We start from the raw sequence: 46,385 nt of genomic DNA on the forward strand, positions 1-46,385 counted from the left end.
GTCCAGGGGCGGAGCCCCTGGTTTCGTTAAAAGTACGAGACGCCAGCCTTGAGGTCGGCTTCGCGGATGGTGACGGTCTTGGCGTCGAGGGTGCGGGCCAGCGGCGAGGGGTTGCAGCCGCCCTTCACTTCCATGATCTTGTTGGAATGGAAGCGCTGTCCGCAGTTTGTGCAAATCATGAAGTCGCCGTCCTGCGTGTAGCCTTTCTTCTCGCGGTAGCAGACGTCGCAGGCGTTGAGCGCAGAACGGATCTGGCCGTCCTTGCTCTTGATGACGAAGAACTGCACGTCCTTGCCGCCGGTTTTGTAGGAGTAGAAGTGGGCCTTGCCGTCGGAGACATCGGCCAGGGCGAGCTGGACCACGCCGTTCTTGGCTTTGACCTCTTTGGGGCCGCCGAACAAGCTGAAGGCGTGGGCGCGCGGGGCCAGGGAGGCCAGGGCGACGGCCAGTGCGACGAGGGCCGCCAGGATGACGAGGGTTCCGGGGGCGGTGCGGGGCTTGGGGATGGCGACGGCGATGGCGTGGTTGCGGGGGCGCTGGGGCATGAGGGCGGCTCCTTTGTGGTTGGTGGCGGAGGGCAAGGCCAGGGACGGAGGTGGAAGAGCAGAACCTCCGTCCCCGGCAGTGCAAACCCTCTCTGCACAGTCTGGAATAAGGCAATCTCCGTGCCAAGCGCGAATGATGTGCGGGATCGGGTGGTTGTAAATAATTGTCGTTCGTGGCGAGAGCGGCGTTGCGCAAGCGGCTGCACTTTTATGGGCAGATTATTGCACAACCTGGGCGTGCGGTGGAGCCTGGGAGGTATCGGTTTTGTGGGCAAAACGGCTTGACGTTTCGGGGGGACTCTGGAATAGAACCCGTGGGGCATTGTTCGCATTTTCACAATATTTTGCGTGGGCGTCCAGTCGGCTGCTTCCGGGGGAAGAGGCCAGGCGGGCGTCCTCTTTTCCGGTCAGACCGGCGGGGGCTGAATGGGTCTTGAGCAGAGCATCGCGGAGCGCTCGGAGGAGCTGGCCGGCAAGTGGGCCGACCTCATCCTGGGCACCTATCCGTCCGAGACCCAGGCCGTATGGCGTTCCAACAAGGAGCGCTTCTCCAACCCGGTGGGCCACGCCATCCATACCGCCGCCACGCAGCTCGTGCCGCTGCTTGTGGCCTGGAACGACGCCGACGCCGTCGCGGCGGCGCTCACCCAGCTGGTGAAGATCCGCGCCGTTCAGGACTTCGCGCCCAGCCAGGCGCTGTCCTTCGTCTTCCTCTTTAAGAAGCTGCTGCGTCAGGAGTTCGCGAAAGAGCTGTCCGCACAGGGCGCCCTGGAAGAGCTTCTGGCCTTCGAGACCCGGGTGGACAACCTGGCGGTCATCGCCTTTGACATCTACGTGGCGGCGCGCGACCAGGTCATGCGCATGCGCGTGGAAGAGGTCAAGCGCGCGCATGTGAACATCGTGCGCCGCGCGAACCTCATGCATTCGGACGTTACGGCCCAAAAGGCCGAATGATTTCTCATGGTGGGTGCGATGCCGGAGCCTGCGGGTCCGGTTCGGCCAAACAACAAGCGAGGTGACGGCAGATGAAAGCGATCTATTCCCTCATTCTGGTCCTGGCCCTGGTGGTGATAGCCACGCTGGGCGCGGGCGCGGCAAAGATGCAGACCATCTTCGCGTACTGCGTTCCTGGCACGGCGTTCGTCATCTTCGTGGTCGGGTTCGTGGCCAAGATCATAGGCTGGGCCAAGAGCCCGGTGCCCTTCCGCATCCCCACCACCGGCGGCCAGCAGCAATCGCTCGACTGGATTCCGCAGAACAAGTGGGACAACCCCTCCACCGGCCCCCAGACGGCCATGCGCATGTTCCTGGAGATCGTGACCTTCCGGTCGCTCTTCCGCAACACCAAGGTGGTCCTGAAGCACGACGACGGCAAGAACCCGGTCGTGGCGTATGTGTCGAACAAGTGGCTCTGGCTCTTCGCCATCCTGTTCCACTATTCCTTCCTGATCATCGTGCTGCGCCACATGCGCCTGTTCCTGCAGCCCGTGCCCCAGGTCATCGTGGCCATTGAGTTTGTGGACAGCGTGCTGCAGATCTACACGCCCATCCTGTACCAGACCGACACGCTCATCCTGGCCGGCGCGGGCTTCCTGCTTGCGCGCCGCCTGTTTGACGCCAAGCTGCGCTACATCTCGCTGGTCAACGACTACTTCCCGCTCATGCTGATCCTCGCCATCGCCCTGTCCGGCATGTACATGCGCTACATCGCCAAGGTCGACATCATGGCCATCAAGGAAGTGGTCATGGGACTCACCACCTTCCACTTCAAGGCGCCCGTGGGCATCGACATCAGCTTCTACGTCCACCTGTTCCTGGTCAGCACGCTGCTGGTCTACTTCCCCTTCTCGAAGCTGATGCACCTGGGCGGCGTGTTCCTCTCGCCCACGCGCAACCTGCCCAACGACACCCGCATGCACCACCACGAAAACCCGTGGAACAATCCCGCCATCAAGCCCCACAGCTACGAGGCGTACGAGGATGAGTTCCGCGAGCCCATGTTTGAGGCCGGACTGCCCCTGGAGAAGAACCCGGAGGAAGCCGCCTAGACTAGGCGCACGCACCACGGGCCAACAAGCACGAAACTTTTTCCGCGAGGAGAAGACATGGCGAACATACTGAAACCCGATGAAATGATCCGGAGCATCAACTACACTCCGCCGGCAACGGAGTGGATGGAGACTCCCATCGACCTCTCTCCCGGCCGCTTCGCCTACCCGGCGAAGCTCGACAAGGTCGAATACCTCATGCACGAAGTGCCCGGCGTGTTCGGTAACCCGCGCACCTGGAACCCCGAGGACGCCGACTGGAAACTGCCTTCCAACTGGAAGGAGATCGTGGTCAACGGCTTCAAGGAGCGCCTCGACAAGTACCGCTCGCTCAAGGTGTTCATGGACATCTGCGTGCGTTGCGGCGCCTGCGCCGACAAGTGCCACTTCTTCATCGGTGGCGGCGACCCCAAGAACATGCCCGTGCTGCGCGCCGAGCTCATGCGCTCCATCTACCGCGGCGAGTTCACCCTGGCCGGCAAGATCCTGGGTAAGCTCACCGGCGCGCGCGTCATGGAAGAGGACGTCCTGAAGGAGTGGTTCCTCTACTTCTACCAGTGCACCGAGTGCCGCCGCTGCTCGCTCTACTGCCCCTACGGCATCGACACCGCTGAAGTGACCATGATGGCGCGCGAGCTGCTCCACCTGGTGGGCATCAACATCAACTGGATCCTGGAGCCCGCGGCCAACTGCACCCGCACCGGCAACCACCTGGGCATCCAGCCGCACGCCTTCAAGGACATCGTCGAGTTCATGGTCGACGACATCGAGACCATCACCGGCAAGCGCATGAACGTGCCCCTGAACGAGAAGGGCCACGAGGTCCTCTTCATCACGCCCTCCGGTGACGCCTTCGCCGACCCCGGCATCTACACCTTCATGGGCTACCTGATGCTCTTCGACGCCATCGGGCTGGACTACACGCTGTCCACCTACGCGAGCGAGGGCGGCAACTTCGGCCTGTTCACCCACTCGGACATGATGAAGGCCATCAACGGCAAGATGTACTCCGAGGCCAACCGCCTGGGCTGCAAATGGATCCTGGGCGGCGAGTGCGGCCACATGTGGCGCGTGGTGAACCAGTATATGGACACCATGAACGGCTCCCTGCAGGGCCCGCAGATGCAGACCCCGGTCAACCCCATCACCGGCACGGTGTTCAAGAACGCCAAGCAGACCAAGATGGTGCACATCGCCGAGTTCACCGCCGACCTCATCAAGCACAACAAGCTGAAGCTCGACAAGAGCCGCAACTCCGACATCATCGCCACCTGGCACGACTCCTGTAACACCGCCCGCGGCATGGGCATGTTCGAGGAGCCGCGCTACGTGCTCCAGAACGTCGTGGACCAGTTCTACGACATGCCCACCAACACCATCCGCGAGCAGACCTTCTGCTGCGCCGGCGGTTCGGGCCTGAACACCGAAGAGATCATGGACATCCGCATGCGCGGCGGCCTGCCGAGAGGCAACGCCCTGAAGTATGTGCAGGACAAGCACGGGGTCAACACCATGGCCTGCGTGTGCGCCATCGACCGCGCCACCCTGATCCCGCTGGCCGACTACTGGGCGCCCGGCGTCAAGATCACGGGCCTGCACGAGCTGGTGGCCAACGCCCTGATCCTCGACGGCGAGGAAGAGCGCACCATGAACCTTCGCCAGGAACCCCTGCCGGGCTTTGAGGAGGAATAGAATGAAACTCTACAACGGCGGCAAAATCATCACCGGGTTGGTGATCTTCCTGGGTATCTTCCTGGCCCCGCTGGCCTACAACGCGGGCAAGGCGGCCTACTCCCAGCCGAAGCTCAAGTTGCCCGAGAACGAGAAGGAATGCGTCGAAAGCAAGGAGTTCATGCGCACCAAGCACATGCAGCTCCTGAACGAGTGGCGCGACTACGCCCTGCGTGACGGCCAGCGCTTCTACGTGAACAGCAAGGGCAAAGAATTCGAAATGAGCCTGCAGAAGACCTGCATGAAGTGTCATACCAACAAGGCGGAATTCTGCGACAAGTGTCACAATGACGCTTCGGTGACGCCCTACTGTTGGGATTGCCATATCCAGCCGGAGGGGTTGAAGAAATGAACAACACCAGAAGAAACTTCCTGAAGTTCGCGGGCCTCACGGCGGCCGGACTCTGCGTGGCCTCCGCCGGAAGCGTCATCGCCGCCGGAACGGGATCGACCATCAAGGACGGCGAAAAGGCGCTCAAGGCCAAACGCTGGGGCATGGTCATCGACACCAAGAAGGCCGGCACCAAGGAAGCCATCGACGCGCTGGCCAAGGCCTGCCACTCAGTGCACAACGTGCCCGACATCCCGGGAACGCAGAATGTCAAGTGGATCTGGGCCGTCGGCTTCGAAGAGGCCTTCGACCAGCCCAACAACTACATGGACGAGAGCCTGGAGAAGCGCCAGTTCGCAGTCCTGTGCAACCACTGCTCCAGCCCCTCCTGCGTGCGCGTCTGCCCCACCAAGGCGACCTACCAGCGTCCTGACGGCATCGTGGCCATGGACTACCACCGCTGCATCGGCTGCCGCTACTGCATGGCCGCCTGCCCCTTCGGCGCCCGCAGCTTCAACTTCATGGAGCCGCGCCTGCACCTGGACCTGGCCAATCTGAACAAGAGCTTCCCCACCCGCATGCGCGGCGTGGTCGAGAAGTGCAACTTCTGCGTCGACCGCCTGGCCGACGGCAAGATTCCTGCCTGTGTCGAGGCTTCTCAGGGAGCGCTGGTCTTCGGCGACCTCTCCGATCCGGCCAGCGAAGTGCGCAAGGTCCTGCGCGAGCACTACACCATCCGGCGCAAGCCGGCGCTCGGCACCGAACCGGGCGTCTACTACATCATCTAGGGGGCGGACATGCTCGAAAAAGCACTCAAAGGTAGTCCCAAGTACTACATGTGGATCGGGTTCCTGCTCCTGATCATCCTCGGCGCCTCCGGCGTCTACCTGATGCAGCTGATGCAGGGTCTGACCATCACCGGCATGAGCCGCGACGTGTCCTGGGGCTTCTACATCGCCCAGTTCACCTACCTGGTCGGTCTGGCCGCCTCCGGCGTCATGATCGTCCTGCCGTACTACTTCCACCACTACAAGAAGTTCAAGGACCTCGTCATCTTCGGCGAGTTCATGGCCATCGGCGCCGTCGTCATGTGCCTGGGCTTCATCGTGGTCGACATCGGCCAGCCCCAGCGCATGCTGAACGTGCTGCTGTACCCCACGCCCAACTCCATCCTGTTCTGGGACATGGTCGTGCTGAACGGCTACCTGATCCTGAACGTGCTCGTGGGCTGGACCTGCCTTGAGGCCGACCGCCAGCACCTGCCCCACCCCAAGTGGACCAAGGTGCTCGCGTACACCTCCATCATCTGGGCCTTCTCCATCCACACCGTCACGGCCTTCCTGTACCAGGGCCTGCCCGGCCGCCACTACTGGCTCACCGCCATCCTGGCCGCCCGCTTCCTGGCCTCGGCCTTCTGCTCCGGCCCCGCCATCCTGGTGCTTGTCATCCTCCTGACCGAGAAGGTCACCACCTTCAAGGCCAACGTCGAAGGCATCGCCACCCTGGCCAAGATCATCACCTACGCCATGTGCGTCAACGTGTTCTTCTTCCTGCTGGAAGTGTTCACGGCCTTCTACTCCAACATCCCCGGCCACATGCACTCCCTGGTCTACCTGTTCAAGGGCGTGCATGGACACCACGAGCTGGTGCCCTTCATGTGGACCGCCGCGGCCCTGGGCCTGGGCTCCCTCGCCCTGCTCATCCCGCCCAAGCTGCGCGACAACATCAAGCTGCTGCCCTGGTCGCTCGGCATCCTCGTCATCGCCACCTGGATCGACAAGGGCCTCGGCCTCCTCATCGGTGGCTTCAACCCGACCCCGTTCGAGACCATCGCCCCCTACTGGCCCACCGGCAAGGAGCTGATCATCTCGCTCATGATCTATGCCATCGGCGCCCTGGTCGTGACCGTCCTCTTCAAGATCGCCACCGAGGTGAAGGAAGAGACCGGCGCCTCCCAGAAGACCGCCGAGACCGCCGAAGCCAACTAGACCACAAGCCTCACGCCTCACCAAAAGCGCCCCCCACGGGGCGCTTTTTTTTGGCCCTGCGGCCAGGCCGGACCAGAAGCCCGGAGACGGGAATGCCTCCGGCGGCCAGGGGCCTGAGGCCCCCGGACCCCCCAGCGGGGCTGGGCAGGGGTGGCGAGGGCGGAGGCCTCGGTTGCGCTGGGCGTTGGCCATGTTTCTTGGGAGGGAAGACAAGACGAGACGGGCAGCAGGCTGAAAACATAGGAAATCAGGGTTTGAAGCCAGATCGAGAAAATGAGAGAAAGACGCTCTCCCGTGACCAACCCAAAGCGAAGGGGCCCTGTCGGAGGCGGCTTTGCGCCGACGACAGGGCCCCTTCGCGAATGGGGGCGGCTGGGGGGCCTCAGGCCCCACAGCCGCCGGAGGCCGCGACCTGTCAGGCTAACTGGCCTGTCAGGCCTCCTCGACTATTTGCCGAGAAGCTTGCGGTAGTCGGCGGCCATGCGGGCGAGGGTGAAGTGCTTGCCGCCGAGGTCGCGGGCGTTTCGTCCCAGGGTGCGCGCCAGTGTGGGGTTGGCGAGCAGGCTGGCGGCGTTCTCGGCGAGTGCCTCGGCGTCGCCGGTGGGCGAGAGCAGCCCGGTTTCGTTGTGGCGGAGGATTTCCGGAACGCCTCCGGCGTCGTAGCTGGCCACGGGCAGTTCAAGGGCTGCGGCTTCGAGGAGCAAGAGGGGGTGGTTGTCGGCCAGGGTCGGGTAGACGAGGCAGTCTGCGGCGCGCATGAGCAGGGCGAGCTTGGCGCGGTCCAGGTAGGGCCAGATGGTGAGGCCGTCCTGGGTGGAAGCCTCGTCGCCGCCCACGGCAAAGCCCAGGGTTTCTGGCAGCCGCGTGGCGAGGCGCGCGAAGTGTTCGTGCCAGGCCGGGCCGGACTTGTAGGCCGCGCGTGGGCCGCCGTGGGCCGCGAAGAGCGCGACCTTTGCGCCCGGTGCGATGCCGAGGGCTTTGCGGGCGTCGCCCTTTTTAGGCAGCGCGTCGCGCTCGGGCCAGGGCACGCCGTTGGGGATGACGCGCACGTTCAGGCCCGGCAGGGCGGCTTTGGCGAGCCCGGCCAGCCAGCTTGAGGGGCTCACGAGGACCGGCTCCAGGCGCTGGAGCAGGCGGCGGATATGGGCCTGGCGCATGCGGGCCTGCGGGAAAGCGCGCGGGCAGGGGTCGGCGCAGGCCGGGAAGTGCGGGCAGTTCAGCGGATAGGCGCAGCCCCCGGTGAGGGGCGTGGCGTCGTGCAGGGTCACGATGAGGCCCGAGGCGGTGTTGGAGTCAAGCAGCCCCTCGAGCAGCGTGGGCCAGTCGGTGGTGGTGTGCAGGTGCGTGACGCCGCTCGGGGGCAACTCCGCGGCGCGGCGCGCAAGGGTTGTCGGGGACGTGGTCACCGGCGCCATGCCCGGTGGGGTCGGCTGGGGCTTTCCGGTGGCGCGCAGGTCCTCGGGGTCGTTCTCGTCGACCTCGAAGGAGAAACGGGCGTCCAGGCCTTCCGCGGCCTGTGTGGACTGGAGCAGACGCGCGACGCGCACGGCGCCGCCCCTGTGGCGGAGCGCGGCGTGGTGCAGAATGGAAATGGTCATCAGGCCTCCTCGGCCGTTTGGAGCAGGTCGTGTTTCACGGCCCAGAGGATGTGGAAGGCGGCGCGGTCACGCGACAGCCCGGGACAGAGTTCGAGCAGGCGTTCGGTGAGGCGGACGGCGGTTTCCCCGTTGCGCGCCAGGAAAACGGTTTTGCGGATGGTGTCGGGGTCGAGCAGTTGGTCCAGCCCGGCATAGAGCAGCGGATGCTCCTTGCCGGAGAGCAGCGCCTGGCCGGAGCGCCCAGCGTGAAGGCGCATGCCAGGGGCGAGGGTGCGCGTGGGATAGCTGGCAAAGACGCGGGCGTAGGGCAGGTGCAGTGGGTGCGGCACGTGGCGAAGGGTTGCGATGTCCGGCCCGGGCAGGGCGGCAAGCTCGTCCCAGAGCTCCAGGTGCCGGTCCACCACCTGGGTCCATAGGAAGCGGTCGCGAACGCGCTGGCGTCCTGCCGCGCCCATGCGCTGGCGCAGCGCGGGATCGGCCAGGAGGCGGCGCAGGGCGTCGGCCAGGCCCGTTGCGTCCACGGCTGTGCGCTGGGCCAGCAGCAGGTGGTACTGGTTGTCGAAAAGAAGCGGCGCCAGCTGGTCCACGAGGTCGTCCGGTCGCTGCTCGTCAGGTCCAGGCACATCCGGCCCCAGGGTGGGCACCAGCAGGCCCGTGCCCTCGTGCTCGATGAGGTCGCGGTAGCCGTCGTAGTCCGAGGCGATGACCGCAAGCCCTGCTGCCTGGGCTTCCAGCAGGGTCAGGCCGAAGGTTTCCTGGGGGTTGTCGGCGATGGACAGGAACAGGTCGCAGGCGGACAGCAGGTCGTTCTTCCGGCGCTCGCCGGGGCGCAGCTCCAGGCGCACGTCCAGGCCCACCTTGGCCCCGAGCCCGGCCAGGCTCTGCGGAAAGTCGTCGTCCTCCTCGGCCCAGCCCGCCAGCACCAGCGTCGCGGAATCCCTCGGGACGCCCTCGTCGAACAGTCGCGCCATGGCCCGGATGAGCGGCACCACGTCCATTTTTGAGGAATGCGAGATGCGGCCCAGCACCAGGATCAGCGCGCGGTCGTCGGGCAGGCCGAGGCTGCGGCGCAGGTCGCGCTTGGCGGTCGGCGTGGGCAGGGGCGCACTGGCGGCTTCGGGGTCGATGCCGAGGGGGATGCGCCGCAGGCTCGGACCCGGCGCGGAGGCGAGCTGGTACGCCTGCCGCAGATGGGCGAAGAAGGCTTCCACGGCGTTCTGCCCGGCGCGGGAGGTGGCGATGATGCAGTCCTGCGGGGTGGCCCCGGCCCAGAGGTGGCGCAGGAACGCCGCCGGGTAGTCCGGGTAGGACAGGGAGTGGATGGGGCCGGTGACCGGGAACAGGCGCGGCGCGTAGGCGTTGCGCAGCCGGGCGATGTGCGTCGGGTTGATGATGCAGTCGGACTGGTGGAAGCAGGCGTAGTCCGTCGTGGCCAGGCGGGCGGGCAGCTCGCGCCGGTCCATGAGGACGAAGCCTCCGCGCGCGGCGATGTCCGGGGCCAGGGACGCCAGGATGCCGCTCAGCGAGTCGCGCAGGGGCTTGTCGGACAGGAAGAAATGGTAGCTCTCAAAGGGATCGGCCTGGAGCAAGAAGCGCAGGAAGCCTGTGTTGGCAACCTTGCGCCCGAGCACAGGGCCGGTTTCCAGAAAGGGGTCCAGGGTGCCGAAGACTCCGGGCTTTTTCATCGCTGCACAAAGCCATACTCGGACGGGTTTGTCAAAGCCGCCGGGTCCCGGCTGGGCGGGTGGGGGTATTGCCGCCGGAGCGCTTCTTGCAGCAAGTTTGGCGTACGCATCCACCCCCAGGGAGGCCAGACGAAATGCACAGCACGGAACATCCTGAAATCATGTGTGGTCTTGGGCTAGACCAGGACACCGCAGCCTTCATTGAGGCCGCTGCCGGACCTGGCTATGCCCTGCGGAATTTGCCGCCCGATGCCGTGGCCTGGATGCGCGGGACCGAAGGCCGTACCCAGGCCGCCTGGGTTCCCTGGGAAATCTGGACCGCTCTGCCAAAAAACCGTCGCGAAGTGTGCGGCCAGGACGACTGCGTCCGCCGCATTCTGCTGCTGGATGAGGACGCCGCGCTGCTGGAGACCGAGGAGGTGCTGTCCGAGGGCTTTGTCACAGCCGTGCGCGCCCCGCTGACGCGCTTCAAGGTGCGCGATGCGCTGCTGCGCCTGCGCGAGATGGACTCCCTCACCGCCGACCTGCGCCGCAAGACCGAGGAGATCGCGCTGGAGCGCGAGCTGCTGGTGCGCAAGAGCAACCACCTGACCTTTCTGAACCGCGTGCTTTCACGCGCCTCGTCCTCGCTTGATCCCGCCACTATCCTGTCCAAGGCCAGGAGCGATCTGCGGTCCTTGCTGCCGCTGACGGCTCTCGCGGCGACATTTTGGGCGCGCCAGGAGAATGGCGAGAGCCTCTCCGCCGAACTGTACATGCCCTGCCTGCTCACCCCGCCGGAGAGCGACGAGTGGCAGCAGGCCCTCATCACCGCCACCGAACAGAAAGCGGGCGCGAAACTGTCCGAATACCGCCAAGTGTGCCTGACCCCAGACCGCAGCCGCAAGCCCGTGCCAGGTCCGGGCGCCGGCCGCCTGCTGCTGCTGACGCTGTCCGTGGGCGGCGAGGACTTCGGCTGCCTTGCCCTTCTGACGGAGAAGGGCCTGCGGCTGGCCAAGGATCAGGTGCAGACCCTGAACGCCTGCGTGAACCATCTGGCCCTGGCCCTGCGCAACGCGGTGCTCTATCGCCAGGTGAAGATCCAGGCCGACCGCGACGGCCTGACCAAGATCGGCAACCGCCGCAGCTTCGAGGTGCGCCTGGCCGATGAGGCCGCGCGCCATGGCCGCTACGACCAGCCGCTGTCGCTCATTCTTGTGGACCTGGATCACTTCAAGCATGTCAACGATACCTACGGCCACCCGGCCGGAGACGAGGTTCTGCGCGACATGGCCGCGCTACTGGGCGAGGGGTTGCGCAGCTCGGATTATCCTGCGCGCTACGGCGGGGAAGAGTTCGCCATCATTTTGCCGCACACCAGCCGCGAACAGGCGGCGCTGCTGGCCGAACGACTGCGCCAGCGCGTCCTTGAGCGGGGTTTCCGCGTGGGCACGTCGAAAACGCCCCTGACCATAACGGTGAGCGCGGGCGTGGCGTCGCTGGCGCCCGGAGCGTCCTCGCAGGACCTGGTGCTCCTGGCCGACCAGGCGCTCTACATGGCCAAGAACGCCGGACGCAACCGCGTGGTGCTTGCCGGACCGCCCAGCTTGGTGGGCAATGAGGGGACTGAGGGTGTCGCCTTGGGCAAAGCCTTGGGCCAAGAGGCCGAGAGGCCGGGCCCGGCGGTTGCGCTCAATCGCCTGGAAGCCAAGAGCCTGGTTCAGGCGGCGGCGTTCATGTAGGTCAACGGGCGGTCAAGGCCAGGGCTGCCAGCCTTCGCGGCGCTCGTAAATCTTCCATTCGCCCATTTCGGGCAAGAGCACGAACAACGCATCCTCCGACAGGGTCTCGTGGACCACGGAAGGCGCCATGGCGTCGGCCTTCTGCTCGTCCGTCGGCTGCGCCTTCGGTCCCAGCGAGAAGCTGTAGCTGCCGGTGACGCGGATGCGCGCCATGTCCGGGTCGTTGGTCACGTGGGTGAACGAAAGTCCTGCCAGATCAACCTGCCCTGACCGGAAGCGCTCCAGCAGGCCCCGGCGGCGTTGCATCTCGCACATGGTGGCGAAGGCCAGGGTCTCGGCGTCCTTGACCCTGCGGGAGAAGACCTGCGGAAAGTCCTCGGCCAGGGTCATCTGACGGCGGAAGTACTGCTTCAGCACCTCGACTTGGGCCTCGGCTTCGGCCTTGGCCTTGGGCGTGGCCGCAACGGCTGTCGGGGCGGCGGGGGCTTCAGGGGCTACGCTGCTGGCATTGGCGGTGGCGTTCTGCTGTTGCCCCGGAGCAAGCCAGGGCAGCGCGCCCGAGGCCAGGCCCACGGGCGCCGGGAGCATCAAGGCCATGGTCGCAAGCGTTGCAAAAAAGGCTGGCGCGATAGCGGAGCGGGAACGCGCAGGCGCGGAGGTGTGTGGCTGCGCTGGTGAGGTCATCCCAGGTCGTCGATGAGGTTCTTGAGTTCCGCGTAATTGAGCGGCTTGCCCATGAAGGCCTTAGGGTTGGTCTGGGCGGCTTGGGCCTTGGTGCCCGCATCGGTGTAGGCGGTGCAGTAGATGATGGGGAGGTTCGGAGCCGAGTCTCGGATTTGGCGTGCGGCTTCTATGCCCGTCATGCTCCCTTGGAGCATGATGTCCATGAGTACGACATCGGGTTTTTTCCGGACGGCGTAGTCCACGGCCTGCTGGCCCGTGGCAGCGGTGGCCACCACCTCGCAGCCCATGCGCTGCAGGTTCACCGAGGTGGCCATGGCGATGATGCGCTCGTCTTCAACGATGAGAACTCGTGGCGGGTATGGCAGGGGGGGGCAAGAAAGCATAGTGCATATCCCTGATTATATTTCATGTAGTTTCTATTAAAGCCTATTTGCCTAGGAATGACTTGTCAAGAACCATTCCTGTATCAGTGTGCTGCATGTGTAAAAGGTTAAGACAACCGGGTTGACGCGAGAGCAAAAATATGCCTAGACATTTCTTAAAGAATCACTATAACAATTCCAGCGATCATTGAAGACAGGCTGCTGGCGGGGGGCATAGCGGATGAAGGTGTTGGCCGGAATCTCCCTGCACACGAAACTGACGTTGCGGTACGCTCTGGCGCTTTCGCTTGTGGCCATGCTTACGCTGGCCAGCTACGCGCTCATGCAGAACGCCGTCGGGACCGAGGTGCTGGGCGCGAAGCTGCTTAATGTGGCAGGACGCCAGCGCATGCTCTGCCAGCGCGTTGAGATTTTGGCCATGCGCGCCCAGCGCGAGGCAGGGACAGAGCGCCAGGCCAGATTGCAGGAGATGGACGAAGCGCTCAAGGAGCTGTCAGAGGGCCACGACCTCCTGGTGCATGGACCGGCCAAGGATCTCGGGCTCGACGAGGACAGCCCGGCCCTGACCCTGCTGCGCAACGACGACGACGGCGCCGAGGGCCTGTTCAAAGGTTTTGTGGCAGAGGCAATGAAGCTGCGGCAGAACCTTGCGAAAGGGCAAGACTGGCAGACCGGGGTGGCTTCCATGCAGCGCATAAGCCACGATGGCGATGCACTGCTCAAGGCGTTGGATTCGCGGATGAGCAGGCTGGAGCGGATGGGGGAGAGCACTTTGCGTTCCTTCAGCAGGCTTGTCGTTGGATTGCTTGGTGCGGCTTTGGCCGGGCTGCTGCTGACAGGGTGGGCGATCCTGCGGCCCATGGTGGCCGAGGTGGTGCGCGACCGAGAGCAGCTGGAGAGCCTGAACCGCAGCCTGGAGACCCAGGCCGGGACGGACAAGCTCACCGGGGCCTACAACCGGCGCACCTGGGACGTGGAGATACAGCGCGAATTTTCCAAGGCCAGGCGGCAGGGCGTGCGCCTCAGCCTGGTGATGACGGACCTGGATTTGTTCAAGCGCGTGAACGACGAGCACGGGCACCAGAGGGGCGACCTTGTGCTGCAGGAGTTCACGCAACGGCTCCGGCAGACCGTGCGTGCATCCGACACGGTCTTCCGCCTTGGCGGAGAAGAGTTCGCTGTGCTCCTGCCGGGTACGGATCTTGAACAGGGAAGGCTGACGGCGGAGAAGCTGCGCGAGGGCGTGGCGCGGAGCCCCTTGAGCGGGCTGGCGATAACCGCGAGCTTCGGCGTGGCGGACACCGGTGGCGACGAATCGCCGGATGAATTGTTCCGCCGGGCCGACCAAGCCCTCTACGCGGCGAAGGCGAATGGCCGTGACCGTGTGGAAATTATGAAGAAAGAGAGCTGAAGAGTTCAGTCGCGCGACGGATTTTGCCTGGACTTGCCAGGCGCGCCCCTCGAGGCTAAGGTGCCAAAGCCCGGACAGGTTCCGGTGCGGGTCAAGACAACTAGAAAACAGAGCGGGAAGCTATGCGAACCAAAGGCAAAGTCATTTTCCTGACAATGCTCCTTGTGATGATCGCCGCCAGCCCGGTGCACGCGACCCACAGCCGCACGGGCGAGCTGCGCGCCAAGTCGGCCATTGCCATGGACTTGGCCACGGGGAACATCGTCTACGAACAGAACGCGGATGAGCAGATTCCCCCGGCCTCGTTGACCAAGGTGCTGACCATGTACCTGGCGTTCGAAGCCTTGCAGGAGAAGCGCCTGTCCCTGACCGACACGGTGCTTGTGACCCCCGAGGCCACCCAGGCGGGCGGCTCGCGCATGAACATCCGTTCCGGCGAGCGTGTCATCGTGCGCGAACTCATGAAGGGCATCGCCGTGGCCAGCGGCAACGACGCCTGCGTGGCCCTGGCCCAGCACCTCTGCGGCAGCGACGACATGCACCCCTTTGTGTCGGCCATGAACGCCAAGGCCAGAGAACTCGGCATGAACGACACGGTGTTCAAGAACCCCAACGGCATGCCCGCCGAGGGCCAGGTCACCACCGCGCGTGACATGCTCAAGCTTTCGGCCAGCTACCTGCGCCGTTTCCCGCAGGCGCTGACCTTCCATTCCATGACGACCTACGTGCACAACAACCGCAACCACCATAACGCCAATCGCCTGCTCTCCTCCTACGAGGGCGTGGACGGCCTCAAGACCGGCTTCGTGCAGGCCTCCGGCTACAACAACGTGGTCACCGCCAAGCGTGGCGACGCCCGCGTGGTGGCCGTGGTGCTTGGCGCCCGCAGCGCCGGCGCCCGCGCCGCCGTTACCCGCCAGTTGCTGGACATCACCTTCGCCAAGCTGAACCAGGGCAAGAGCATCGCCACCCTGGACGAGCACAAGGGCTCGGGCAAGCTGCCCGCCGTCCTGGCCAAGGCCGCCCCGCGCGAGGACAGGGACCTGCGCGACGCCCGCATGCTTGCCGACACCAAGGTGGCCCAGTTCCAGCAGCCCGTGGCCGCCCCGGCCGAAGAGCCCGTGGCCAAGCCCGCCGCCGCAAGCGTGATCCAGCGCAAGACCGCGCAGGGCTCCTACGCCATCCAGGAGAGCTCCTTCCAGTCGCGCCAGCGGGCCGTGCGCCGCGCGCAGCATCTGGAGAAGAAGGGCCTGCCCGTGAAGGTCGTGTCCGCCAAGCTCGACGGCAAGGGCAAGTTCTACCGCGTGGTGGTGGGCCCCTTCGCCAACGCCGCGGACGCCCGCAAGACAGAGCGCATGCTGGGCCACGGCTCCGTGACCATCGAGTAGCGCCCGCCCGCATCGCGAGCGCGAGAGCCCCCGGCAAGACGTTTTCGTCCTGCCGGGGGCTTTTGCGTTTCCGGCGATTACTGGACAGGCGTTGGCCGAGGGTGTCGTGTAGCGGGAATGCCGACGCGCACGGTAGCCCGTTACCTTCCAATTGTCGCACTGGCAGCTCCTTTCCTTCTCCCCTCCCTCCTCTCGTTTTCGCATGACCCCACGGTCGCCCGCGTCGGCCCTTGCCTGAGCACGTGCCAGGCTCCTGGCGTGGCGTGAGCGCGACGACCCATCCTTCGAAAACGGGAGAGCCCTGCCAAAAACAGGCAGCCCCAAACCTTGTCAAGAGGGAATTTTTGTCCTTTTACCGGCCAAAAATAGGGAATTTTTGTCCAATGGCAAAAACAGGGGTATACTTCGCTCCAGCCGGACCGCGCCGGGTCTAACCTTCAAGCGACGAGCCACCACATGCCCGCACACCTCCATGCAACGCCCTTCCTGCCCGCCCATGCGGCGTCCCTTTGCCTCAGGCCCGGCGCGGCCATGGCTCTGGCCGGACTGCCGCCCCTCGACGAGCTGGCCCGCGCCTACCAGGGCGCCGGTCCGGCCTGGACCGTGGTGGCGGGCGGCGAGGCCATCGCCTGCGGCGGGGTGGTGCGCTTCTGGCCGGGCGTGGGCGAGTGCTGGTGCTGGGCCGGGGCGGGCGTGGACCGTTGGCCCGTGGCCTTTGCGCGGCTCGTCCGCGGCGTCGTCCAAGGCTTGTGCCGAGAGCACGGCTTCCACCGCCTGCAGATCCATGTGCGCTCCGACGACGAGCGCGCCAATCGTTTCGCCAGCCATCTCGGCTTCACCCTGGAGGGCCGCTGCCCCGGCTTCGGCGCCGACAGGTCAACACACAATCTCTACGGGAGGTTCCGCCAATGGAAGGAGTGACCAAGGTCATGCCCATGGCCATCAACGTGGGCACGGACATCATGAAGGGCGTGCTGAACAACGCGATAAGCGGCGGCAGCAGCACGGAGACGAGCGACGCTGCCGAGCAGCGCGCCCAGACCGCCGAGGCCCAGGCCAGGCGCCAGGCCGAGGCCGAGCAGCTGCGGACGCGGGAACAGGCCGAAACCCTGCGCGAGGAGAATCAGCGCCGCCGGGCACGCGCTCGCGTGGCCTCGGCCGGGTCCGGGCTGGAGCTGTCCGGCACCTCGCTATTGAACCTGCAGAGCCTGGACCACCAGCAGGAGGACCAGCTGGGCGAGCTGCTGGGCGACTCCTCGAGGCGCGTGGCCGACATCCTGGCCTCTGGCGCGGAACAGGCCCAGAGCATCCGCCTGTCCGGTCGGCGCAGCCGCGCGGATGGCGGGCTGGGCTCGCTTCTGGGCCTCGGCGGGCAGGTGCTGCAAGGTGGTCGTTTTGGTGGTGTCCTGGTTGATGGCGCCCCCAGCGGCAAGAAGGACGAGATGCCTTCCGGCGCGATGGATTTCTAGCAACAGGAGTTCCACATGTCCCTTGTTCCCATGATCCTGACCAACTTCACCTCCGGGGAGCTCTCGCCCCGGCTCTCCGGCCGCGTGGACGTGGCCAAGTACTTCAACGGCTGCCAGACGCTGGAGAACTTCCTGGTGCATCCGCACGGCGGCGTCACGCGCAGGAGCGGCATGCGCTACGTGGCCGACGCCGCCAGCCATGACGCAGCCTCGGCGCTCCTGAGCTTCGAGGACGCCTCGGGCCTGGCCTGGGTGCTGGAATTCGGCCCGGCTCCTGAGGGGGCCGCCGCAGGCCAGGGCGTGCTGCGCTTCTTCTTCGACGGCGGCCGCGTGCTCGACGACGAGGGTGGCATGCTGGAGCTGCCGACCCCGTATGCGGCGGAGAGCCTGGGCGAGCTGCGCGCCGTGCAAGACCGCCAGGAGCTCATTTTGACGCACCCGCAGGTGGCCCCGCAGGTGCTCTCGCGCACGGAGGACGGCGGCTTCGCGCTGGCGGCGCTGGACCTCGACACCCAGCCCGAGGCCTGGGGCGAGGGCAATTGGCCGGGCCTGTGCTGCCTGCACGAGGACCGCCTCGTGTTCGCGGCAACCTCGAAGGAGCCCTTCACCCTGTGGTTTTCGCGCACGTCCGGGCACCGCGACTTCCGCCTCTGCACGCGGGAGGTGCCGCTCTCCGGCTGGGACGACTTCGAGATCGCGGACGGTTCCGGCGACTCCCGCGCCGACGGCCGCGCGGGCGACACCTTCCTGCTGCTCTCCGGCGACACCTTCAGCCAAGGTTCGGCCCTGTGCGGGGATGTCTACGACGAGGGCGGCGACGCCACGCCGCGCTACTACCGCTACACCGGCCAGCGCATCGTCACGGCCTCCAGCGGCTCGCTGCGGGCCACCTTCCGCGACGCCCCCTCCACCACGGCGGAGATAGAGAGCGTGCGCCTGGCCGACGGCTCGCTCAACTCCGGCTTCTGGGAGGAGTTCTCGGTGGGCGACCGCATCGTCGCCGATCCCGGTTCGGACCCGCTGGACGACGACGGCCTTGAGATCACCCTCTCGGCCCAGCAGGGCGGGCGCATCTGCTTCCTCGCCCCGCGCGACAAGCTGTGGATAGGCGCCACCTGCGGCGAGTGGACCGTGTCCGGCAGCTCGCTCGGCGCGCCGGTGACCCCCGGCTCGGTCAAGGCCGACCGCCAGGGCACCAGCGGCGCGGCCCAGGGCGGCGCCTGCCAGGCCGGTCGCGCCACCCTCTATGTGCAGCGCTCGGGCCGCAAGGTGCGCGAGATGGCCTACCGCTTCGAGTCGGACGCCTACGCCTCGCGTGATCTGACCCTGCTCTCGGCCCACGTGGCCGCGGCGGGCCTGACCCAGCTGGCCTTCGCCCAGGAGCCCGACCCTGTGCTCTTCTGCGTGCGCGCCGACGGCGTGCTGGTGGCCATGACCTATCTGCCCGAGCAGGACGTGTGCGCCTTTTCGCGCATCGTCACCGACGGGGCGGTGGAGGCCGTGTGCGTGGTGCCTAACGACGCCGAGGGTCGCGACGAGCTTTGGCTGGTCGTGCGGCGCAGCGTGCCGGACCCGGATGCCCCGAGTGGCGCGCCACTGGTCCGGCGCTTCATCGAGACACTAGACCCGGCCTTTTCCGAGGACGCGGAGGGCGCGGCGGAGGCCTTTTTCCTCGACGCGGGCCTGAGCTACGCCGGGGAGCCCGTGGCCGAGCTGACGGGTCTTGCCCACCTGGCCGGGCGCAGCGTGCAGGTGCTGGCGGACGGCGCGGTGCTGCCGGAATGCAGCGTGTCGGCGGAGGGCGCCATCAGCCTGCCGCGCCCGGCCAGCCGCGTCCACGCGGGCCTGGGCTACAGCTCGGTGCTCAAGCCCATGCGCCTGGAGTTCTCCGGGGCGCGCGGCAGCTCGCAGACGCGCACCAAGCGCATCACCGAGGTCACGGTGCGGTTGTTCCGCAGCCTGGGCGGCAAGGTCGGCCCGGACTCGTCGCGCCTGGAGCCGCTGCTCTACCGCACCAGCGCCGACCTCATGGACGGCCCGCCCGCCCTCTTCACGGGGGACAAGGCCGTGCGCTTCCCCCAGGGCTGGGGGACGGACGGCGTTCTCACCGTTGTGCAGGACCAGCCCCTGCCCATGACCGTGCTGCTTGTGGCGCCCACCTTGGCCATCAACGAATAAGTCCGGCGAAGAGCCGCGAATGCCGCTTTGCGAAGTGGCGAAGGAGAGACAATGACCCTGTCCACCCAAACCTCAAAGACCTCCTACACCGGCAATGGGGCCACCTGTGAGTTCCCCGTGCCGTTCCCGTTCATGCGCGCGGACGACATCAAGGTGCTGCTGCGCCAGGACGGCGTGGAGCTGCCGCTCTTTTCCGGCACGCACTACAGCCTCGAAGGCGCGGGCAACCCCTCCGGCGGCAGCCTGGTTCTGGGCGAGCCTCCGGCCACGGGGCAGACCCTTGTGGTCTACCGCGCCCCGGCCATCGTGCAGGAAGTGAACTACGTTGAGAACGCGGCGTTTCCCGCCGAGACCCACGAGGCCGCCCTCGATCTCCTGACCATGATCTGCCAGGCCCTGGACGAGAAGCTCGGCCGCGCCGTGCTGTACCCCGTGAGCACCCCGCAGGAGGATATCCGCGACTCTCAGGCCTTTCTCCAGGCCGGTGAGAGCGCCCGCGACGCGACCCTGGCCGCCGCAACCCAGGCCAGCGCCGCCGCAACCCAGGCCGAGGGCCACGCCAGCCAGGCGGAAGTCTACGCCGCGCAGGCACAGGCCTCTGTGGGCGGGGTCCGCGTGAGCGCGGGCGACACCGCGCCGGGCAACCTGTCGGTCAAGCTCACAGCGGGCGACGGCCTGGCCGAGACCCTCCTTGCTCCAGGCGCGGACGAGGCCCTGCTGCTGTCCGTGGCCCTGGCGGCCGACCCCGGCCTGGAATTCGCCGAGGGGCTGCTGCGCGCGCAGGTGGCCCCCGGCGGCGGGCTGGCCAGAACGGGCTCGGGCCTGGCGACGGACCTGGGTGCAGGTCCGAACCAAATCTCCACAAATCTGACCTTGCGGCCTGCCATGGTGGCTGGCCGCGTTCTTAACCACACAACCCTGGGAGGCATGTAACATGGCAGCGAACAAGGAACCCATCTTCATCGGCCAGATCACCGGAAAGATCACCGAACTGGCTGACACCACGGAAACCGACATCTTCGTCGGCGACGCCGAGGAGTCCACCCGCGTGGACGTGCTGGCCGTCAGCACCGACGACACCGCCGACAAGGATCTTGTGCTGTATTTCCACGACGGCACGGCTAGCAAAAAGGCCACCACGGTCAAGATCCCGCTGAGCAGCGGCAGCACCAACACCATCGCCCCGGTGAACCTGCTCGCCGCGTCGCAGATGGCCCCGTTCGTCCAGGCCGACGCCAGCGGCAACAAGTACATCAACCTGCCGCCGAACCACAAGCTCCGCGCCGCCGAGGCCGCCGCGCCCACCGCCGGCAAAAAGATGTGGGTCTTTGCGCGCGGCGGGAAGTACTAGCCATGCGCCTCTCGTCGCACGCGGGCGTCGGCCCGCGCCACATGTCGACCCATGCGGGCGGCGGGGGCTGGCCCGGAGGGGTCGGGGGCTTGCCCCCCGGCCCCCTCGGGGCCTCGTCCACCCTGTTTGGCAAGGGTGAGTATAGCCAGGACATCAAGCAAGAGGACCGCCGTACCCTGAACTATTCCGGTTCATATGGCGCGTCCTTAACCGGGTACTTCGTAGTAGACAGGGCTGCGGCTGCTCTCACCCCAGGAACAGCTATATCCGACTTGATGTACTACGATGCCACTGGCGGCAACAACATTACCTTATACATTGTTGAACGTGTCTCTGCTGGCAACTATAGAGTGGCGCTGAATGTCGAAGTCCCAAGTACATCCAACGGTGGCTACAACAAGGTAGCGCTGGGAGCAGTATTCACTGTCCCTGCAACAGGGGAGTACCGCACGGCTGTTTACGTGAACTCAGGAAACTCCTATTACTCTGGTTCTGCGTATTCAAGGGGATACAGAGCGTACAAACCATCTGATGGAGAAACCTTCGGAAGTGTCACGGAAGATTCCAATACGGTCGGTGGCCCCGGTATAGTGTATGTGGTGCAATTCCAGTCCAGCTATACGTCAACAGAAGTCACCGTTACCGGGCAGACTGCAACCGCATCCAGTGAGTACAGCGGGTCGTACACCGCAGCCAACGCATTTAATGGTGCTTGCGGCACAACGGCAGACTACTGGCAGACAGCTGTGGGAGTCACCACTGCTTGGCTGAAAGCAACGTATTCTATTAAGAGGAGAATCACCAGATACCAACTTGAAGGTGGAACCAACCTCGGGCTTTCTGCAATGCCTAGCAGTTGGACTCTTGAGGGCAGCAATGACGGGGGTGCGACATGGAATGTGTTAGACACACGTTCTGGTATTTCCTTCGCAGTTGCGTGCTCTTGGCAGAGTTACACTGTTGCTTCACCGGGAGAGTACCTCGCGTACAGACTGAATATCGCTGCATCTGGCGGTGCCAACTACCTCGGAATAAGTGAAATGCAGTTCTTTGAGAGCTACACTTTCACAAACGCCATCGTCATTACTAGCGCGGCTACAGTCGCCCCGGACGCGCTCACCTTCGCCTGTGTTGTGAAGGGTCACACTCTTGTTCTGGACGGCGCAAGCGCATCGTTGAAGCCCTCCACAAAATGCAACGGTCTGTACGCGCACCTCACGGGCGACCTTGTGTTGCTCAACGGGGCAACGTGCAACATCGACGGCCTTGGCAAAGGCGGCACTGTCACGGGCAGCAAGTCCGAGGTGGATGTGCTCCCCGACTCCATGAAGGCTGGCCTCGCACTGGCTAAACTGGCGAACTACGTCATGGTTCAGCCGGGGGCGAGTGGCGGTGCTGGCGGACCTCCGTCTGGCCCAAGCTACAACCAAGGTACTGTTGGCGGCACTGGCGCTGCTGCTGGCCCCATGCAGACGGGTGGCGGCGGTGGTGGCGGGTCCGGCAACTACGATGTCAACCTCGGCGGTGGCGACGGGGGGCCGGGTACGTCCTTCGGCGGCGGCGCTGGTGGCGGTGGCGCTCCCCGCCATAGCACTGGCGGCACGGCTGGTGGCGATGCGACTGCGGCTCTCGCTGGTGGTGTCGGCGGTGGCAACACGGCTGGCAACGGGGGCGGTGGCGGCGGTGGCGCTGGCGACCCTGTTGGGGCGGGTGGTGCGCAAGGTCCGGGCAGTCCCGGCACTGGCGGTCCCGGTGGTGTCCTCATGGCCTTCGTAAAGGGGTGGATTAAGGTGGCATCTGGATGCCGCATCTCCTCTGACGGAAGCGCCGGGGGTGCTGCGTATCCTTCCACAGGTGGAGGCGGCGGTGGCGGCTCTGGTGGTGGGCTTGTGGGCCTGTTCTACCTCGGTGGCTACACCAACAACGGGACTGTGCGGGCAAACGGTGGACTTGGTGGCGCGAAGGGAGCTGCTGAAACCTACAACTGCCCCGGTGGCCCTGGTGGTCCCGGCTCCGTGAACATCATCAACTTGGCCGCATAGGAGGCTGTAATGATTCTCTTGCATCACCCGGAAGTGGAATTGTCGCGCGAGCTGCTGGCGCAGTTGCCGGCGGACTGCGGTTGCGTGGACTGGACCAGCGAGCTCCAGCGCGAGGAATACCAGGCGCAGGACGGGCTTCCGCCCTCGGCCTTCCCGTCGGTCCTGGTGGACGTGCCCGCCTACGCCGAGGACCGCCCGATGATCGGGCCTGACGGCGAGTTCCTGGGCATGGAGGTGGTGGCGGTGCCAGCGCATCAGGAACTGCTGCGTCTGCCCGCGAGCTGGGCTGCCGTTGCCTCGTTCACGGCCTCTGTGGAGGAGCGGGCGCTGCTGCTGCCTGCCGGATAGGAGGACGGGCCATGCACCAGCCCTGCGGCTTCCACGACCAGTTCATGGAGCAGATCCGCGATGCCCTTGTGGGCCTGAAGGACCAGATGCGCGTGGGCATCGGGGCCGTGGCCGAGCAGTCCAAGGCCAACGGCGAAACGCTGTTGCGCATCGCCGAGTCCCAGACGGCACGGCGCGAGCTGTGCGCCCGCCAGGCCGAGCGCCTGGTGGCCCTGGAGCGCGGCGCGGACCAGCATCGCGAGGCCCACGCCCAGTCCCGCGAGGAGCACCTTGCCGAGCGCGCGGACCTGTGGAGCGCGGTGAACCGCCTGCGTTTCCATGTCTACGTTGGCCTGGGCGTGGGGCTGGTGCTCCAACTCGCCGGTCCGTTCGTGCTCGCGGCCGTGCTGAAGTAACCCCGCCCCGCGGCGGGGCCAGAATCCAGGAGGAAGACCATGCTGCTTGACTTCATTCCACTCATCGGGGCGGCGGCGCAGAAGCTGCTGGACCTGATCCCAGACCCCGGGGCCCGGGCCAAGGCCGCCGAGGACTACCAGCGCGCGTTGCTCGACATCGCCGCCAAGGCCGAGGCCGACCAGCGCGACGTCAACAAGGTCGAGGCCGCCAGCGCGTCGCTGTTCGTCGCGGGCTGGCGGCCGGCCATCGGTTGGGTCTGCGCGGCCGCCCTGGCCTTCCAGTACCTGGCCCGCCCCCTGTGGGCGTGGGCCTCGGGGGTCTGGTGGCCCGCATCGCCCCCGCCCCCGGCCCTGGACGACATGCTCTGGCAGCTCATGTTCGGCATGCTCGGCATGGGCTCGCTGCGCACGTTTGAGAAGATGAAGGGGGCGGGCAAATGAACACGCACCGCCTGGCCCGGGAGCTTCTTCGCGACGAAGGACTGCGGCTCAAGCCGTACCGCTGCTCCGCCGGGAAGCTGACCATCGGCGTGGGCCGCAACCTGGACGACCGGGGCATCACCGAGGCCGAGGCCCTGGTCCTGCTGGGCAACGACATCAAGGCCTTCTGGGGCCAGCTGGTGGCGGCGCTGCCGTGGGTCGCCACGGCCCCGGAGGCCGTTCAGGAGGTGCTGGCCAACATGTGCTTCAACCTGGGCCTGGGCGGGCTGCTGGGATTCCGGCAGACGCTGGCCTATCTTCAGGCTCGGCTCTACGTGGACGCCGCCGAGGAGATGCTGCGGTCCAAGTGGGCCGGGCAGGTTGGCGCGCGCGCCGAGCGCCTGGCGCAGAAGCTGAAGGCCTTGTAGCGAGATTGCGTTCGAATTTGCGCTCCCTCGACGCAAGACGGCCCGGCCAGGCGAAAACCTGACCGGGCCGTCGGCGTTCAAGCCCTTGGGGTTAGGAAGCGCGCAGCGTCGGAGCCTGCTCGCCGGGATACAGGCTCTCGAAGCCCTTCTGCACCTGGCGCACGAACTCCGCGTCCCGGCGCGACGGGTCGAAGTAGCGCGGGTCGCGCATCATCTCGCGCAGGCGCTGCGGGGTCAGGCTGGTGGCGCCCCCGGCGTTCTTGCCGCGCAGGGAGCTCTCGCTCACCAGCGGGGCCATGCGGGAAAAGGCCTGGATCACGCAGGCGTCGTCCGCGGCGCCGCTCTGCTCCAGGGCCTGCATGAGCGTCTGGCCGCCCAGGGCCAGTACGGCCTTGCGCGCGGCTTCCAGCACGGCCTTGGCCTCGCCGCCGTGGACCTGGCGCAGGCCGGAGAGCTCCCGTTCGCGGCGTTTCGCGCGCTCGGTGCTGAGCTTTTCCGTGTGCGAGCGCAGCCCGTCCACGTTGAGCGGCAGGAACCAGGCGTACAGGCCGCCGGCCTGGGCGTCGGACAGGCCCAGCTCGTGGGCCTTGGCCAGGAAGGCGTCGCGCAGGGCTTCGTCGACGCGGAACTCCTCGGGCAGTTCGATCTCCGGCAGGCGGTAGTGCCCGGGCGACTGGGGCGGACCGTCCTGGCCCTGGGGCGCGCCCTGGGACAAGAGCGAACCCTCGGGCTCGGTCTTGCGGCCCAGCAGACGCTGGGCGTGCACCAGGGCCTTCAGCGCCTCGCCGGGGGAGGCGTATTTGGCCAGGGCCGGGTGCTGGCGCAACGGGAGCAGGGTCTCCTTGCCGGATTCGTCGCGGCCGGGCGCCGTCAGGTCCTCGGGCAGGTCCAGTCGCCAGTCGACGGGGGCCGCGCTCATGGGCTGGGTGCGCTTCTGGGACGGGGTGGGGGCATCGGTCATGATGGTCTCCTAGGGTAACAGGTGGGCGCATGGCCCGCACGCGGCACAATGCCGGGTCGGGCGCTCGGACCAGTATACCCTAGGTTTTGCCGACGGACAAAAATTACCAAACTTTGGCCGGTAAAAGGACAAAAATTCCCTCTTGACAGGGTTTCACTCAAGGCTGAGTTCCGCCGCCTGGACCACCCTCTGGTTGGTGAAGCCGAACAGGCGCGTGAATTTTGGCCAGCGGGGGTCGATCTCAAGCCCGGGCTCCACGCGCAGGCCCAGGATGCGCGTCTTGCCCAGCCGCCTGGCCAGGGCCTTCAGCTCCTCAACATCAGCCCGCAGCGCGCGCACGGTGGCCGGGCCGTACCGAAGCACCGAGAGGTGCAGCTCAAGGGCGTCCGGGTGCTCGGCCAAGGCCGCGGCGGCGTAGAGCCCGGCAGCGTCGGAGAGGGTGAAGAAGCGCATGTGCCTGGACTCAGGCAGGCCGGATAACGACGAATGTGCGCCTGGTTGTTCGAAAATGGGCATATTGTTCTCCTTGCTTCGGGATTATGTTACGATTGCCTAGGCAGGTCGGGGTTCACGGCATTTAGCACGGCTCAAAAAAGCACCGACTTTTCTGTTGCCAACCTTTGGCAACGGGTATAATGACTGCGCGTGAGGGTACGGACCCCCGCGCGGTCGCGGCGTTGCTGCGAACGGGCGTCAGGGCCAAGGCCTCGCTCCGGCTCCAGCTGACCGCCAGCCCTTGGGCGAACGGCGGCGGGAACAGGTCCCGGGTGGGACTTTTGCCGGAGGTGCAGGAATTTCGAGTCTGTGTTTCACCACCACCACATTACAGAGGAAGGTTCCCATGAAGAAGCTGTTCGCCGTCATGATCGTTGCGTCCCTGGCCCTTGGTGTTTCCGCCTGCGGCGAGAAGAAAGCCGAAGAGAAGAAGGCCGAGCCCGCCGCTGCCGCTCCGGCTCCCGCCGCTGAGGCCAAGCCCGCTGAAGTGAAGGCCCCTGAGGCTGCCGCCCCGGCCGCCGCTCCCGCCGCCGAAGCCGCCAAGCCGGCCGAAGCCAAGAAGCCCTAAGGCTCAAGGCATCTGACCATCCAGAGGGGGCTGCGAGGCCCCCTCTTTTTTTTGCTCGACCAATTTCGCTTGGCCAATTTCGCTTGGCCGTCCCGCCTCCCGTCACTTCGACTTCCACATCCACCGCGCGGCAAGTCGTCCGCGCGCCTTGCCGGGCAGCAGCCCGTCAGCGCCCGCCGCTGTCGCGTCCCGCCGCGCCCTCGGGCTCCGGCTTGCGCCCGGGCTCCGGCCCCTCGATCATCCTGGCAATGTACAGCGCCAGGCTGCGGCGACCTTCGTTGAAGGCGGCGCGTTGCGGGTCCGGGCTGAAGCTCGTCTCGCGCAGGAAGCCCTGGCGGGACAGGTCCGCAAGGACCAGTCGCCCGGCCTCGCCTTCAAAAGCCCTTGCATAAGCCACGAACAGGTCTGTTGTTTCACGCATGGTGCGTCCTCCTTGTTTCCCGCAAGCATACACCCGGAAACTAGGGCCGGACAAAAAACACCCGTTTTTGGCCGCAAAAAAGACAAAAATTCCCGGTTGACAGGGTTTGGCGCCGAGCGAAAAAAGCGGCCCGGCACCCGCTATCACGAGGGCCGGGCCGCGCTGGGCCGTGTGCTTGCGGAGGCTACTTCTTCTTCAGCAGCACGTAGACCGCGATGGCGTTCTTGCCCCGGTGGCCGTACTGCAGCTCCAGGTCGCCGTCCTTGGTCAGGTCGCCCAGCATGTAACCCTCGTCATGGTCGGCGATGAAGATCTGGCCGTCGGAGCGGATGGTGCCGCTGAAGCTTTCGGTCTTGCTCCTCCTGGGCGTTTGGTAGGTCTTGGTGCCGTGGAAGGCGTTGCCTTGCTGCTCCACGATGGTCACCACCAGCTTGCCGGTGCGGTATCCGACCTTGGCGCCGTGCACCGAGGGAATGCCCTCCCAGGTTCCCACCAGCTTCGGGGCGTCCGCCGCGAAGGCTGAGGTGGCGAAGCAGAAGAGCAGGACGAACAGGGCGAATGCGAGCAGACGTTTCATGCGTTTCCTCCGTAAGTGATTGAATTGCCAGGACGGCTATTTCTATGATTCTGCGCGACACCTAGCCCAGTTTGACCCCTTGCGCAAGGTGTCGGGCAAAACGGCGGGGTTGCGGGCGCGGTTTGCATCTGCAAAGGGCGATTGTCGCCCGGCTTTCCAGCTTGACCAGACTGCGGAAAGCACGCCTGGGCCTTGACTTTTTGCCGCAGCCTGCCGATTGTGAAAACAGTCACGTTTTGCTGGGGCGCCGTGGCGCCCGGCCCAAGGGGAAGCATGGCCGGAAGCGAGTCATACTGTTCACAGGCGGCGGAGTCTTTCGCGTCGCTGCGGCCCTCCCGGGCGTTCTTCGACAAGAAGGACTACGACCTGCTGCGCATCGTGTGCGACGTGGTGAACCGCGAGGACGCGCCCGCGCACAAGAAGCTGCTGGCGCCCTACATGCACCCCCACGGCATCAAGGAGATGGCCGCCACGCGCGGCCTGCGCATCGCCTACGCAGTCGTGCACCTGCTGGGCTCCCTTGAGACCGGCAAGGCCGATGACCGCCTCTCGGCCCTGCGCGGCCTGCACGCGGAGGTGCTCTCCACCGCCCAGGGCGGCTTGCGCTACAACACGGCGCGGGTGCTGGTGCAGCTCATGAAGGAGATGGTCCGCGCCGGGGGCGACCCGCAGGCCCAGCTGGCCCTGGCCCATGACTTCCGCGAGGCCTGCGCGGGCAAGCCTCGCGTGGTGCGCCGCCACCTGGAGCGTTTCCACCTGCTGGAGATGCCCGAGGACTTAAGCCAGATCACCTTCGACGACCACGTGCACGACGCCAACACCAAGGGCCGCAAGTCCAGCACGCACCTGGTCATGGACGCCTGGATCAAGGGCATCCGCCGCCTCACCGTCATCTACTACAACCACGTCCAGCCCGAGGTGGCCGCTGAACTCCTCGAGGCCGCGCGCATCATGAACGTGCAGGTGCGCATCGGCATCGAGTTCTCGCCGCGGTTCCGGGGCCGCTACCTGAAGCTCATCTGGATGCCCGAGGGCTTCGCCACGCCCACGGAGTTCCTGGATTTTCTGGATCAGCCGGAGCTGCTGCGCTTCTTCGAGGAGTCGCGGCGGGTCTCGCTGTACCACCAGGGCTACGTCATGGCCGCCTTCGCCGAGTTCAACGCCACCCACCGGCAGACCCTCTCGCGCGAGCTGGGGCTTGAGCTCGCGCCACTGGCCGAGGCCGATTTCCGGCGCTTCGTGGGCGCGGGCCAGGCGTCGCTGGAGCACCTGGGCAAGTTCATCCACGACAGCCTGCTGCCGGTCATGCAGAAGCAGGCGGCCTTCCTGCGCCACGAGCTGGCGACCGCCACCGGCCCGGAGCGCGCGGAGATACGCGCCCAGTTTTCGCGCCTGCGCAACCTCGACACCGACGAGATCATCGAGCGCTTCCTCCGGCCGGACAAGAATCCCGGCCTGGCGAACCCCGGCGTGCCCCCTGGCGTCGGCCAGGAAGCCCCCGAAGTGCCGGACATGCTGAAGCTCTCGCCCCAGGAGCTTGCCGCGCGGCTGCTCGGCATCCACGCCCTCGGGCGCATCACCCTGAGCCTGGGCGGCTTGCGCGCCGAGGACGTGCTGGAGATCCTGTACGATTGCCAGGGCATGATAACGCACCTGGAGATCGTGAACATGAAGGACCGCGCCCTGGGGCGCGAGATCGACCCGGAGCGCATCAACGCCCTGCAGGAGGCGCTCAACACCGCCAACGTCATCAAGCTCAAGAAGCTCATCCGCTCGATCATCCAGGGCGTGGGCTCCAGCTCCCGGCGCGATAAGCTGCAGGAGATCCTCTACGACATCTCCTCGCTCCGCTCCTACTATTTGAAGAACCCGCTGGCCTCCTGCATCGGCACCGACTCCACCGGCCAGTCCAGCCGCCTCTACGGCATGGGCATGGTGGTGGTGGACACCCTGCCCAAGCGCGCGCGCAGGGCCCTGGCCCGCACGCCCGGAGCGGAGCAGAAGCGCCTGGACGTCAGCGTGAGCGCCCGCAAGCGCGTCACCTTCCTGCCGGAGGAGGAGTGCGAGCCGCGCTTCGACCTGCTGCACGGCCTGGCCGCCGTGTGCCCGCCCCTGCGCCTGTTCACGCGGCATCGCGGCGTGGAGTGGCTGGCCGAGAACTACCGCCTGACGCCGGGCCGGCCCGGCAACGTTTCCCTCATGGGCGGCGTGCAGCGCGAGCACGGCCACGACGCGGGCCTGGAGGAGCAGGAACCGGAGAAGCGCCCGGCCAAAAAGCTGCCGCACCTGCGCTACCTCAACTCGCACCTCAAGAACACGCTCAAGGTGCTCTGCGGATTCATCCCGGCGGCGCTCACCTTCGCCCTGACCAAGGACTGGTGGGTGCTGGCCTGGTTCGGCGCGTTCCTGTGGTTCAGCATCACCGGCGTGCGCAACGTCATCCAGATGGTGCTGGGCGCGGGCGGTGTGCACCGCTCGTCGCTGCTGCAATGGAACGGGCTGGTGAGCTGGGGGCGGCTGGCGGACTCGCTTCTGTACACGGGCTTCTCCGTGCCGCTCCTTGATTACCTGGTGAAGTCGCAGCTCTTGAACAAGGGCCTGGGCATCACCCTGTCGTCCAGCCCGCTGGTGCTCTACACGGTGATGGCCGTGGCCAACGGGCTGTACATCTTCAGCCACAACGTGCTGCGTGGCCTGCCCATGGCCGCCGCGGTGGGCAACCTGTTCCGCTCGGTGCTGTCCATTCCGCTGGCGCTTTTGTACAGCAACGTCATCGTGCTCATGGTGTCGGCCACGGGCCACACCGAGGCGGTGGCCGCGGTGGCGCCCTGGGCGGCGGTGATCTCCAAACTGGCGAGCGACTGCGTGGCAGGCGTCATCGAGGGTCTGGCCGACCGCGACCTGTTCATCCGCCTGCGCTCCTGGGACTACCGGGGCAAGCTGAACCAGCTGTTCGACAGCTTCCAGCAGCTGGAGCTGCTCTTCCCCCAGGAGGACGCGCTCGCGCTGCTCGAATCGCCCAAGCAGTTCATGCAGACCATGAGCTACGAGCACAAGGGGCTGGAGAGCATCATCATCGTCAACGCGCTGGACCTGATGTATTTCTGGATGTACCAGCCGCGCGCTCGGGGCGTCATGGCGGGCTTCCTGCGGGAGATGGGGCCGGAGGAGCGCCGGGTGTTCCTGCTCTCGCAGTACGTGCTCCTGCGCGAGCGCGAGATCAGCCAGGTGTTCCTCGACGGCCTGGTGGGGCGAAACTTCGGCAAGGCCTTGTCCTTCTACCTCGACATGCACCGCGAGTACCTGGACGACATCCAGGACCTTGCGGCCAGGCTGGCCTCGTCCGGAAGGTAGGGCCGGGAGGTAGGGGCCGGGGGCGTCTCTGTCCACACCCTTGCCGCCTGCCGTCCCTCAGCGTACACTCGCCCCATGCCGCAGCCGCCGAAACAACCACCCAAGCCCTACGCCCCCGCCCCCGGCGAGGTCGCGTCCGAGGCCCGGCGCGCAGGCTTCGACCTGGCCAAGCCCCAGGCCGAGCTGCTCTCGCGATACCTCACCCTCCTGCTCAAGTGGAACCGCGCCATGAACCTCGTGGGCCGCGCCACCTGGCCCGAGGTGTTCCGCGACCTGGCGGCGGACAGCCTGCACCTTGCGGCGTTTCTCGAAACCCTGGCCCTGCCGGAGTCCCCGCTGACGCTGGACCTGGGCGCGGGCGCGGGGCTGCCGGGCATCCCCCTGCGCTGCCTGTGGGGCGCGGGCGAGTACGTGCTGGTGGAGCTGCGCGAGAAGCGCGCCGTGTTCCTGCGCCAGGCTGTGGGCGAGCTGCAGCAGGCCGGGGGCCTGCCGGGCGTGCGCGTGTTCCACGGCCGGGCCGAGGTGGTGGGAGAGGAATTGCGGCGCCTGCGCCTCAAGCCCCGCGCGGACCTGGTCGTGAGCCGGGCCTTCATGCCCTGGCCCAAGCTCCTGCCGCTGGCGGCCGGCCTGCTTGCGCCGGGGGGACGGCTGGTGGTGCTGGCCAACGACCCGCCCCCGTCAGCCGGGCAGCTGGCCGAGGCCGGCGCCGAGTCGGGCTGCGGCTGCGTGGTGGAGGCCGTGCGGAGCTACCCGGCGGGCAGCGGCAAGGCGCGCTATTTCTGGTCCTTGATCCCGGCCATGGCCTGAAGCATGCCGCCCTTGAAGATGAGCTTGGTGGCCAGCTCGTCGGCCTGATCAGCCAGGTCCATCAGCGATTCCAGACACCCCAGGATCATCTGGCGGCGGGCCTCGTCGCCGTGTTCGAAGTCGAACTCCAGGTCGCCCGAGGCGAAGTATTCAGCGAGCTTGTCCAGGTAGGCTTGGTCGAGCATGTGCGTGTCCTTGCGTGCGTTTGGGGGCGGTGTCGCCCGTCGGTGCCGAGCAATAATCAGTCGTGATGGTAGGGCAGGCCCTTGTTGATGCTGGCCGCCCGGTAGAGCTGCTCCAGAAGCACCACCCGGGCCAGCTCGTGCGGCAGGGTGATGCGCCCCAGCGAGAACAGCGCGCCGGTGGCCTTGGCCCGTTCGCGCACCTCGTCGGACAGGCCGAAGGCCCCGCCCACGATGAAGCAGGGCGTGCGCGCGGAGTCCTCCCAGGCCTTGAGCTTCGCCGCCAGCTCGCGGCTGGACCAGTTCTCGCCGCGTTCGTCCAGCGCCACGGGAACGCACCGGGCGTCCAGGCGGGCCAGGATGTCGCGGCCTTCGCGCAGGCATTTCTCCGGCGCTGGCAGGGAGCTTGCGGCATCCTTGACGAGGGCGACCTCGCAGCGCGCCAGGCGCGAAAGCTTCAGCGCGTAGAGGTCCGCCGCGTCGCGCAGGGAGGCCTCGCGGGCCTTGCCCACGAACAGGCACTGCAACTGCGCGGCCACGGGCGCTAAACCCGCTCCAGGCTGGCGCGCAGTTGGCCGTCGGTGAGGCTCAGGCGCACGTAGCCGCCCTCGGCCAGCAGGCCGGGATTGAGCACGTGGGTGTCGCCCAGGCGCTCCTCGGCCACGGCCTCGTGGATGTGGCCGCAGATGACCACGTCGGGCTTGGCCTGCTGGATGAAGGCTCGCACGGCCGCGCTGCCCACGTGGGCGCCGCTGGAGACGCGGTCCAGGGCGGAATTCACCGGCGGGGTGTGGATGACGGCCACCAGGTGGTAGGGGCAGGTGGCGCAGTCCTCGGCGGCGAGGGCTTGCGCCCGTTCGTGCGTCTCGGCAAGCCAGTCGGCCAGCACGGAGTCGGGGACTTCGGACGGCGTGCCGAAAGGGGTGGGGGTGGACCAGCCCACGCCCATGAGCACCAGGCCGGGCGCCAGCAGCCGCGCCTGGCGGTGGATGTTCAGCCCGCGGCGCGAGAGCAGCTCGCCCACCTCGGCGTGGTCCATGTTGCCCATCTGGGCCAGCAGGTTCGGGTTGACGGCCTGGGCCTGGGCGAGCACGAGCGCGGCGCGCTCCTCGCGGCCCCGGTTGGTCAGGTCCCCGGAGAGGATGAGCCCTTCGGCTCCGCTGACGCCGGGGATGGCCTTCAGCATCCCCGCGCTTTCATGCACGTCGCCCACGGCGATCCAGTACATCGTCATCTCCTGGTGAATTTGTTCCGGCGTGCCGGGAGGTTCCGCCCTTGCCGGGGCCGCCGGAGCAACCCGACCCGAAAAGGCGGATATTTTTCGCTTCCAATACACCTATTGTTAGCATAAACAAAGTTCGGGCGCAAAGGCAATGGGGGCGCTCGATTTTGCCAGTTTCGGGGGGGCGGATGAACGATCCAAGTCAGGAAAAAGACAGGATTCGCAAGATGATGGTGGAGAAGCGCATGGCGCTCTCCCCGGACGAGGTGAAGCGGGCCAGCATGGCTGTGACCGAGCGCGTGCGCACCCTGTCCGAATGGAAAAACGCCTGGGCCGTGCTGCTCTACTGGCCCATCAAGAACGAGATAGACACCCGCGCGCTGCTGGCCGAGCTCTGGGAGCGCGGGGCCATGGCGCTTCTGCCTCGCTGCCGCCCGGACCAGCCGGGCTTCATGGACATCTGCGCCTGCACCTGCGAGGACGACCTCGCCGAGGGCTCCTTCAACATCATGGAGCCCGCGCCCTGCTGCCTCACGCGGGAGGACTCCGGCGAGCCTTTCGTGCCCGACCTCGTGCTGGTGCCCGCAGTGGCGTTCGACGCCCACGGCTACCGGCTGGGCTTTGGCGGCGGCTATTACGACCGCCTGCTGGCCCGCCCGGAGATGGACGACACCGTGACCCTCGGGCTGTGCTACGAGTTCCAGCGCATCGAGTCGTTCCCCATGAACGCCTGGGATGCGCCGGTGCAGGGCATCTGCACCGAACGCGAGCTCAAGTGGTTCCGCTAGGCCGGATGTCCCTCGGGTCCATCGCGTTCCGTTTTCCGGGCCTGGACAAGGTCTCCTGCCTGTTCACCACGCGCCGGGGCGGGGTGAGCCTGCCGCCCTTTGACGCGGCCAACTATTCCTTCGACGTGGGCGACGACCCGGCGTCCGTGGCCGCCAACCGCCGCGCCCTGGCCGCGAGCCTGGGCCTCTGTGCCTGGCACGAGTGCCGCCAGGTCCACGGCGACGCGCTGCACATCGAGCCCGCGCCCCTGGGGCTGGAGGCCTTCTGCGGCGGGCCGGCCAGCCTCGAGGGCGACGCCCTGGCAACCAGCCAGCCCGGCCAGGCCCTGTGCATCAAGACCGCGGACTGCCAGCCCGTGCTGCTGGCGCACGAGGCCGGGCGGTTCGTGGCGGCCCTGCACGTGGGCTGGCGCGGCAACGTGGCCGACCTGCCGGGCAGCGCGGTGGCGCGGTTGTGCGCGCATTACGGCTGCAAGCCGTCGGAGCTGTTCGCCGTGCGCGGGCCGAGCCTCGGGCCGGACGCCGCCCAGTTCACCAACTTCGAGGCCGAGTTCGGCGCCGGGTTCCGGGAGTTTTACGACCCGGCGCGCCAGGTGCTCGACCTGTGGCGGCTCACACGCGTGCAGCTTGAGGGCGCAGGGCTGCGGCCCGAGCGCGTCTTCGGGCTGGACCAGTGCACACAGTCAAGCCCCGGGGATTTCTTCTCTTTCCGCGCGGCGCGCACCACGGGCCGCCAGGTGTCGCTCATCTGGATTGGCGGCGGGGCATAAAGAACCCGCGCCATGCTTCCCTTCTCAACCGCTTTTCTGTATATCCTCCGGTAAAACCCCCTCGGAGAGGTCCACCATGTTGAACGGCATCTTCCACATACGGTTCCAGTCCAGCCTCGCCACCGTGGGCGAAGGCTATGCGGTGTTCGACGCCTGCGGCGTGCACGGGGCCAACGACAACCACATCTTCCGCGGCCTGCAGTCCGGCGAGGGCGACGCCCTGCGCCTCACGGTGGAGATTCTCCACCTGCATGGCGAGAAATATCCCACCTTCGGCCCGCTCTCGGCCGTCAACCTCGACCTGGAGGTCACGGAGACCATGCCGGAAGGCTTCCGCGCCGTGGGCTCCATCCGCGAGGCCCATGGCATCCGCCTGAACGTGGTGGGGAAAAAGCTGGGCGAGCTGGCCACCATCGACTAGGCCGCCCCGCCCTCCAGCCGACAGAAAGCGCTGGCCACGCCGCGTGGCAAAATTTCGGCCCTTTGGCCGCTGGCCAGAAACCGTCGCGCCCTGTGGCGCGGCGAAACAACAGCAGAAAGTGAGGCTCATGTGTTCGTCAACAGCCACGAGGAAGACATCTTCATTGTCAATCTGGACAACAAGGAGATCCACCTTGCCTCGAAATTGAGCGGCAGCTGCAACCTGGACCGCATGGGCGCCGGGGAGCACAAGATCTTCCCGGTGGAAAACGCCAGGGAGCGCGACGACGTGCTGAAGCGCCTGAAGAAGAATTGCCGCGAGTGCAAGCACTGCTTCAAGCGTTAGCGCGGGTCATTTCCTTCGCCGCTCCGGGCGCGTCCATTCGGGCGCGCCTTTTTTTGTCTGCGGGAAAATAGCCTAATCGGTACCATGATTCTTGACACGAATAGTTTAGTGCATATTATGCGCTAAAGCTATATCGCTTGGCGCAGGGCAAGGGCTCCGGGCGGGAAAGCCTGAGGTGTCAGGGGATACGTCGCGAGCCTTCGCTTGGGGATGCATACCCGGTCGGAAGGCCGACACGTGGTGCGTTGAGGTCGATTAATCCCAGTACCGAAAATGGCTGGGCGTACGCAGAGGGTAATGCAGTGTCGGACGACAAGACGAAACGGGAAGTTGATGCGCGATTTGTATCGTGCGCAGAGGATGAGGGATACGAGGAAACCTACACGGCAACTAAGATTGCATTTGAAAATGGTGTAAGCATGGAAGAAGCCCGCAAGGCCTTCAAGCATTGCTGCAAGGCGGTGACGGGGAATCAGCCCAGGAAAGCCTTTATGGAGTGCGCCAAGAAGTACCTGGGGAAGTAGCGGAAAGCTAGCCGATCCGGCCGGTCAGGCTGGAGAGGATGGCGATGACGAGGAGGATGGCGACAATGACGAGCAGCGTCCTGACGGAGATCCACTCCTTCTTGGGCGCGGCGCTGGGCGCGGCCGCCTGGACGGGCGGCGGGGCGAGGCGCTCCTGGGCCTTGCGCTTGCCCCAGCGGTAGCCCAGCAGCACAAGGGCCACGGCGATGAGCAGGCCAGCCTTCGTGAACATGTGCGCCTCCTGCGTGCGTCAGGGTTGCGGCCTCGGCCGGAAGAAAAGCGGGGCGCTCCACCAAGGCGGTGGTGCGCCCCGCACGTGTTCTTAGATGACCTTGTTCAGCGGGTATTCGATGATGCCCTCGGCGCCGAGTTCCTTGAGCTGCGGGATGAGCTCGCGCACGATGGCCTCCTCAACGACGATCTCCACCGACAGCCAGTCCTGGTTGGACAGCCCGGAAACAGTGGGCGAGGTCAGGCTGGGCAGCAGGGTCATGGCCTGGTCCATCTTGGCCTTGGGCATGTTCATCTTGAGGCCGACCATGCGCTCGGCCTTGAGCGCGCCCTGGAGCAGCATGTTCATGTGCTCGATCTTGCGGCGCTTGAAGGGGTCTTCCCAGGCCTTCTTGTTGGCGATGAGCCTGGTGTTGGTGAACAGCAGGTCCTCGATGATGCGCAGGCCGTGGGCGCGGATGGTGGTGCCGGTCTCGGTGACCTCCACGATGGCGTCGCACAGTCCCTCGACCACCTTGGCCTCGGTGGCGCCCCAGGAGAAGTCGACGGTCACCGGGATGCCGCGCTCGGCGAAGGTGTTCTTGGTGAAGTTCACGAGCTCCGTGGCGATCTTCTTGCCCTTGAGGTCCGCGGCGGTCTTGTAGGGAGAGTCGCCGGCCACGGCCAGCACCCAGCGGGCCGGGCGGTTGCTGACCTTGGAGTAGACCAGGTCGCTCACCACCACCACGTCGGACTTGTTCTCAAGGATCCAGTCCTTGCCGGTCAGGCCGCAGTCGAGCACGCCCTGCTCGACGTAGATGCTCATTTCCTGGGCGCGGCACATGGAGCAGGTGATCTCGTCGTCGTCGATGTCGGGGAAGTAGTTGCGGGAGTGCAGGCGGATCTTCCAGCCGCTCTTCTCGAACAACTTGATGGTGGCGTCCTGCAGGGAGCCCTTGGGCACGCCCAGCTTGAGTTTATTCGTGGTGCTCATTTTCCGTAGACCTCCTTGGGGTCGAAAACCATGGGCGAGCATTCGCGTACGTCGTCGCCCGAAATTTCGCGGTAGAAACAGCTTTTGCGGCCGGTGTGGCAGGCCGCCCCGCCCAGCTGGGTCACCTGGACCAGCACCGTGTCGGCGTCGCAGTCCAGGCGGATGGTATGGACCTTCTGCACGTGGCCGGAGGTGCCGCCCTTGTGCCAGAGCGTGTTGCGGCTGCGGCTGTAGTAGTGGACCTCGCCGGTCTCGATGGTCTTGTCCCAGGCCGCCTCGTTCATGTAGGCGAGCATGAGCACCTCACCGGTCTCGGCCTCCTGGGCGATGACCGGCACTAGGCCTTGGCACTTGGCAAAATCTGGTCGGAGCATGAAAACCTCGCAATAAGGTGTCCGCGCGGCGGGCTCTGTGCAAGCGCCCACGCGCGCGCCAAGCGGGGTTCTTATGCGATACGGGCGCGGTTGTCCAATGCCGGGGCAGGGGGGGTGGCGGGCCGCTAGCGCACGCCGGCTTCAGCCAGGAAGGGCGCGTAGCGGCCGTCCTCGGTCTGGATGTGCTTGGCGTACCAGGAGAGCAGGAAGCCAAGTGCCTGGTGCGCCATTTCCGGGGTCGGCTCCTGGGCGGTCAGGCGGTCCAGGTTCTCCAGAAATTCCCGGTGGGCCTGGCGGTGCGCCTCGCGGTCCGGGTAGCCGTGCATGTCGAGCAGGCGCTCCTCGGCGTCGAAGTGAAAGCGCGCGTAGGTGCGCATGCTGTCCAGGCCGTCCATGAGCGCGGCCGAGGGGTTGCCGGTGGTCATCCGCTCCAGCAGGTGGTCGATGATTTCGAAGAGGTGCCTGTGCTGCGCGTCCACGGCGTCCACGCCGATCTTGAGAGAACCGTCCCAGCAGATAATGCCCATGGCTCACCTCCAAGGGTTTTCCATGCTTGCCTCATACACCATTCCTAGGGTTGGGCAAATAATAATTGTGGAAAAATTGCAGGCGGAAATCATAGCTTCGCGGCAGGACAAATAAATCCTCCAAGTCGGTTGGGAATCTCTTGTGCCGGGAATCACATAGACTGTAACCCATTGATAACGTGGCCTGGGGGGAGGAAAAGATATCCTCCTGAACTGAGCGTTTCAGGAAAATAGCCTTGACGTGGTTGCGGGAATTGGGTACTCACGGGTAAGAGATTATTTCCTACTTGTTTGGGGTGAAAAGGGGCGGAGCAGACTGTCCACGCTGGCTTGTCGGCGTTCACCATGATCGGGCTAACCCTCTCAACGTATGAGGCAAGGAACAACAACATGGAAAAAGGAAGAGTACTGCTGCTGTCAGCCGGGGCCATGTTTGTCCTGGCCGTGGTCTCGATCCTCAGCCTTGAGGCGCAGGGGGTCGGGGAGGCGCAGGCAAACGCAGCCATCCGCACGGACATGGTGACCATCGACACCATGAAATCGTTCGGGAAGCTGGAGCTGCCGCCCGTCACGTTCTTGCACGACAAGCACACCCTGACCCTCAAGACTGGCGAAAAGGACTGCAAGACCTGCCACGTCGAGAAAGACGGCCAGGTGGTGACGAAGTTCAAGCGCGAGAAGGACACCACCCAGGCCGAGGTCAAGGCGATTTACCACAAGAACTGCATCGGCTGCCACACGGACCTGGCCGCGAAGGGCCAGAAGACCGGCCCGCTGGACGGCGCCTGCCGCTCCTGCCACGACGCCAAGCCCAAGGTCTCTTCCGCCAAGCTGGACGGCGGTCTCAACAACGCCCTGCACTTCCGCCACACCTCCACCAAGGAGCTGCCCTCGACCCTGAAGGACGAGGCCACCGGCGAACTGCGCAAGGACAATTGCGACCGCTGCCACCACGAATATAACAAGGACACCAAGAAGACCTTCTACGCGAAGGGCAAGGAGGGCACCTGCCGCTCCTGCCACGAGCCGAAGGCCACCAAGGAGTCCCGCAGCATGTCGCAGGCCGCGCATGATTCCTGCGTGAACTGCCACCGCACCCTGGCGCTCAAGGGCGTCAAGGAGACCGGTCCGGTCCAGTGCGCCGGCTGCCACAGCGCCGAGGCCCAGGCCAAGACCGCCGCCAAGAACAAGGAAGCCGTGGCCAAGGCCGGCGAAGACGTCCGCCTGATCCGCAAGGCCGGACAGCCCGACCTGACCCTGGTCAGCATCGAGAAGCCGGCGGAAGGCGCCAAGCCCGTGGCCATGAGCCCGGTCGCCTTCAACCACAAGCTGCACGAGAAGAACACGGACACCTGCCGCGCCTGCCACCACAAGGAGACCGTCGCCTGCTCCAAGTGCCACACCGTGGCAGGCAGCAAGGAAGGCGGCTTCGTCCAGCTTGAGCAGGCCATGCACCGCGCCAGCGCCAAGCAGAGCTGCGTGGGCTGCCACAACCAGAGCAAGGCCGAGCCCAAGTGCGCCGGTTGCCACAGCCAGCTGAAGAGCCGCACCAAGCCCGCCAGCGCCTCTTGCAAGAAGTGCCACGTCCAGGGCGCGCTGAAGGTGCCCGCCGAGCCCGGCCAGATGCCCGCCTACTGGGCCATGAAGCCGGAAGAGAAGGCCGCCGCCGCGAGCGAACTGCTGAAGGGCCGCGCCGACAAGGCCGACATCTTCACCACCGACGACATCCCGGAGAAGGTCACCATCAAGAGCCTGGTGAACGATTACGAAGCCTCCGAGATGCCGCACCGCAAGATCGTGCTGAAGCTCGTGGAGAACATGAAGGACTCCAAGATGAGCGGCGTGTTCCACGCTGATCCGGGCACCCTGTGCCAGGCCTGCCACCACAACACCCCGGCCGGCACCAAGAAGCCCGCCCGCTGCGTGAACTGCCACGGCAAGCCCTTTGACGAGAAGCAGCCCAACCGTCCGGGCCTCAAGGCCGCCTACCACGGCCAGTGCATGAGCTGCCACAAGGCTATGGACCTGAAGAAGCCCCTGAACACGGACTGCGTGGGCTGCCACAAGGAAAAGAAGAAGTAAGCCGGACCCCGGCATAATAAGGAGCACGTCCATGAAGAGAAGACAGTTTCTCGGCTTGCTGGGCGCCGCGGGGATCACGGCCACCCTGGGCACCGAGGCGCAAGCCGCAACAGGCCACAGCTTTGATGGCTACCCCAATGCGAAAGGTGTGTTGTTCGACTCCACCCGCTGCATTGGCTGCCGCAAATGCGAGGCCGCATGCAACAAAGTGAACAAGCTGCCGGCACCGGCAAAACCCTTTGACGACCTGAAGGTCCTCGACACGGAGCGCCGCACCGACGAGAAGACCTACACCGTGGTGAACAAGTACGTGGGCAAGAAGGGCCCGGCGTTCCGCAAGGTGCAGTGCAACCACTGCCAGGAGCCCGCCTGCGCCTCCGTCTGCTTCGTCAAGGCCTTCACCAAGAACCCCGACGGCTCGGTGACGTATGACGCCAGCCTGTGCGTGGGCTGCCGCTACTGCATGGTGGCCTGCCCGTTCAACATCCCGGCCTACGAGTACAACGACCCGATCACTCCCAGGATCATGAAGTGCACCATGTGCCATGACCAGATCACCAAGGGCGAGCTTTCCGCCCCCGGTTGCGTCGGCGCCTGCCCCAAGGAGGCCCTGCTCTACGGCAAGCGCAAGGATCTGATCGAGGTGGCCCGCGAGCGCATCCGCCGCAACCCCGAGCGCTACCAGGACCACATATACGGCGAAAAGGAGATGGGCGGCACCAACTGGCTGTACGTCTCCGGTGCGGAGTTCAAGGACATCGGCCTGCGCGAGGACCTGGGCACCACCAGCGTGCCGACCATGACCGCCGGACCGCTGTCCGTGGTTCCCATGGTCGCGGCCCTGTGGCCGGCCCTCTTGGGCGGCGTTTGGGCCATGAACAAGCGCAAGGAGAAGGTGGCCGCTGAAGAGCAGAAGGCCGCCGTGAAGGCCGCCAAGGCCGAGGTCAAGGCCGAGGCCGCCGCCAAGCTCGCCAAGGAGCTTGAGAAGGCCGAGAAGGACAAGGCCCAGGCCATCGAGCGCGAGGTCAAGCGCGCCCTTGAAGAGGCTGCCGCCGCCAAAAAAGACGAGGAGGGCGCCTAGATGACTACTGAAACCAACAAGTCGCTGATGACCCCGGCGAACATCATCACCGGGATCTTCCTGGCCATCGGCCTGGTCATCACCGTGCTCCGCTTCACCAAGGGCCTCGGCTACGTGACCAACCTCGACCAGAACAACCCCTGGGGCGTCTGGATCAGCTTCGACCTGCTGTGCGGCGTCGCACTGGCGGCCGGCGGCTACACCACCAGCTCCGCCTGCTACATCTTCGGCATGAAGAAATACCACTCGGCGGTGCGCCCGGCCATCCTGACGGCCTTCCTGGGCTACGCCCTGGTCGTCTTCGCCCTGCACTACGACGTGGGCCGTCCCTACCGCCTGGTGTACCCGCTCTTCGTCAGCCCCGGCACCACGTCGCTGCTGTTCGAAGTGGGCCTGTGCGTCTTCCTGTACGTCACCGTCCTGGCCATCGAGTTCTCCCCGGCCATGTTCGAGTGGCTGGGCATGAAGAACCTGCGCAACAAGATCCACAAGCTCACGCTGGCCCTCACGGTGTTCGGCGTTGTGCTGTCAACCCTGCACCAGAGCTCGCTGGGCGCCCTGTACATCGCCGCGCCGAGCAAGATCCACCCGCTGTGGTACAGCCCCTACCTGGCCGTGCTCTTCTTCATCTCGAGCATCCCGGCGGGCCTGTCCATGGTCATCTTCGAGGGCACCCTGGCCCACAAGCCCTGGCACCACATGATGGACAAGACCCACCTGGACGAGCATGAGGGCGTGATCCTGGGCTTCGCGCGCGGGGCCAGCATCGCTCTGGCGGCCTACTTCTGCGTGAAGATCGTCGCCGTGGGCTACGACAACAACTGGCACTACCTGGCTACGGGCTGGGGCGCCTGGTGGCTGGTCGAGGTCCTGGGCTTCGTGGCCCTGCCGAGCCTGCTCTACGCCATCGGCTCGCGTGAGAAGAACATCAAGCTCATCAAGTGGACCGCCGCGCTGACCGTGTTCGGCATCATCCTGAACCGCTTCAACGTGTCCATCGTGGCCTTCAACTACACCCTGCCGTCCAGCCAGCGCTACTTCCCGAGCCTGATGGAGATCGGCGTGTCCATCTTCGTTGTCACTGTTGGCGTCACCGCTTACCGCTTCATCGTATCCAGAATGCCCATCTTCTTTGAGCATCCTGATTACAAAGACGCCCACTAGAAGGAGGCGCGACATGGAATTCTACGTCTATCACGACTTCATGATGCATACGAAGAACATCGTCTACATCCTGATGGGTCTGTTCGTTGTCGGCTTCTGGGGGCTTTGGGCCTTCATGACCTCGCGCGACGAGGAAATTCACAAGATGCCCGAGCACGACAAGGAGTAAGCCATGTACCAGATCGTTACCGGACCTCTCCTGTGGCTGACCTTCGCCGTGTTCTTCGGCGGGCTGGCCTGGCGGGTGTACACCTACATCAAAGGCCTGGACTGGAAGCTTGACCGCGTTGCCTACGGCACGCAGACGGCGGCCGGAATCCGGGGCGCCGCGCGCAGCATCGCCGCCTGGATCGTGCCCTTCGGTTCCCAGGGCTGGAAGGTGAAGCCCATCTTCACCATCATGTTCTTCACCTTCCACATCGGCCTTGTGGTGGTCCCCCTGTTCCTGGTGGGCCACGCGGTGGTGTTCAAGATGCGCTTCGGCATCGGCCTGCCCACCATCCCCATGGCCCTGGCCGACGTGCTCACCGTGGCCATGCTGTGCGCGGGCGTGTTCATCATCATCCGCCGCATCGCCCTGCCTGAGGTGCGCATCATCACCAGCCTGTACGACTACCTGCTGCTGGCCATCACCATGGCGCCCTTCGTGACGGGCTTCATGGTCGTGCATCAGCTGGGCGGCGACTACCAGTTCTGGTTGCTGGCCCACGTCATCACCGGCGAGATCATGCTCCTGGCCGTCCCCTTCACCAAGCTGTTCCACGTGGTGGGCTTCTTCCTCTCGCGCGGCCAGCTCGGCATGGACTACGGCATCAAGCGCGGCGGCCTGACCGGCAGCCCCATGACCTGGTAGCCCGCGGGCGCCACGGACAATAAAGAGAAGGAGATAGTTCCATGCCTGAAGGAATACTCTGCAACAAGACGCCGGTGACCACCCAGGAGGCCCTTGAGGCCGTCCTGGCGGACAAAGGCGGAAAGCAATACTACGCGGAAATGCTGGAGCTCGAAGTCGACAAGGCGAAGCTCGCCACGTCGCTCAAGAACACCTGCAAGTCGCGCATCCGCACCTGGCTTGAGATGTGCGCCCACTGCGGTCTCTGCGCCGACTCCTGCTTCCTGTACCTGTGCAACGACCGCAAGCCCGAACAGGTCCCGGCGTACAAGATCCAGTCCACCCTGGGCGAGATCGTGAAGCGCAATGGAGACGTGGACAACGCCTTCATGCGCAACGCCATGGAGGTCGCCTGGAGCCAGTGCACCTGCTGCAACCGCTGCGGCCAGTACTGCCCCTACGGCATCGACATGGGCATCATGTTCGGCTACCTGCGCGGACTTCTGTACTCGCAGGGCTTCGTTCCCTGGGAGCTCAAGATCGGCGCGGGCATGCACCGCGTGTTCAAGGCCCAGATGAACGTCACCGACGAAGACTGGACCGAGACCTGCGAGTGGATGGCCGAGGAGGCCCAGGACGAGTGGCCGGGCCTTGAGATTCCCATCGACAAGGAAAACGCGGACATCATGTACACCGTGAACGCCCGCGAGCCCAAGCACTACCCCGAGGACATCTCGGAGGCCGCCATCCTGTTCCACGTTGCCGGTGAGAACTGGACCGTGCCCAGCTCCGGCTGGGAGCAGACCAGCCTCTCGCTCTTCGCGGGCGACTGGGAAGCCTGCAAGCAGCAGGTGGAGCACGTCTACGCCGCCATCGACCGCCTGAAGCCCAAGCGGGCCTGCGGCACGGAATGCGGCCACGCCCACCGCGCCACCGTCATCGAAGGCCCCTACTGGGCCGGACGCCCCGACGGCCTGACCCCGGTGCGCTTCCTGCACTACGTGGAGTGGCTGGAAGAGGCCCTGCGCCTCGGCAAGATCAAGATCGACCCGGCCAAGCGCATCAAGCAGCCCGTGACCCTGCAGGACTCCTGCAACTACATCCGCAACTACGGATTGAAGGAAATCACGCGCAGCATCGTGAGCTACCTGGTGGAGCCCGGCTACTTTGTGGAGATGAGCCCCAACAAGGAGCACAACTACTGCTGCGGCGGTGGCGGCGGCTTCAACGGCATGGGCATCTTCCGCCCGCAGAGAAACCGCGCCCTCATGGTCAAGCGCGACCAGATCCTGGCCACCGGCTGCAAGCTCGTCATCGCGCCCTGCCACAACTGCTGGGACGCCATCCGCGACCTCGAGGAAGAGTTCAAGATCGGCATCAAGTGGAGCTTCCTGAAGCCTCTGGTCATCCACATGATGGAAGTGCCGGAGCACTTGAAGCCCAAGGAAGAGGAAGAGTAGTCCTCAACGCCCGCACAGCGCCGGGGGAGGGGGGAAACCCCTCCCTCTCCCGCGCGCCATATTGAACAACCCCTCGGAGAGTCCATGCGCCTGAGCACCAAAAGCCGTTACGGCACCCGCATGCTCATCGACATCGCCGAGAACTACCACGACGGCCCTGTCTCCGTAGCCGAAATAGCCTCGCGCACCGGCATCAGCGAAAAGTACATGGAAAAGCTCATCAGGCGGCTCAAACGGGCCGGACTGGTGCTTTCCAAGCGTGGCCCCAAGGGCGGCCACATTCTGGCCAAGCCCGCGGGACACATTACCGTGGGAGACGTGGTGCGCGCCCTGGAGGACTGGGTCGTTCTGAAGGGCTGTGCCCTTGGCAAGGATGCCTGCGCCACCTGTGCGCGCCAGAGCACCTGTCCCACCAAGGATGTCTGGGAGCAGGCCAACGAGGCCATGTTCCAGACCCTGGACGGCTACACCCTGCAGAGCCTGCTCAAGCCCGGGCTCTAGCGAGGGCGAGCGCACGGCGCCAGGAACCGCTTCAGTGCTCCATCCTCTCCCCGGCACGCCTATTCAGTCATTCTGCTTTATCCTCCCGCAGCTTTCAGGCCGCTCACGTCGACGGCATCGCTCTTCGCGTCCAAAGCGCCGGGATCGCAAATGGTTATGCGTATTTGAAACGACTAGGCTGCACGCGCTGGTGCCTTTTGGGCTAATTGACGTGTTGAATTGAGGTGATTAATCCGACGAATTTTCTTCTCCCTACTTGAAATAATAAATGTCGTGGTCTAAGTAATTATCTTAAAATGCCGATAATGACGCATTCTGTTGTGCTCTATCCCCCCGATTATTAAAGCCTTGCGGTCCGCAACGTGTTGACATGGTGCAAATGGGACGACGGTATCGTACCCAGGAGGTTCAATCCGATGAAAAACTGGAGTCTTCGCGTCAAGCTGCTCGGCGGCTTTCTCCTCACGGCGGCAATCACCTTGATTGTGGGCACCCTGGCCTATGTCCAATTGACATCCCTGGCGCACAAGAGCGCGGACATCAGCAACACCGACTTGCCCGGCGTCGGCTTGTCCCACGACATCAAGGCGGAGATAGCGTTGACGGGCCAGGCCTTGCGCACCCTAATGAGTTCAGAGGTGCCCAAGGCGGATCGTCAGCGACAGCTTGTGAACATCGCCAAGGCTCGCGAGAACATCGTCAAGAATATTGAGACGTACTCCAAGCTTGAAGTGGACCCGAATGCGAAAGCCTTGTTCGAGGATTTCAAGACCAAGGTAGTTGCCACAGGCGCAGCCAACGACAAGGCGCTGGAGCTTGCCAAGCAGCTGGAGGCCTCCGACCTGCTCAAGCCGGATCAACTCCAGGGCGACCTGCAGCTCTTCCGGGGCGACCACTACGCCCTGCAGGTGAAAGTTCAGGATATGCTCCTGGGCAGCAAGCCCTTCGAGGGGGGCGAGGATCCCACGGCCTGCAATTTCGGCAAGTGGATGGCCACATTCAAAACGGACAATAAGGTCATCAACGACGCTTTGCAGGCGATCATTCCGCACCACAACGAATTCCACAAGTCCGTGGCGGAGATCAAGAAGGCTGTCGCCGACAAGGGTGGCAACGCCAAGGCCAAGGCCATTCTGGATAACACCATGAAACCTGCCGCGCTGAATGTGTTCGAGGGTTTCGGCAAGATGAGCGCCGAGGCCAAGGTCAGCCAGGGCCTGTTCTCCGGCATGTCCGAAGTGCTCTTCGGCGAATCGCGCACGAAGATGAACGAGGCCCTGGCCGCTGCCGACAAGCTCGGCGACTACCACTGGACCACGGCGGACAGCGACAGCAAGGACCTTGGCCTGAGCGCCGCGCTGAGCAAGTCCGTGGCCTTGGGCGGCATGATCATCGGCGTGGTCATCGCGGTCATCCTGGGAATATTCCTGACGCGCAGCATCACCGGTCCGGTGCTCCAGGGGGTGTCCTTCGCCAAGTCCATGGCCGAGGGTGATTTCACGCGCACGCTCGACATCGACCAGAAAGACGAGATCGGCGTTCTGGCGAGAGCCCTCAACGACATGGTGACGCACCTGCGCC

The 46,385-nt window shown here is 65.5% G+C and carries 51 protein-coding genes; 35 read left to right on the forward strand and 16 right to left on the reverse strand.

Annotated elements, in window-relative coordinates; all coding sequences use genetic code 11:
- Nucleotides 1–26: 26 nt before the first annotated feature.
- Entirely contained in the window at nucleotides 27–545 is a 519-nt protein-coding gene (locus RDU24_RS11785; protein ID WP_308735962.1) for a DUF2318 domain-containing protein, read from the reverse strand.
- Between the two features lie 426 nt (nucleotides 546–971).
- On the opposite strand from RDU24_RS11785, the gene RDU24_RS11790 reads away from it, so the two are divergent.
- The 6 genes from RDU24_RS11790 to dsrP all read left to right on the forward strand — a co-directional run bounded on the left by RDU24_RS11790 (nucleotide 972) and on the right by dsrP (nucleotide 6,643).
- Nucleotides 972–1,499: an RsbRD N-terminal domain-containing protein gene (locus RDU24_RS11790; protein WP_308735963.1), complete on the forward strand. Its 528-nt coding sequence runs from the start codon at nucleotides 972–974 to the stop codon at nucleotides 1,497–1,499.
- A gap of 71 nt (nucleotides 1,500–1,570) precedes the next feature.
- Entirely contained in the window at nucleotides 1,571–2,593 is a 1,023-nt protein-coding gene (gene dsrM / locus RDU24_RS11795; RefSeq protein ID WP_308735964.1) for a sulfate reduction electron transfer complex DsrMKJOP subunit DsrM, read from the forward strand.
- Between the two features lie 57 nt (nucleotides 2,594–2,650).
- The gene (dsrK, locus tag RDU24_RS11800) at nucleotides 2,651–4,285 is read left to right on the forward strand and encodes a sulfate reduction electron transfer complex DsrMKJOP subunit DsrK (protein WP_308735965.1); all 1,635 of its coding nucleotides are present in this window, start codon (nucleotides 2,651–2,653) and stop codon (nucleotides 4,283–4,285) included.
- 1 nt (nucleotide 4,286) lies between these two features.
- On the forward strand, nucleotides 4,287–4,676 hold the full coding sequence (gene dsrJ, locus RDU24_RS11805) for a sulfate reduction electron transfer complex DsrMKJOP subunit DsrJ (protein ID WP_308735966.1): 390 nt from the start codon (nucleotides 4,287–4,289) through the stop codon (nucleotides 4,674–4,676).
- Nucleotides 4,673–5,443: a sulfate reduction electron transfer complex DsrMKJOP subunit DsrO gene (gene dsrO / locus RDU24_RS11810; RefSeq protein ID WP_308735967.1), complete on the forward strand. Its 771-nt coding sequence runs from the start codon at nucleotides 4,673–4,675 to the stop codon at nucleotides 5,441–5,443. Before dsrJ ends, dsrO begins: the two co-directional genes overlap by 4 nt.
- A gap of 9 nt (nucleotides 5,444–5,452) precedes the next feature.
- Nucleotides 5,453–6,643 (forward strand): sulfate reduction electron transfer complex DsrMKJOP subunit DsrP, encoded by a 1,191-nt coding sequence (gene dsrP, locus RDU24_RS11815; protein ID WP_308735968.1) that lies wholly within the window; start codon nucleotides 5,453–5,455, stop codon nucleotides 6,641–6,643.
- Between the two features lie 446 nt (nucleotides 6,644–7,089).
- Here dsrP and RDU24_RS11820 read toward each other — a convergent pair whose 3' ends face one another.
- Both RDU24_RS11820 and RDU24_RS11825 read right to left on the reverse strand, forming a co-directional pair.
- Nucleotides 7,090–8,241, reverse strand: coding sequence for a glycosyltransferase (locus RDU24_RS11820; protein WP_308735969.1), 1,152 nt, complete (start codon nucleotides 8,239–8,241; stop codon nucleotides 7,090–7,092).
- Nucleotides 8,241–9,926 (reverse strand): glycosyltransferase family 4 protein, encoded by a 1,686-nt coding sequence (locus tag RDU24_RS11825; protein ID WP_308735970.1) that lies wholly within the window; start codon nucleotides 9,924–9,926, stop codon nucleotides 8,241–8,243. Before RDU24_RS11825 ends, RDU24_RS11820 begins: the two co-directional genes overlap by 1 nt.
- Nucleotides 9,927–10,060: 134 nt before the next feature.
- Here RDU24_RS11825 and RDU24_RS11830 point away from each other — a divergent pair, with 134 nt between their 5' ends.
- Nucleotides 10,061–11,647, forward strand: a complete 1,587-nt coding sequence (locus tag RDU24_RS11830) for a GGDEF domain-containing protein (RefSeq protein WP_308735971.1) — start codon at nucleotides 10,061–10,063, stop codon at nucleotides 11,645–11,647.
- A 12-nt stretch (nucleotides 11,648–11,659) separates the two neighbouring features.
- Here the strand turns inward: RDU24_RS11830 and RDU24_RS11835 are convergent, their stop codons facing one another.
- Nucleotides 11,660–12,244 carry a hypothetical protein gene (locus RDU24_RS11835; protein ID WP_308735972.1) on the reverse strand — a complete coding sequence of 195 codons (585 nt, stop codon included), beginning with the start codon at nucleotides 12,242–12,244 and terminating at the stop codon, nucleotides 11,660–11,662.
- 83 nt (nucleotides 12,245–12,327) lie between these two features.
- Complete coding sequence (locus RDU24_RS11840; protein ID WP_308735973.1) at nucleotides 12,328–12,714, reverse strand: response regulator; 387 nt, start codon at nucleotides 12,712–12,714, stop codon at nucleotides 12,328–12,330.
- 229 nt (nucleotides 12,715–12,943) lie between these two features.
- Here RDU24_RS11840 and RDU24_RS11845 point away from each other — a divergent pair, with 229 nt between their 5' ends.
- The 12 genes from RDU24_RS11845 (at nucleotide 12,944) to RDU24_RS11900 (ending at nucleotide 24,144) form a co-directional block, all read left to right on the forward strand.
- Nucleotides 12,944–14,125 carry a GGDEF domain-containing protein gene (locus RDU24_RS11845; protein WP_308735974.1) on the forward strand — a complete coding sequence of 394 codons (1,182 nt, stop codon included), beginning with the start codon at nucleotides 12,944–12,946 and terminating at the stop codon, nucleotides 14,123–14,125.
- 122 nt (nucleotides 14,126–14,247) lie between these two features.
- The gene (locus tag RDU24_RS11850; protein WP_308735975.1) at nucleotides 14,248–15,513 is read left to right on the forward strand and encodes a D-alanyl-D-alanine carboxypeptidase family protein; all 1,266 of its coding nucleotides are present in this window, start codon (nucleotides 14,248–14,250) and stop codon (nucleotides 15,511–15,513) included.
- A gap of 456 nt (nucleotides 15,514–15,969) precedes the next feature.
- Nucleotides 15,970–16,434, forward strand: a complete 465-nt coding sequence (locus tag RDU24_RS11855; protein ID WP_308735976.1) for a hypothetical protein — start codon at nucleotides 15,970–15,972, stop codon at nucleotides 16,432–16,434.
- Entirely contained in the window at nucleotides 16,422–16,982 is a 561-nt protein-coding gene (locus RDU24_RS11860) for a virion core protein, T7 gp14 family (RefSeq protein WP_308735977.1), read from the forward strand. Before RDU24_RS11855 ends, RDU24_RS11860 begins: the two co-directional genes overlap by 13 nt.
- Nucleotides 16,983–16,997: 15 nt before the next feature.
- Nucleotides 16,998–19,160, forward strand: coding sequence for a hypothetical protein (locus RDU24_RS11865; RefSeq protein WP_308735978.1), 2,163 nt, complete (start codon nucleotides 16,998–17,000; stop codon nucleotides 19,158–19,160).
- 51 nt (nucleotides 19,161–19,211) lie between these two features.
- Nucleotides 19,212–20,093: a hypothetical protein gene (locus tag RDU24_RS11870; protein WP_308735979.1), complete on the forward strand. Its 882-nt coding sequence runs from the start codon at nucleotides 19,212–19,214 to the stop codon at nucleotides 20,091–20,093.
- Nucleotide 20,094: 1 nt separating this feature from the next.
- On the forward strand, nucleotides 20,095–20,511 hold the full coding sequence (locus tag RDU24_RS11875) for a hypothetical protein (RefSeq protein WP_308735980.1): 417 nt from the start codon (nucleotides 20,095–20,097) through the stop codon (nucleotides 20,509–20,511).
- Between the two features lie 89 nt (nucleotides 20,512–20,600).
- A complete protein-coding gene (locus tag RDU24_RS11880) occupies nucleotides 20,601–22,553 on the forward strand; it encodes a discoidin domain-containing protein (RefSeq protein ID WP_308735981.1) in 1,953 nt (650 codons plus the stop codon).
- 9 nt (nucleotides 22,554–22,562) lie between these two features.
- Complete coding sequence (locus RDU24_RS11885) at nucleotides 22,563–22,901, forward strand: hypothetical protein (RefSeq protein ID WP_308735982.1); 339 nt, start codon at nucleotides 22,563–22,565, stop codon at nucleotides 22,899–22,901.
- Between the two features lie 11 nt (nucleotides 22,902–22,912).
- Nucleotides 22,913–23,296: a hypothetical protein gene (locus tag RDU24_RS11890; protein ID WP_308735983.1), complete on the forward strand. Its 384-nt coding sequence runs from the start codon at nucleotides 22,913–22,915 to the stop codon at nucleotides 23,294–23,296.
- Nucleotides 23,297–23,335: 39 nt separating this feature from the next.
- Nucleotides 23,336–23,737, forward strand: coding sequence for a 3TM-type holin (locus RDU24_RS11895; protein ID WP_308735984.1), 402 nt, complete (start codon nucleotides 23,336–23,338; stop codon nucleotides 23,735–23,737).
- Nucleotides 23,734–24,144 (forward strand): glycoside hydrolase family protein, encoded by a 411-nt coding sequence (locus RDU24_RS11900; RefSeq protein ID WP_308735985.1) that lies wholly within the window; start codon nucleotides 23,734–23,736, stop codon nucleotides 24,142–24,144. Before RDU24_RS11895 ends, RDU24_RS11900 begins: the two co-directional genes overlap by 4 nt.
- A gap of 91 nt (nucleotides 24,145–24,235) precedes the next feature.
- On the opposite strand, the gene RDU24_RS11905 is transcribed toward RDU24_RS11900, so the two are convergent.
- Together RDU24_RS11905 and RDU24_RS11910 are read right to left on the reverse strand one after the other, a co-directional pair.
- Entirely contained in the window at nucleotides 24,236–25,105 is an 870-nt protein-coding gene (locus RDU24_RS11905; RefSeq protein WP_308735986.1) for a hypothetical protein, read from the reverse strand.
- 153 nt (nucleotides 25,106–25,258) lie between these two features.
- On the reverse strand, nucleotides 25,259–25,621 hold the full coding sequence (locus RDU24_RS11910; RefSeq protein ID WP_308735987.1) for a hypothetical protein: 363 nt from the start codon (nucleotides 25,619–25,621) through the stop codon (nucleotides 25,259–25,261).
- A 325-nt stretch (nucleotides 25,622–25,946) separates the two neighbouring features.
- Here RDU24_RS11910 and RDU24_RS11915 point away from each other — a divergent pair, with 325 nt between their 5' ends.
- Nucleotides 25,947–26,168 (forward strand): hypothetical protein, encoded by a 222-nt coding sequence (locus RDU24_RS11915; protein ID WP_308735988.1) that lies wholly within the window; start codon nucleotides 25,947–25,949, stop codon nucleotides 26,166–26,168.
- Nucleotides 26,169–26,334: 166 nt separating this feature from the next.
- On the opposite strand, the gene RDU24_RS11920 is transcribed toward RDU24_RS11915, so the two are convergent.
- A complete protein-coding gene (locus RDU24_RS11920) occupies nucleotides 26,335–26,589 on the reverse strand; it encodes a Bbp19 family protein (protein ID WP_308735989.1) in 255 nt (84 codons plus the stop codon).
- 184 nt (nucleotides 26,590–26,773) lie between these two features.
- On the reverse strand, nucleotides 26,774–27,166 hold the full coding sequence (locus RDU24_RS11925) for a hypothetical protein (protein ID WP_308735990.1): 393 nt from the start codon (nucleotides 27,164–27,166) through the stop codon (nucleotides 26,774–26,776).
- Between the two features lie 273 nt (nucleotides 27,167–27,439).
- On the opposite strand from RDU24_RS11925, the gene RDU24_RS11930 reads away from it, so the two are divergent.
- Both RDU24_RS11930 and RDU24_RS11935 read left to right on the forward strand, forming a co-directional pair.
- Nucleotides 27,440–30,520, forward strand: a complete 3,081-nt coding sequence (locus RDU24_RS11930) for a hypothetical protein (protein WP_308735991.1) — start codon at nucleotides 27,440–27,442, stop codon at nucleotides 30,518–30,520.
- A gap of 75 nt (nucleotides 30,521–30,595) precedes the next feature.
- Complete coding sequence (locus RDU24_RS11935) at nucleotides 30,596–31,327, forward strand: 16S rRNA (guanine(527)-N(7))-methyltransferase RsmG (protein WP_308735992.1); 732 nt, start codon at nucleotides 30,596–30,598, stop codon at nucleotides 31,325–31,327.
- On the opposite strand, the gene RDU24_RS11940 is transcribed toward RDU24_RS11935, so the two are convergent.
- The 3 genes from RDU24_RS11940 to RDU24_RS11950 are packed head-to-tail and all read right to left on the reverse strand — an operon-like array spanning nucleotide 31,294 to nucleotide 32,737.
- Nucleotides 31,294–31,512, reverse strand: a complete 219-nt coding sequence (locus RDU24_RS11940; protein WP_308735993.1) for a hypothetical protein — start codon at nucleotides 31,510–31,512, stop codon at nucleotides 31,294–31,296. The two genes, RDU24_RS11935 and RDU24_RS11940, sit on opposite strands and share 34 nt — an antisense overlap.
- Before the next feature lie 56 nt (nucleotides 31,513–31,568).
- Nucleotides 31,569–32,048 (reverse strand): 23S rRNA (pseudouridine(1915)-N(3))-methyltransferase RlmH, encoded by a 480-nt coding sequence (locus RDU24_RS11945; RefSeq protein ID WP_308735994.1) that lies wholly within the window; start codon nucleotides 32,046–32,048, stop codon nucleotides 31,569–31,571.
- Nucleotides 32,049–32,053: 5 nt separating this feature from the next.
- Nucleotides 32,054–32,737 carry a metallophosphoesterase family protein gene (locus RDU24_RS11950; RefSeq protein WP_308735995.1) on the reverse strand — a complete coding sequence of 228 codons (684 nt, stop codon included), beginning with the start codon at nucleotides 32,735–32,737 and terminating at the stop codon, nucleotides 32,054–32,056.
- 182 nt (nucleotides 32,738–32,919) lie between these two features.
- Here RDU24_RS11950 and RDU24_RS11955 point away from each other — a divergent pair, with 182 nt between their 5' ends.
- The 5 genes from RDU24_RS11955 (at nucleotide 32,920) to RDU24_RS11975 (ending at nucleotide 35,579) form a co-directional block, all read left to right on the forward strand.
- On the forward strand, nucleotides 32,920–33,519 hold the full coding sequence (locus RDU24_RS11955; protein WP_308735996.1) for a 5-formyltetrahydrofolate cyclo-ligase: 600 nt from the start codon (nucleotides 32,920–32,922) through the stop codon (nucleotides 33,517–33,519).
- A gap of 5 nt (nucleotides 33,520–33,524) precedes the next feature.
- Nucleotides 33,525–34,289, forward strand: a complete 765-nt coding sequence (locus RDU24_RS11960; protein ID WP_308735997.1) for a polyphenol oxidase family protein — start codon at nucleotides 33,525–33,527, stop codon at nucleotides 34,287–34,289.
- 76 nt (nucleotides 34,290–34,365) lie between these two features.
- Entirely contained in the window at nucleotides 34,366–34,710 is a 345-nt protein-coding gene (locus tag RDU24_RS11965) for a GrlR family regulatory protein (protein ID WP_308735998.1), read from the forward strand.
- A 129-nt stretch (nucleotides 34,711–34,839) separates the two neighbouring features.
- A complete protein-coding gene (locus RDU24_RS11970; RefSeq protein WP_308735999.1) occupies nucleotides 34,840–35,055 on the forward strand; it encodes a hypothetical protein in 216 nt (71 codons plus the stop codon).
- A 302-nt stretch (nucleotides 35,056–35,357) separates the two neighbouring features.
- Nucleotides 35,358–35,579, forward strand: coding sequence for a hypothetical protein (locus tag RDU24_RS11975; protein ID WP_308736000.1), 222 nt, complete (start codon nucleotides 35,358–35,360; stop codon nucleotides 35,577–35,579).
- Nucleotides 35,580–35,586: 7 nt separating this feature from the next.
- Here RDU24_RS11975 and RDU24_RS11980 read toward each other — a convergent pair whose 3' ends face one another.
- The 4 genes from RDU24_RS11980 to RDU24_RS11995 all read right to left on the reverse strand — a co-directional run bounded on the left by RDU24_RS11980 (nucleotide 35,587) and on the right by RDU24_RS11995 (nucleotide 37,684).
- The gene (locus tag RDU24_RS11980) at nucleotides 35,587–35,811 is read right to left on the reverse strand and encodes a hypothetical protein (protein WP_308736001.1); all 225 of its coding nucleotides are present in this window, start codon (nucleotides 35,809–35,811) and stop codon (nucleotides 35,587–35,589) included.
- Nucleotides 35,812–35,901: 90 nt separating this feature from the next.
- Entirely contained in the window at nucleotides 35,902–36,783 is an 882-nt protein-coding gene (hisG, locus tag RDU24_RS11985; RefSeq protein WP_308736002.1) for an ATP phosphoribosyltransferase, read from the reverse strand.
- Nucleotides 36,780–37,157 carry a phosphoribosyl-AMP cyclohydrolase gene (gene hisI / locus RDU24_RS11990; protein WP_308736003.1) on the reverse strand — a complete coding sequence of 126 codons (378 nt, stop codon included), beginning with the start codon at nucleotides 37,155–37,157 and terminating at the stop codon, nucleotides 36,780–36,782. The genes hisG and hisI overlap by 4 nt, the downstream gene beginning before the upstream one ends.
- A 125-nt stretch (nucleotides 37,158–37,282) precedes the next feature.
- Nucleotides 37,283–37,684 carry a bacteriohemerythrin gene (locus RDU24_RS11995; protein ID WP_308736004.1) on the reverse strand — a complete coding sequence of 134 codons (402 nt, stop codon included), beginning with the start codon at nucleotides 37,682–37,684 and terminating at the stop codon, nucleotides 37,283–37,285.
- A gap of 390 nt (nucleotides 37,685–38,074) precedes the next feature.
- Here RDU24_RS11995 and hmcA point away from each other — a divergent pair, with 390 nt between their 5' ends.
- The 8 genes from hmcA to RDU24_RS12035 form a co-directional block, all read left to right on the forward strand.
- Nucleotides 38,075–39,766 (forward strand): sulfate respiration complex hexadecaheme cytochrome HmcA, encoded by a 1,692-nt coding sequence (hmcA, locus tag RDU24_RS12000; protein WP_308736005.1) that lies wholly within the window; start codon nucleotides 38,075–38,077, stop codon nucleotides 39,764–39,766.
- Nucleotides 39,767–39,797: 31 nt separating this feature from the next.
- Nucleotides 39,798–40,847 carry a sulfate respiration complex iron-sulfur protein HmcB gene (hmcB, locus tag RDU24_RS12005; protein WP_308736006.1) on the forward strand — a complete coding sequence of 350 codons (1,050 nt, stop codon included), beginning with the start codon at nucleotides 39,798–39,800 and terminating at the stop codon, nucleotides 40,845–40,847.
- The gene (hmcC, locus tag RDU24_RS12010) at nucleotides 40,848–42,011 is read left to right on the forward strand and encodes a sulfate respiration complex protein HmcC (protein ID WP_308736007.1); all 1,164 of its coding nucleotides are present in this window, start codon (nucleotides 40,848–40,850) and stop codon (nucleotides 42,009–42,011) included. It abuts the gene before it with no gap.
- Nucleotides 42,012–42,024: 13 nt separating this feature from the next.
- A complete protein-coding gene (gene hmcD, locus RDU24_RS12015; RefSeq protein WP_308736008.1) occupies nucleotides 42,025–42,180 on the forward strand; it encodes a sulfate respiration complex protein HmcD in 156 nt (51 codons plus the stop codon).
- Nucleotides 42,181–42,183: 3 nt separating this feature from the next.
- On the forward strand, nucleotides 42,184–42,864 hold the full coding sequence (hmcE, locus tag RDU24_RS12020) for a sulfate respiration complex protein HmcE (protein WP_308736009.1): 681 nt from the start codon (nucleotides 42,184–42,186) through the stop codon (nucleotides 42,862–42,864).
- Between the two features lie 41 nt (nucleotides 42,865–42,905).
- The gene (gene hmcF / locus RDU24_RS12025; RefSeq protein ID WP_308736010.1) at nucleotides 42,906–44,303 is read left to right on the forward strand and encodes a sulfate respiration complex iron-sulfur protein HmcF; all 1,398 of its coding nucleotides are present in this window, start codon (nucleotides 42,906–42,908) and stop codon (nucleotides 44,301–44,303) included.
- A gap of 84 nt (nucleotides 44,304–44,387) precedes the next feature.
- Complete coding sequence (locus RDU24_RS12030) at nucleotides 44,388–44,804, forward strand: RrF2 family transcriptional regulator (RefSeq protein ID WP_308736011.1); 417 nt, start codon at nucleotides 44,388–44,390, stop codon at nucleotides 44,802–44,804.
- A gap of 416 nt (nucleotides 44,805–45,220) precedes the next feature.
- On the forward strand, nucleotides 45,221–46,385 hold a 1,165-nt coding region (locus tag RDU24_RS12035), incomplete at its 3' end, for an MCP four helix bundle domain-containing protein (RefSeq protein WP_308736012.1).

The organism is Humidesulfovibrio sp., from assembly GCF_031082295.1.
GTDB lineage: Bacteria > Desulfobacterota > Desulfovibrionia > Desulfovibrionales > Desulfovibrionaceae > Humidesulfovibrio.

Coding starts and splice junctions, on each gene's coding strand:
- RDU24_RS11840 (WP_308735973.1), bottom strand. CDS start 12,714: ATGCTTTCTTGCCCCCCCCTGCCATACCCGCCACGAGTTCTCATCGTT.
- dsrO (WP_308735967.1), top strand. CDS start 4,673: ATGAACAACACCAGAAGAAACTTCCTGAAGTTCGCGGGCCTCACGGCG.
- hmcE (WP_308736009.1), top strand. CDS start 42,184: ATGTACCAGATCGTTACCGGACCTCTCCTGTGGCTGACCTTCGCCGTG.
- RDU24_RS11960 (WP_308735997.1), top strand. CDS start 33,525: ATGTCCCTCGGGTCCATCGCGTTCCGTTTTCCGGGCCTGGACAAGGTC.
- RDU24_RS12030 (WP_308736011.1), top strand. CDS start 44,388: ATGCGCCTGAGCACCAAAAGCCGTTACGGCACCCGCATGCTCATCGAC.
- RDU24_RS11865 (WP_308735978.1), top strand. CDS start 16,998: ATGTCCCTTGTTCCCATGATCCTGACCAACTTCACCTCCGGGGAGCTC.
- RDU24_RS11915 (WP_308735988.1), top strand. CDS start 25,947: ATGAAGAAGCTGTTCGCCGTCATGATCGTTGCGTCCCTGGCCCTTGGT.
- dsrP (WP_308735968.1), top strand. CDS start 5,453: ATGCTCGAAAAAGCACTCAAAGGTAGTCCCAAGTACTACATGTGGATC.
- RDU24_RS11790 (WP_308735963.1), top strand. CDS start 972: ATGGGTCTTGAGCAGAGCATCGCGGAGCGCTCGGAGGAGCTGGCCGGC.
- RDU24_RS11955 (WP_308735996.1), top strand. CDS start 32,920: ATGAACGATCCAAGTCAGGAAAAAGACAGGATTCGCAAGATGATGGTG.
- RDU24_RS11965 (WP_308735998.1), top strand. CDS start 34,366: ATGTTGAACGGCATCTTCCACATACGGTTCCAGTCCAGCCTCGCCACC.
- RDU24_RS11850 (WP_308735975.1), top strand. CDS start 14,248: ATGCGAACCAAAGGCAAAGTCATTTTCCTGACAATGCTCCTTGTGATG.
- RDU24_RS11820 (WP_308735969.1), bottom strand. CDS start 8,241: ATGACCATTTCCATTCTGCACCACGCCGCGCTCCGCCACAGGGGCGGC.
- hmcF (WP_308736010.1), top strand. CDS start 42,906: ATGCCTGAAGGAATACTCTGCAACAAGACGCCGGTGACCACCCAGGAG.
- RDU24_RS11995 (WP_308736004.1), bottom strand. CDS start 37,684: ATGGGCATTATCTGCTGGGACGGTTCTCTCAAGATCGGCGTGGACGCC.
- RDU24_RS11835 (WP_308735972.1), bottom strand. CDS start 12,244: ATGGCCTTGATGCTCCCGGCGCCCGTGGGCCTGGCCTCGGGCGCGCTG.
- RDU24_RS11920 (WP_308735989.1), bottom strand. CDS start 26,589: ATGCGTGAAACAACAGACCTGTTCGTGGCTTATGCAAGGGCTTTTGAA.
- RDU24_RS11875 (WP_308735980.1), top strand. CDS start 20,095: ATGGCAGCGAACAAGGAACCCATCTTCATCGGCCAGATCACCGGAAAG.
- dsrK (WP_308735965.1), top strand. CDS start 2,651: ATGGCGAACATACTGAAACCCGATGAAATGATCCGGAGCATCAACTAC.
- hmcA (WP_308736005.1), top strand. CDS start 38,075: ATGGAAAAAGGAAGAGTACTGCTGCTGTCAGCCGGGGCCATGTTTGTC.
- RDU24_RS11905 (WP_308735986.1), bottom strand. CDS start 25,105: ATGACCGATGCCCCCACCCCGTCCCAGAAGCGCACCCAGCCCATGAGC.
- RDU24_RS11785 (WP_308735962.1), bottom strand. CDS start 545: ATGCCCCAGCGCCCCCGCAACCACGCCATCGCCGTCGCCATCCCCAAG.
- RDU24_RS11925 (WP_308735990.1), bottom strand. CDS start 27,166: ATGAAACGTCTGCTCGCATTCGCCCTGTTCGTCCTGCTCTTCTGCTTC.
- RDU24_RS11940 (WP_308735993.1), bottom strand. CDS start 31,512: ATGCTCGACCAAGCCTACCTGGACAAGCTCGCTGAATACTTCGCCTCG.
- hmcB (WP_308736006.1), top strand. CDS start 39,798: ATGAAGAGAAGACAGTTTCTCGGCTTGCTGGGCGCCGCGGGGATCACG.
- RDU24_RS11980 (WP_308736001.1), bottom strand. CDS start 35,811: ATGTTCACGAAGGCTGGCCTGCTCATCGCCGTGGCCCTTGTGCTGCTG.
- RDU24_RS11950 (WP_308735995.1), bottom strand. CDS start 32,737: ATGTACTGGATCGCCGTGGGCGACGTGCATGAAAGCGCGGGGATGCTG.
- dsrJ (WP_308735966.1), top strand. CDS start 4,287: ATGAAACTCTACAACGGCGGCAAAATCATCACCGGGTTGGTGATCTTC.
- RDU24_RS11895 (WP_308735984.1), top strand. CDS start 23,336: ATGCTGCTTGACTTCATTCCACTCATCGGGGCGGCGGCGCAGAAGCTG.
- RDU24_RS11900 (WP_308735985.1), top strand. CDS start 23,734: ATGAACACGCACCGCCTGGCCCGGGAGCTTCTTCGCGACGAAGGACTG.
- RDU24_RS11860 (WP_308735977.1), top strand. CDS start 16,422: ATGGAAGGAGTGACCAAGGTCATGCCCATGGCCATCAACGTGGGCACG.
- hisG (WP_308736002.1), bottom strand. CDS start 36,783: ATGAGCACCACGAATAAACTCAAGCTGGGCGTGCCCAAGGGCTCCCTG.
- RDU24_RS11825 (WP_308735970.1), bottom strand. CDS start 9,926: ATGAAAAAGCCCGGAGTCTTCGGCACCCTGGACCCCTTTCTGGAAACC.
- RDU24_RS11855 (WP_308735976.1), top strand. CDS start 15,970: ATGCCCGCACACCTCCATGCAACGCCCTTCCTGCCCGCCCATGCGGCG.
- hisI (WP_308736003.1), bottom strand. CDS start 37,157: ATGCTCCGACCAGATTTTGCCAAGTGCCAAGGCCTAGTGCCGGTCATC.
- RDU24_RS11830 (WP_308735971.1), top strand. CDS start 10,061: ATGCACAGCACGGAACATCCTGAAATCATGTGTGGTCTTGGGCTAGAC.
- RDU24_RS11930 (WP_308735991.1), top strand. CDS start 27,440: ATGGCCGGAAGCGAGTCATACTGTTCACAGGCGGCGGAGTCTTTCGCG.
- RDU24_RS11885 (WP_308735982.1), top strand. CDS start 22,563: ATGATTCTCTTGCATCACCCGGAAGTGGAATTGTCGCGCGAGCTGCTG.
- dsrM (WP_308735964.1), top strand. CDS start 1,571: ATGAAAGCGATCTATTCCCTCATTCTGGTCCTGGCCCTGGTGGTGATA.
- hmcC (WP_308736007.1), top strand. CDS start 40,848: ATGACTACTGAAACCAACAAGTCGCTGATGACCCCGGCGAACATCATC.
- RDU24_RS11870 (WP_308735979.1), top strand. CDS start 19,212: ATGACCCTGTCCACCCAAACCTCAAAGACCTCCTACACCGGCAATGGG.
- RDU24_RS11910 (WP_308735987.1), bottom strand. CDS start 25,621: ATGCCCATTTTCGAACAACCAGGCGCACATTCGTCGTTATCCGGCCTG.
- hmcD (WP_308736008.1), top strand. CDS start 42,025: ATGGAATTCTACGTCTATCACGACTTCATGATGCATACGAAGAACATC.
- RDU24_RS11935 (WP_308735992.1), top strand. CDS start 30,596: ATGCCGCAGCCGCCGAAACAACCACCCAAGCCCTACGCCCCCGCCCCC.
- RDU24_RS11890 (WP_308735983.1), top strand. CDS start 22,913: ATGCACCAGCCCTGCGGCTTCCACGACCAGTTCATGGAGCAGATCCGC.